Origin of the sequence: Kitasatospora sp. NPDC048239 (assembly GCF_043202015.1) — a bacterium.
Taxonomy (GTDB): Bacteria; Actinomycetota; Actinomycetes; order Streptomycetales; family Streptomycetaceae; genus Kitasatospora.
This window is the reverse complement of record NZ_JBICZP010000003.1, coordinates 169064-225382: the sequence shown is the minus strand read 5'-3', so window position 1 is coordinate 225382 and position 56319 is coordinate 169064. Positions and strand designations below refer to the sequence as shown.

The window sequence follows — 56319 nt, the reverse complement described above, 5'->3', positions numbered from 1 at the left end:
CCGCCCGGTACCCCGGGCAGACGGTGGACGCGCTGGCCGGCCTGGACCTCGACCTCGCCCCCGGGCGGCGGATCGCCGTGGTCGGTCCTTCCGGCTCGGGAAAGACCACCCTGGCGCAGGCGCTGCTCCGGTTCCTGGAGCCGACGGCGGGCGGGGTCACCCTCGCCGCCGGCCGTCCACAGGCTGTGGACAGCCGTTCGCTCGCCGGGGACGACGTCCGCCGGGTGATCGGGCTCTGCGCGCAGGACGCCCACGTCTTCGACAGCTCGCTGCGGGAGAACCTGCGGCTGGCCCGGCCCACGGCGGGCGAGGAGGAGCTGCGGGCCGCCCTGGCCGCGGCCCGGCTGCTGGACTGGACCGACACCCTGCCCGACGGCCTGGACACCATGGTCGGCGAGCACGGCGCCCGGCTCTCCGGCGGCCAGCGCCAGCGGCTCGCGCTGGCCCGGGCGCTGCTCGCCGACTTCCCCGTACTGGTGCTGGACGAGCCCGCCGAGCACCTCGACCTGCCCACCGCGGACGCGCTGACCGCCGACCTGCTGGCCGCGACGGAGGGCCGGACCACCGTCCTGATCACCCACCGGGTGGCCGGGCTGGACGACCGGACGGTGGACGAGGTGATCGTCCTGGACGGCGGCCGGGTGGCCGAGCGCGGAACGTGGTCCGAGCTGGTGGCGGACGAGGGCGGCCGGCTGCGGGCGATGCGGGACCGCGAGCGGGAGGCGGACGGGCTGCTGCTCACCGCCTGAGCGACCACCGCCTGAGCGACCACCACCCGAGCCCGGGTGGCCGTGCCACCCATCGGCGGAAAACCGTACAAACTACGCTCGGATCCATGGACCCCTCGCCCGACCGCCCGGCCGACGCCGCAACCGACCAGACCCCGCACCGGGTGCCCGAGATCTCCTCGCTCGGGCTGGACACCCTGGTGACCGAGGTGGCGGAGCGCCTGCAGTCCGCGGCGGCCGTCACCGACCGGATGCAGCGGCTGCTGGAGGCGGTGGTCTCGGTCGGCGCCGGGCTGGACCTGCACGCCACCCTGCAGCGGATCGCCACCGGCGCCGCCGAGCTGGTCGACGCCCGTTACGCCGCGCTCGGCGTGATCGCCCCGGGCGGCCACGGGCTCGCCGACTTCATCCACGTCGGGGTGGACGACGAGACGGCCGAGCGGATCGGCGAGCTGCCGGTCGGCCGGGGCATCCTCGGCGCGCTGATCGACCGCCCCGAGCCGCTGCGGCTCACCGACCTCTCCGCCGACCCGCGGTCCTACGGGTTCCCGCCGGAACACCCGGCGATGCGGACCTTCCTCGGCGAGCCGATCCGGGTCCGCGAGGAGGTGTTCGGAAACCTCTACCTGACCGAGAAGAAGGGCGGCGGCGCCTTCACCCCCGAGGACGAGCAGGTGGTGCACGCGCTCGCCGCGGCGGCCGGCGTCGCGATCGAGAACTCCCGGCTGTACGAGGAGGGCCGGCGCCGCGAGCGCTGGATCGCGGGCGCCGCGGCCGTCACGACGGCGCTGCTCTCCACCGACGAGGCGCAGGTCGCGCTGACCGTGGCGGCCGAGCAGGTGCGGGAGCTGGCGGGCGCGGCGCTCGGCATGATCCTGCTGCCGACGGTGGACGGCGACGGCGGCGGCCAGATGCGGGTGGCCCACGCCTCCGGGGAGGCGGCCGAGTTCGTCCGGGGCGAGCTGCTGCCGCCGGACAGCTTCGCCGCGCGGCTGCTGCGGGGCGAGAGCGTCTACCTGGACGACATGTCGAGCGACCCGACCGTGGTGATCCGCCTGGCGCGCAGCTTCGGCCCCTCGATGGCGGTGCCGATGGTCGCGGCGGGCCGGGTGCTGGGCGGACTGTGCGTCTGGCGCTCCCGCGGGGCGGTGCCGTTCACCGACGCCGAGAAGCAGCTCGCCGAGACCTTCGCCTCGCAGGCCGCGCTGGCCCTGCGGCTGGCCGAGGGGCAGCGCGACCAGCAGCGGCTGGCGGTCTTCCAGGACCGCGACCGGATCGCCCGCGACCTCCACGACCTGGTGATCCAGCGGCTGTTCGCCACCGGGATGATGCTGGAGGGCGCGGCGCGGCGGGCGATGGTGCCCGAGGTGAAGGTCGGCATCGGCAAGGCGGTGGACGAGCTGGACGCCACCATCCAGGAGGTCCGCACCACCATCTACGCCCTGCAGCACGACGACCACGGCGATGCGCCGGACACCCTGCGCACCCGGGTGCTGCGGGAGGGCAGTCAGGCCGCGGCGGCGCTCGGGTTCAAGCCCTCGGTGACCTTCACCGGCCCGGTGGAGAGCCTGGTGGGCGAGAAGACCGGCCGTCAACTGCTGGCCGCGCTAAGGGAGATGCTGTCCAACACCGCCCGGCACGCGCGGGCCTCCCGGGTGGGGGTGGAGGTCGACGCGACCGTCCACCTGGACGACGAGGGCCGCCCGGTCGGCGGCGACCCGGAGTCGCTGGACCGGGCCGGGCGCCCGGGGGTGCTGCTCACCGTGACGGACGACGGCATCGGCATCCCGCCCGGGGGCCGGCGCAGCGGTCTGCGCAACCTCACCCGGCGGGCGGAGGCGCTCGGCGGGGACGCCTGGCACGAGCCCGGGCCGTACGGGAAGGGGACGCTGGTCCGCTGGACGGCCCGGCTCTGAGTGGCCGTCCGGTGCTGAGCGACCGTCCGGCCCGGCGCGGCGCGAAGCGGCTCCGGGGGTCGGGGGTCTTCGAACGGCCTGTGCGCGTAAAGGGAGGGCGGCGTTCAGTTGGTGTGCGCTTGGTGAAAGTTTAACGAGAGAGAACTTCCCGGCCAACGGAGCAAGTTGTGCATTTCCCACCCTTCCTGCGTGCTTGTGTGCACACATAGCTTTACTCCCGTCTCGGAGAGGTACCGGACTGGGGGAGCAGTGGACGCGTCGGGTCGCGGTCACACCGCAGCAGGGGCAAGTCGAGGGGGATTCCGGGCCGAACGGGCGCCGGACGGGCGCTACCGATGGCAGCTGAAGGCGCCCAACGGCCGGGTGGTGGCGATCACCCCGGCCGCGTACGAGAGCGCCGGCGAGGCCGAACGCGGCTTCGACGGCTTACGGGTGGGTGCGGACGGCCTGGTCGCCCGGATCACCCATGTCCGCGACGGCATCGGGTGGATCTGGGTCGTCCCCGGCTCCCGCACCCTGCCCGAGGTGCGTTCCAGCCGCGCGTACGAGCGGTACGCGACCTGTCAGAACGCCTTCCGCCGGTTCGTGGTGCTGCTGGCCAAGCAGCCGGCCCTCGAACTGCCCGACCCCGGGAGACCGTTGAGACCCTCCGATGCCCGCTGAGGGGCGCGGTCCGAGACTGCTGACCCTCCCTGCGGCCGACCGGTGCCTCTGCTGGGCACTGCGCGCCGCCAACGGGCGGCAGCTGGGGGTCGGCGTGCGCGCCTACCGCAGCGAGGCCGAACTCGCGGAGGCGGTAAGAGAACTGATCATCGAACGGGCCGCCCTGCGGTGCACCGTCGGACAGTCCGAGGGCCGGCTCTGGGTCTGGACGGCGTACCTGCCGGTGCGCAGCACCCGTCCGGGTGCGGGCGAGGCGGTGCCGGTCGCCCGCAGCGCGCGCGGCTATCTGCGCCGCGACCAGTGCCAGGCCGGGGTCGAGGGGTTCCTGGCCGGACTCCAGTGGATCGGCCAGGAGTTGCGCCGCGGTGGCCGCGACGGCCACTGGCCCTGGTGACCGACTGCCGCTCCCGCCGACCCTTTCCGAACAACCGTCGGCCGTGATCGTTTGCCGTGATAGTCGGCCGCCTTCGGCGTTCCGCCGACCTCCTCGGCGATCCGTCCCTGAACCGGGTGAGCAGCCCCCGGTTCCCCCTCGATCCGGTGAAGCGCAGGTTTCCGGCAACCCCCCGAGCCGCCACCTGGAGAAGAACGTATCCGGCCCCCGACCTGCGCGTTTTCCCCCCGCGACGTCCGCGCTGACCAGTCGCTAAACCTGTCCGAACCGATGAGTCGACAATCTCCGTCCGTGCTGGACCGCCCTTCCGGCGGAACCGGACCGGCGGACAGGATCAGGTCTGCCGGAGCGGCCGCCGCGGACGCGGTCAGCCGGCCCCGGAACCCCAACCAGGGACCGGGTACAGCGATGTACGTCTCTCCCACCGGAGGAACAGGAACATGCGCAAGACCGCTGCCAAGCTGCTCGCCGTTGCCGCCATCGCCACCTCTGTCGCCACCCTCGCCGCCGGCACCGCCAGCGCCGACCCGGGTGTCACCCCGGCCGCCCAGGACATCGTGAGCGCCGGCTCCGACACCACGCAGGCCGTGTCGACCCAGTTCTCGACCGACTACAACGCCTACCTGACCAGCATCGGCGACACCACCTCGCCGCGCTACTACAGCTGGGACGCGACGGGCTCGGCCAACATCACCCTGAAGTCCGGCGCCTCCTCGATCGTCCGCCCGAACGGCTCCGGCGCCGGCATCACCGAGCTGAACACGGCCGGCTCCGCGCTCGACGTGGCCCGCTCCTCGCGTGCCCCGAAGGCGACCGACCCGGCCTCGGACATCTTCGTCGCCTTCGCCAAGGACGCGGTCACCTGGTCCGCCAAGTCCGGTGGCCACGCCCCGGCGAGCCTGACCGCCGCCCAGCTCAAGGGCATCTACGACTGCTCGATCACCAACTGGACCCAGATCAACGCCACCCTGCCGAACGCCACGATCAAGCCCTGGCTGCCGCAGGCCAGCTCCGGCACCCGCGCCTTCTTCCTGACCGCGATCGGCAACCCGGTCGTCGGCGGCTGCGTCCAGGACGGCCCGGAGGAGAACGAGGGCGTCGACAGCCGCCTCGCCGGTGACGACACCGTCTTCCCGTACTCGGTCGCCTCGTACCTGAGCCAGACCGTCGGCGGCCACAGCACGCCCACCTCGGCCCCGGGCAGCCTGACCCTGCGCAACGTCGGCACCCTGGTGCCGGTCAACACCACCACCAACACCATCAACGCCCCGTTCGCCGCCTCGGCGTTCGGCCGCGTGGTCTACAACGTCGTCCGCGACGCCGAGTGGACCGCCGCCAACGCCCACGGCACCGCGCTGCGCAACATCTTCGGCAACGCGGGCTGGATCTGCACCAACGGCACCAACGACATCAAGAGCTACGGCTTCCTGCCCCTCCCGGCGGCGGCCTGCGGCAGCACCACCCACAGCTGATCACCTGCCGATCACACCCGTACCACCCGGCGGCTACGGGCTTCGGCCCGTGGCCGCCGGCCACGCCCACCCACGCCACCCACACCCCACCGCCCACGGCGGACCCGCGGCACCTCCCCGGAGACGACTCATGCGCAGAACGCTCGCCAAGCCGCTGGCCGTGACCACCAACACCACGACCGACACGATCAAGGCGCCGTTCGCGGCGAGCCCGTTCGGCCGGCTCCTCCGGGACGTGGTGCGCCGGCCCGACTGGCAGAGCACCGGGGTGAAGGGCACGACGCTGCGCGGGATCCTCGGCATCAACGGCTGGATCTGCGCCAACGGCGGCCCTGTGATCAAGAGTTACGGCTTCCTGCAGCTGCCGCCCGGCACCTGCGGTTCGACGGCCTGACCTGGTCGCGCACCCATCGACTTCGGCGCCCCTCCCGCCGGGCAGTGCGGGAGCGGGGAGGCCGTCGGGGCGGTCGATCCGACCGCCCGCACCACCAGCAACAAAGCACAACATCTCACCTCTCCCTAGGAGTTCAGCATGACCCGTACCCGCGCCCGCCTTGCCGCCACCGGTGCCGCAGTCGTCCTCGCCGTGACCGGTATGAGCGGTGCGGCCGTCGCCGACGCCGCCCCGGCGGCCCCGACCGGCAGCGCGGTGGTGCACGAGAACACCGCCTTCCTGAAGGAATCGGCCCTGAACGGTCTGGTGGTCATCCCGCTGCCGACCGCCACCCCGTCCTACGACTCCACCTCGGGCTTCTCCACCTCCTTCCCGGTCACCGGCGGTGACGTCAACCTGCAGGGCTACTACGGCAACGTCCAGCTCGGTGGCAGCCTGCTGTTCGTCAACCTGTTCACCGGCAAGAGCGCGGTCTTCAAGCAGCTCGCGTTCAGCGCCGACAGCTGGGCGATCACCGGTGTCCCGGTGGGCGGCACCGCTCCGGTGGCGCTGCTCGACCCGGCCGGCACGACCGACATCACCCGCTCCGGTGCCACCCAGACGGTGACCGCCGCCGACCTCCGGGTGGACGCCGAGGGCGCGCAGTTCGTCGACGCCAAGCTGAACACCTCCTTCTTCAAGGGCGGCCAGTCGGTCGGCAACTTCTCGCTGACCTTCACCACCGGCAGCTGACCCCTGCCGACTGCCCGGCGTCTCGGCGGGTCCGTGCGTACGCGCGCGGGCCCGCTGTTTCTTGTGGAGTTCCCAACTCCGCTACAGAGTCGTCACGTTGGGGTCTCGTACATCGGTACGACCGGATCCGGCCATGTAGGGCTGGCCGAATGGATGCGAACCGGAACCGCCGGCCTGCTCGCCGCCTGATCCACTCTCGCGCCGCGTCACGGCGGTGCGCGTTCGCACGGAGGTGCCCGTCATGAGACTCCGACTACTGCCCGATTCGAGACGCGGGAGGTGGCGCCGGGGGTTGCCGGCGGTCGCGCTCGTCTGGTCGGTGGTGGTGGCGCTCGGCGTGGCCCCCATCGGCCTCGGCGCGCTGTCGCAGGCGCAGGCGGCCGACTCCTCCGCCGTGACGGTGCCCGGACCGAAGGTGTGGGACCCGAACACCTGGGAGGAGGGCCCCCTCGCGGGCAGTGTGACGGTGGGTCAGACCAAGGGCCTGTCCAACCAGGTGCTGCAGGTCTCCTGGAGCGGGTTCACGCCGACGGTCAACCCCGCGGGCGAGACGATGACCGTCGTCACCAAGGGCGACAAGACGGTGTTCTACGCGGTGCGGGTCTACCAGTGCCGCGGCCTCGACCCGAAGATCACGGACTGCTACGGCAGCAAGCTGTACAACGCGGACCGGAGCCTGGGGTTCAACCAGAAGGCCCCGGCGGAGGGCACCACGACGCCGGACTTCCCCTCCAACATGGCGATCGCGCCCACCGGGGCCGACGGGTCGGGGGCGACCAGCATCGAGGTGTGGACCGCCACCCAGAGCCCCTCGCTCGGCTGTGACGCCACCCACCCGTGCTCCCTGGTGATCGAGCCGAACTACGGCGGCGACACCCAGGACCCGAACATGGCGCGGGCCGGGGCGGTCGACTGCACCGACCACAGCGCCGACGTGGACGGCTTCTTCAACACCGCGAGCGACGGCGGGCTGGAGGCGTACGGCAGCTCGTGGTCCGGCAACCAGTTCGCCGGGCTCCAGATCGGCGAGCAGTGCGCCTGGGAGAAGCGCACCGTCGTCCCGCTGTCCTTCGCGCCCACCGCCGCCGACTGCGACAGCCGGGCCGCGCAGTTCAAGGCGGCCGGTCTGGAGATGGCCAACCGGGCCGTCCAGCTGTGGCGCACCGGCCTCTGCCTGGCCGACTCCCCGCTCGCCTTCCAGTACTCCTCCTCCGGCGGCGAGCCGCAGGCCAGGGCGGCCTTCCTGGGCGGCTCCGCCGGAGTGGACGTCGCGCTGACCGCGCGCCCCGACACCGCGACGCCGACCCGGCCGTACGTCTACGCGCCGCTGGCGGCCACCGGGATCTCGGTGGTGTTCCTCGTCGACGACCCGGACACCGGGCGCCAGCTCCGGGACATGAAGCTCACCCCCCGGCTGATGGCCAAGCTGCTCACCCAGTCCTACTCGCCGCTCGGAAGCGACGTCGCGTCGGTGCGGGGCAACCCCAGCTGCATCTTCCAGGACCCGGACTTCCTGCAGTGGAACCAGTTCCCGGCGAGCAGCGGCATGAAGTGGCCGAGGTCCTGCACGCCCGCGAGCTTCGAGCCGACCATCGTCGGCGGCACCACCGACCTGATCCACCAGCTGACCTCGTGGATCGCCGGCGACCCGGACGCCGTCCGGTTCCTGGACGGTGAGGCGGACGCCTGGGGGATGCGGGTCAACACCTTCTACCAGCGGGGCGCCTACTCCGGCTTCCCGGTGGACAGCATCCAGCCGCAGGACTTCACCGGCCCGACGAACGTCAGCGAGGCCGCCAAGCGGATGCGCCAGTTCGAGTGGAACCCCGTCCTCGGCGGTCTCACCCAGGTGCTGCGCACCATTCTGGAGAACCGGTCCACCTGCCAGCTCTGGCTGGCGGATCCCGCCACCGGCAACCACCTGAAGTGCGACCCGATGGCCCCGGGCGACCGGAAGCTGTTCGCGATCATGGACACCGCCCAGGCCAAGGCGTTCTCGCTGCCCGAGGCCCTCCTGCGCAACCCGGCGGGCGGCTTCGTCGCGCCGACCACCAACGGCTTCCAGTCCGCGGTGGGCGACATGCCGACCGACGCCGCCACGGGCACCCAGCAACTCCCGTACGGGGTGGCCGACACGGCCTTCTCCCGGGACGCCCAGGCCTACCCGCTGACCACCGTCCAGTACGCGATGGTGCCGACCGCCGGCGTCTCGACGGAGAAGGCGGCCGCGATCACGCGCTTCCTCACCACCGTCGTCAACGGCGGCCAGGTCTACGGCATCGAGCCGGGCAAGCTCGCCCCGGGCTTCCTCAGCCTCACCGTGGCCCAGCGCCAGCAGGCGCTCGACGCCGCCAAGCACGTGGAGACCCAGGACGCCAAGTGGCCGGGCAACCAGGCGCCCCCGCCGCCGCCGACCACGCCGACCGGCGGTGAGGGCGGGACGACCGGCGGCACCGGTGGCACCAGCGGCGGCACCGGCACCGGAGCCGAGTCCGGTACCACCGGAGGCACCTCCATCCCGGTGACCGACGACTCCGCCTCCCTCGGCGGTACCACCGGCGGCGGTGACGACGGCGCGACGTCCGCCGGCACCAGCGCCGGCACCGGTGCCACCGGCACCAGCGGCCTGGGCTCGGCCGGCACAGGCACCGGCGGCACCACCGGTACCGGCGGTACCGGCGGCGCCGCCGCGACCACCGGTGGCGCCGGCGCCCCGGCGGCCGGTACGCCGGCGGCCAAGCCCACCGCCGCGCCGAGCGCCTCCGCCGGCCCGCTCGCGGCCGCCCCGGTGGCGGCCGGCGTCCCGGTGGCCGACCGCGCCGGTACCGCCCGCCTGCTGCTGCCGATCGCGGTGTTCGCGGGCCTGGTGCTGCTGATCGGCGGCCCGGCGGCGCTCTTCCTCGGCGGCACGCCCGCCGGCGGACGCGTCATCGGCGCCTGCTCCCGGACCTGGGCACGGGTGCGCCGCCGGCCCTGACCCGCAGAGGCACCACCCGGCGGGGCCGCCGTCTCGGCCCCGCCGGGCTCCCGCCCCGGGCGCGACCGCCCGGGGCCTCCCTGTACCGAGTACTTCCGTACCGAGCGCGCCGGAGAGCAGACCATGACAGCCGCCGCCGAGCCCGCGGCACCGTACGCCGGGGCTCCACGTCCACCAGAACCCGATGTCCCCCGTGTCATCACCGCCCCAGCCACGCCCGGAGACCGGGTGTTCCGGGGGGCGCTGCGGGCGGCGGGCCTCTCGGTCTTCGCGATCATGGGGCTGATCGCGTTCTTCCTGCTGCTGCGCGGCGCGAACGCGCTGCGCGAGGTCGGCTGGTCCTTCCTCACCGAGCAGAAGTGGCAGACCCAGGCCCACAACTTCGGGATCGCCGCCGTCCTGCCGAACGGTCTGCTGATCGCGGTGATCGCGCTGGTCATCGCCGTTCCGGTGGCGCTCACCACGGCGATCTTCATCTCCGAGTACGCGCCGGTCAGGCTGCGGCCGACGCTGGTCTCGCTGGTCGACCTGATGGCGGCGATCCCCAGCATCGTCTACGGCCTCTGGGGGCTGTTCTTCCTCCAGCCGCGGATCATCGGCTTCGTCCGCTGGCTGACCAACCACCTCGGTGACGCGATCCCCTTCCTCAAGGTGCGCACCGGTGACATCGGGACCTCCTACACCTCCTCCACCTTCATCGCCGGGGTGGTCGTCTCGCTGATGATCATCCCGATCGTCGCCTCGCTCAGCCGGGAGGTGTTCTCGCAGGCCCCGCAGGGCGAGCGGGAGGGTGCGTACGCGCTGGGGTCGACCCGCTGGGGGATGGTCCGCACGGTGGTCCTGCCGTTCGGCCGCGGCGGTGTGATCGGCGCGGTGATGCTCGGGTTCGGGCGGGCGATGGGCGAGACGATCGCCGTCGCGCTGATCATCTCCCCGAACTTCAAGGCCATCACCCACATCCTGGAGAACGGCGCCAACTCGATCTCGGCGCTGATCGCGCTGCGCTTCGGCGAGTCGGACGAGCTCTCGCTCTCCGCGCTGATGGCGGCCGGCCTGGTGCTCTTCGCGCTCACCCTGCTGGTCAACCTGGGGGCCGGCTTCGTGATCAACCGGTCCCGCTCCGGCGCGTCGACGGCGGACTGACGCATGGCCCACCGCGCCAACCGCCGCCCGCTGCCGCTCCGCCGTGAAGGGACGTCCCGATGACCACACTCGACAAGCCGCCGGTCGCCGCGCCCGCGCCGGCCGACCCACCCGCGGACCCGGCGCCGCCCCGCCCCGAGAAGCGGGTGCGGCTCGGCGGCGTGACCCGCGAGGACGTGCTGACGCTGGTCGGCGCGCTGGTCGGCTCGCTGGCCCTGAACTGGATGCTCTACGAGCGGATCCTGCCGTTCAGCGGCGCGCCCGGCTTCCTGATCTGCTGGTACGGCCTCTTCCTGCTCGGCTACTTCCTCATCGGCCGGCTCCAGTGGGGCGCGATGATGGTCCGCGAACGCGTGGTCTCGGTGGTCGCCTGGAGCTCCGGACTGCTGGTGGTCGGCCTGATCGCCGACCAGATCGGCTACGTCCTGGTGCGCGGGATGGACGCCGCCCGGCACCTCAACTTCTTCACCCAGTCGATGGACCACACGGCCCCGCTCTCCCCGATCACCTCGGGCGGCGCGCTCAACGCGGTGGTCGGCTCGCTCGAACAGCTGGGCCTGGCAACGCTGTTCGCCGTTCCGCTGGGCATCGCGGCGGCGGTCTTCATGTCCGAGGTCGGCGGCCGGATGGCCAGGCCGCTGCGGACCCTGATCGAGGCGATGACCGCGCTGCCGTCGATCGTCGCGGGCCTCTTCATCCTCGGCATCGTGATCATCACCCTCGGCTTCGAGAAGAGCGGCTTCGCGGCCTCGCTGGCCCTCACCGTGATGATGATGCCGATCGTCACCAGGGCCGCCGAGGTGGTCATCCGGCTGGTGCCCGGCACGCTGCGGGAGGCCTCGTACGCACTCGGCGGCAGCCAGTGGCGGACGGTGTGGAACGTCGTGCTGCCCACCGCCCGGCCCGGCCTGGTGACGGCCGTGGTGCTCGGCATGGCGCGCGGGGTCGGTGAGACCTCCCCCGTGCTGCTGACCTCGGGCTTCACCTCGCAGTTCAACGGCAGCCCGTTCAGCGAGCACCAGGTCTCGCTGCCGCTGTACATCTGGAACTACGTCAAGCAGCCGTACCCCGAGATGATCGCGCGCGCCTTCGCCGCGGCCCTGACCCTGATGGTCATCGTGCTCGTCCTGTTCGTCACCGCGCGCGTCGTCGGCGGGCGCCGTCCGGGGCGGTTGACGATGCGTCAGAAGCGCCGGACCGCCCGTGCCGCCCGCGCCGCCGAGGGCGCCGCCCGCCCCCGCCCCCGTCCCGCGGTGGCCACCGCCCGGACCGCCGGCGCCAACGCCGCCGCCCGGACCGCCGCCGCCGGTACCGCCCGCACCGCCGCAGCCCGTACCGGCGTCGCCCCGGGCACTGCGGCCACCGCCTTGGGGGAGCACTGATGTCCCACTCAACCACCCTCAGTACCAGAGGAGTTCCCATGTCGTGGGAGGCCGCAAGCCGCCCCGTGGCACGCACGTTCGCCGTGCTGCTGTCCCTGATCCTCGCCGCGGGCTCCCTGCTCCTGGGGCAGAGCACCCCCGCCTTCGCGGCCACCGCGCTCAACGCCGACGGCTCCAGCTGGGCCGGTCCGGCCATCGACCAGTGGCGCCAGGACGTCGCCCCGCAGGGCATCCAGATCAACTTCAACCCGATCGGTTCGGCGGCCGGCCGCAACCAGTGGGCCATCGGCCAGGACGACTTCACCGCCTCCGACGTGCCGTTCCGCTCGAAGGCGGACACCGGGCTCGGCCAGGCCGGCCAGGCCGGCGGCTCGGGCAAGGCCGAGAACCCCCGGTACGGCTTCTCCTACGTGCCGATCACCGCCGGCGGTACGACGTTCATGTACAACCTGGTCGTCGGCGGCAAGCAGGTCCGTGACCTGCGGCTCTCCCCGCAGACCGTGGTCGACATCTTCACCAACAAGATCACCAACTGGAACGACCCGCGGATCGCCGCGGACTACGGCAAGGCCCTGCCGAGCCTGCAGATCACCCCGGTGGTCCGGTCCGACGGCTCGGGTGCGACCGCCCAGTTCACCCGGTGGATGAGCCACACCCACCAGGCGCAGTGGGACGAGTACTGCAAGAGCGTCAACGGCGTCAGCTGCGGCGAGTACACCGAGTTCTTCCCGCCGTCCGGCCGGATGACCGCGCAGAACGGCTCCGACGTCGTCGCCGGCTACATCAAGGCGCCGGCCGGCCTCGGCACCATCGGCTACGACGAGTACGCCTTCGCCAAGCGCAGCAACTGGCCGGTCGTGAAGGTGCTCAACCCGGCCGGCTACTACACGCTGCCGACCGCCTCCAACGTCGCCGTCGCGCTCACCGCCGCCAGGATCCGCGGGGTGGACGACACCACCGCGGCCGACGACCCGGACTACCTGCAACAGAACCTCGACGGCGTCTACTCGATGAACGACCCGAGGTCGTACCCGCTCTCCAGCTACAGCTACCTGATCGTGCCGCGGGCCGGAGCGGCACTGCCGCCGCCGCCGCGCTTCACCAACGACAAGGGCAGCGCCCTCAGCCGCTTCCTGGCCTACGTGCTCTGCGAGGGCCAGGGTGAGGCGGACGGCCTCGGCTACTCCCCGATCCCGCGCAACCTGGTCCGCGGCGGCCTGCTGCAGACCCAGCACATCCCCGGCAACGCCAGCCCGGTCGACGCCAACACCCTGGCGAACTGCAACAACCCGACCTTCAACGCGGCCGGCCGGCTGACCGTGCTGGACAACGCCCCGCAGCCCAGCCCGTGTGACGCGAAGGGCACCCCGCTGGACTGCGTCGTGCAGGAGGGCAAGGCGGTCAAGTCCGGTTCGGGCTCCGGCTCGGCCTCGGGTTCGGGCGCGGGTTCGGGCTCCGGTTCGGGCGGTGCGGCCGCAGGCGGTGGCGGCGCCGCCGGCGGTACCGGCGGTGCGGCCGGCGGTACCGCCGGCGGCAGGTCACCCTCGGGAACCGGCAACGGCGCTGCCACGGGCGGTAGCGGCTCCACCGGCGGCGGCGCAGCCGCTGCGGGCGGCGCGGCCGGCTCGGGTGGCGCTGCCGCGGGCGGCACCGGCGCCGCGGACGGCCAGCCCGCCGCGGGCGGCGACCCGGCCGCCGGAGCCGGCGCCGAGGGGGACCCGGCGGCCGAGGACGTCGTCGACCCGCAGACCGGCCAGGTGGTCGCACGCGGCCGCGGCCGCGGCGGCGGTGTCGGGGAGGTCCCGGCCAACGTGGTCGCCGTCGAGGGGCGCCCGGAGGACTGGATGCTGTCCACCCTCACCGCGCTCGAACTGCTCGCCGTCGTCCTCGTCCCGCCGCTGCTCGGCCGCCGCCTGCTGCGGCGCCGCAACTCCTCCGGCGGCCGGTCGTGACCGCCCCGGCGCTGGAGAAGCCGACGACCCGGACCGCGGAACTCCCGGCCGGCCGGGTGCCGGAGCCGCCAGCCCCGGAGCCGGCGGCGGCCGGGGCGGCCACCGGCGGCGCCACGCCGTCCCGGCGCCGGTTCCTCCAGGGGGCCTGGGCGGTCAGCCTGCTGGCGGCGCTCACGCTCGGCTTCGTCGGGTACCTCTTCACGCTCTCGCACATCCAGGAGCGGCACTACCAGTCCACCGCGTACAAGACCTTCCGGGACCAGCTGGCCCGGGCGGTCGCCCCGACCGGCGCGGCCGCGGACGGGGACCCGGTCGCGATCCTGGACATCCCGGCGATCGGCCTGCACCAGGCCGTCGTGGTCGAGGGCACCACCGGCCGGGACCTGATGCGCGGCCCCGGCCACCGCCGGGACACCGCGCTGCCGGGCCAGTCCGGCGTGGCCGTGGTGTTCGGGCGCGGCGCGACCTTCGGGGCGCCGTTCGCCGAACTGTCCAGGCTCCGGGTCGGCGACCGGATCGAGGCGACCACCGGGCAGGGCAGGTTCACCTACACCGTCAACGTGTACGGGGACGGCGACCACCCGATCAGCGACCCGGTCCGCAACCGGCTGGTGCTGGTCACCGGGGACTCCGACTGGATCGCCGGCTCGACGGTGCTGATCGGAGCGCGGCTGGAGGGCGACCCGGAGGTCAACCCCGGGGGCCGGCCCGCCACCGTCCCGTACGACAAGGCCCTGGCCGCCGACAAGGGCGCGCTGGCCACGTTGCAGCTGTGGACCCTCGGGCTGCTCGGCGCGGTGGTGGCCGCCGTCCTGCTGGCCCGGTTCTGGCACCGCTCGGCGGCCTACCTGAGCCTCGCACCGGTGATCGGCGCGACGCTCTGGGCGGTCTACGAGAACGCCGCCGCCCTGCTGCCCAACCTCTACTGAAGCGCGCCCGGAGGACCGTACCGATGACGGATGTACCGATGACCGACGCACCCCCGCTCAACACGTCCGGCCCGCACGACCAGGTCGGTTCCGCGGCCGAGACCACGCTGACGCTGCCGCCGGTGCCCCCGGTGGACCCGTCCGGCGCCCCGCTGGCCGGGCTGGAGACCCGGGACGTCTCCGCCTGGTTCGGCTCGCACAAGGTGCTGGAGCGGGTCTCGCTCGGCATGCCCGCCGGGGAGGTGACCGCGCTGATCGGCCCGTCCGGCTGCGGCAAGTCGACCTACCTGCGGATCCTCAACCGGATGCACGAGATGGTGCGCGGCGCGGCGCTCGCCGGCGAGGTGCTGCTGGACGGCGACGACGTGTACCGGCCCGGTCGGCGGCCCGCCGAGGTCCGGCGCCGGATCGGCATGGTGTTCCAGCGGCCGAACCCGTTCCCGGCGATGTCCATCCAGGACAACGTCTCCAGCGGGCTGAAGCTGGCCGGCATCAAGGTCTCCAAGGAGGAGCGCGAGCACCTGGTGGAGTCCAGCCTGCGCCGGGCCGGGCTCTGGGACGAGGTGGCCACCCGGCTGCACACCCCCGGTGGCGCGCTCTCCGGCGGCCAGCAGCAACGGCTCTGCATCGCACGGTCGTTGGCGGTCTCGCCGGACATCCTGCTGATGGACGAGCCGTGTTCGGCGCTCGACCCGACCTCCACCCGGCGGGTCGAGGAGACCATCGCCGAGCTGCGCGGACGGCTGACGATCGTCATCGTCACCCACAACATGCAGCAGGCGCAGCGGGTTTCGCAGTCCTGCGCGTTCTTCCTGGCCACCCACGACACTCCGGGCCGGATCATCGAGGCCGGGCCGACCGCGCAGGTGTTCGGCAGCCCGCGCGACCAGCGGACCTCGGACTACGTCAACGGCCACTTCGGCTAGCGGCACTCCGTCCGGGGCGGGCCCGGGGTCTGCCGGCCCTAGCGCCCCAGCAGGGTCTCCAGCACCGCCGCGACGCCGTCCTGCTCGTTGCTCACCGTGTGCAGCGGCACCGCCGCCAGCACCTGCGGGTGGGCGTTGGCGACGGCGTACGCGGTGCCGGCCCAGGCCAGCATCTCCAGGTCGTTCGGCATGTCGCCGAAGGCCACCACCTCGCTCCGGTCGATCCCGCGCCCGGCGCACCAGCGGGCCAGCGTGCTGGCCTTGGTGACGCCGGGCGCGCTGATCTCCAGCAGCGGGACGGGCGCGGACCGGGTGATCTCGACCAGGTGTCCGGCCGCCTCCCTGGCCTCGCCCAGCAGCTTGTCCGGGTCGAGGTCCGGGTGCTTCGCGAGCAGCTTGAACAGCCCCTGGACCGGGCCGCCGGAGCCCAGCAGCTCCTCGGCCGGGCCGATCGGATGGTCCTCGTCCGAGCCCCACATCCGCAGCTCGTAGCCGGGCTCGCGGGCGAACCCGGCGGGGTACTCGAAGGCGAACGAGGTGCCGGGCAGCTTGGCCCGCAGCACCTCGACCACGGTGAGCGCGGTCTCCGCCCCCAACGGGAAGGACTCCAGCAGCTCACCGCGCCGCACGTCGACCACCGCGCCGCCGTTGGAGCAGATCGCCACACCGTGGCCGCCGATGTGCGCGCTGACCTGCTGCATCCAGCGCGGCGGCCGTCCGGTGACGAACACCACCTGGACACCGGCCGCCTCGGCGGCGGCCAGGGCCGCCGCGGTGCGTTCGCTGACGGTGCCCCCCGCGCACAGCAGTGTGCCGTCCAGGTCGGTGGCGATCAGGCGGGTGGGGCGGGGCGGTGCGGGCTGGCTGGTCACCGGTCCATCTTCGCCTACCGCCGCCGGGAGGTCACCGCCGCCGGGAGGTCACCGCTGCGGCGGCCTCCCGGCGGCAGGGGCTCAGCCGACCCTGAGGGTCAGCCCGACGGTGTGCAGGGTGCCGCCGGTCTGGAACTGCAGGAACAGCCGCCAGTCCCCGCCCGTCGGCAGCTCGGCGTGGAACGGCAGGGTCGGGCCTCCGGTGCCGCCGGCCTCGGCCTTCGTCTCCGGGTGCAGGTGGGCGAAGGCCTGGTCGCCGGCGTGGAAGGCGGTCAGGTGGGCGTAGGTCTCCAGGTAGGGCTGGAGGTCGGTGACCGGCCTGCCGTCCCTGCTGACGGTGACCTTCAGCTCGCCGGCCCGACCGGCGGCCGGGGCGCCCTCGACGGTCACCGTGTAGCCGTCCACGGTCGCGCTGCCGGTGGCGGCGGGCAGCGCGGCCTCGGCTGCCGCCCCCTCGCCGGGGACGTCCACGGTCCGGCTGAGCACCAGGCCGGTGCCCCGGCCGGGGCCGCTGTCCGGGACGAAGGAGGCGTAGACGCGCCAGGTGCCGGCCGTGAGGGCGGCGAGCGGGGCCGTCCAGGTGCCGTCGGGGGCCATCTCGGGGTGCAGGTGCTGGAAGCCGGTCAGGTCGGAGCGGATCGCGTAGAAGTGCATCCGCTTGGTCTGGTCGGTGCCGAAGGCGGTGAGCGCCTTACCGTCCGGGCCGGTGATGGTGAACCGGTACTCGGCGGGTGCTCCGGGGGCGAGGGCCGCGGTGGCCGGGTCGAGGCGGTAGCCGTTCTGCTCGGCGGCCGGGGCCGGGGCGGGGGCCGGGGCGGGTGCGGATGCGGCGGGCCGGCCGGTGGCGCCGGATCCGGGCATCTGGTGGCCCTGGTGTCCGTCGGCGGCGGTGGCGGTGGTGGCCGACGGCGCGCCGCCGGAGCCGTGGTCCATGCCGCTCATCGCGGAGGAGCCACAGGCGGTCAGGGCGGCCGCGAGGACGGCGGCGCCGGCGGTGCGGGCGAGGGTGCGGGTGTCGAGGAGCATCACGAGGGGTGTCTTCCGGTGGGTACGGGCAGGACGCGGTGCGCCCGGGCCTCCCCGCGGGGAGGCCGGCGCGGGTCCGCTCACGTCCGTGCGACGCCCAGCTGGAGCAGCAGCCGCCGTCCGGCGGCGGGGGGTGCCCGGGGTCCGTCCGAGGTCCGCCGGTACGGCCCGGCGAGGGCGGTGGGCGCGGTCGGACCGACCGCGAGGGCCGGTACCGCGGGTGCGGGCGCTCCGGCGCCGTCGCGGTCCCGGGTCGCCACACAGGAGTCGGCCGAGGCGCCGGCCCGGAGTCCGCCGCCGTGCACCCGCGGGCCGTCCGACCCGTGTGGGCCGTCCGGCGCGGCGGAGGCGCTGTGCTGCGCGCCCGGGGCGCCGTGCTGCCGGTGCGGATCGGCGGCCGCCTGCGCGGCCTCGGCCGGCCGCGCCTCGTGGCAGCCGCCCGCCGAGGTGGGCGAGCCGTGCATCAGGAACAGTCCGGCCAGCAGCGCGCAGAGCAGCAGGAGTCGGGCCACCGCCCGCCCCCGCGTCCGTCCGCCACCTGTCGTCACCCGGCAGACAATACCCCCAACCCGTATCCACCCCCCGTCTGTTTCGGCCCTCGGTACGAGGTTTCCAGCCGATTCACCCCCACCCGGGGTGTTCTGCCCCCACCTCCGGGGCAGAACTGTTCTCGGCCACCCCGTCGGCAGGAAGAGCCATGCCAACTCGCCAGCTTCGAGACGAGCGCCCACCGACCGACCCGGACGACCTCCGTGATTCACGAGACCCGCGCGACCCGGTCCTGATCGGCGACATCATCGCCGGCACCCTCGCCGAGATCGCCCGCCGCGCCGCCCCCCGGGACCCGTTTCCGATTCCCGCCCAGCGCACCCGACCTCACCCATAACCAGGCAATCTGATCGTCATTAGAAAATTCCTTCGGATGTACACGCAGCGCCGCTAGGATCGCGGCGCTCGACCGTCGTTCCGACACATTCCGGTGCCGGAGGTAGCGCGGACCATCCCGAAGGCCACGATGACAGAGAAGCTCGCCCTCGCCGGGGAACGCACCCCGGCGACGCCGGAGGCGCCGTCCGCCGCGGTCCCGGCCCGGCACCGCCGTTCCGGGGCGGACTCCCACGGCGGCTCCCAGCCCCGGACCGGCGGGCCCGCGGCGCCCCGGGCGCCGCGCATCCTGGTGCTCGACGGACTGCGGCTGGTCGCGGCGCTGGCGGTGCTGCTCTTCCACTACCTGGCCGGATCGGGCGAGATCCCCTGGCAGCGGACGGCGGTGGACCTCTTCCCCACCCTGCACCGGATCGCCGAGTTCGGCTGGCTCGGGGTGGTCTTCTTCTTCATGATCAGCGGCTTCGTGATCTGCATGTCCAGCTGGGGCAAGTCCGTCCAGGACTTCTGGCGGGGCCGAATACTGCGGCTGTTCCCGGTCTACTGGTTCGCGGTCGTCCTCGGGACCGTCGTCGCCCGCTTCGGACCGCACACCCCGAACGAGCCGCGGATCACCGTCGGCCAGATGCTGACCAACCTGACGATGCTCCAGGAGCCGCTGAAGACGGCCCCGGTGGACAACGTCTACTGGACCCTCTGGGTCGAGCTGCGGTTCTACATCATCTTCACCGCGGTCGTGGCGCTCGGCACCGGCTACCGCAGGGTCGCCAACTTCTGCTGGATCTGGGCGCTCGCCTCCGTGCTGGCGCCGATCTCCGGGATCCCGCTGCTCGACGTGCTCTCCGCCCCGCTCTGGGCGCCCTTCTTCATCGCGGGCACCGCCTTCTACCTGGTCCGCCGCCAGGGCCGGTTCACCGGCGAGACGCTCGGCCTGCTCGCCCTCTCCTGGCTGCTCATCCAGCACAACCTGCCGGCGATCATGGCCCACGAGGGCCACGGCATCAACTGGAAGATCTGCCTGACCGCCGTCACCGCGATGTACGGCCTGATGGCCCTCGTCGCCCTCGGCAAACTGGACCGCGTCCAGTGGCGCTGGCTGCCCGTGGCGGGCGCGATCTCCTACCCGCTCTACCTCGTCCACCAGTCCGTCGGCGTCCGCTACATCTGGCGCTGGAACGAGACCCTCGGCGCCTGGACGACCCTGCTCTCGGTGACCGCCGCCATGCTCCTCGCCGCCTGGCTGGTCCACCGCCTGGTCGAACGCCCCGCCACCCGCCTCCTCCGCCACCTGACCCGCCCATCCCCCGCCAACCCCACCTGACCCCCCGGCCGCGGTCGGACCCGCAGGATGAAGTGGTCGACGACTACCGGTCAGGGCGGTTCGCGCCAGATCGTCTCGACCGCGATGCGGCGGTGACACAGCCGGCGCAGGTCCCGGGGTCGCTCGTCACGATCGTCACGTCGCCGTGCTCCGTGTGCCTCGGCGGAGGCCGCCGGAGCGCACCTGGGTGGGACGGTCCGCTCCGGCGGTGACTCTCAGCGGAGCTGTGCCAGGCCCTCGGTGGCGATCTTCTCGAAGACCGCGAGGTCGTTCGCGAAGATCGAGTCCGGCACCGGCCAGTGGATCACCAGCTCGGTGATGCCCAGCTCCTGGTAGCGGCCCGCCCAGTCCACGAACGCATCCAGCGACTCCAGCGGCTTCTCCGCCGTCGAGCCCTGGAGCAGCACCTTCTCCAGCTCGCCGACATCGCGGCCGGTCGCCTCGCAGGCGGCCGTGAGCTTCTCGATCTGCTGGGCGATCACCCCGGGTGCCTGCTCCACCGGTACGTCCGCCGGCCCGCGCGGGTCCCCGTACGTCACCCAGCCCTGCCCGTACTCCGCCGCCAGCCGCAGCCCGCGCGGACCGGTCGCCGCCACGTAGAACGGCACCCGCGGCGTCTGCACGCAGCCGGGGATGTTCCGCGCCTCGACCGCCGAGTAGTACGTGCCCTCGCGGGTCGTGGAGTCGGTCCTCAGCAGCTCGTCCAGCAGCGGCAGGAACTCCCCGAGCCGGTCCGCCCGCTCCCGCGGCGACCACGCCTCCTGCCCCATCGCCGTCGCGTCGAACCCGACCCCGCCGGCCCCGATGCCCAGCGTCAGGCGTCCGCCGGACACGTCGTCCAGCGTGATCAGCTCCTTCGCCAGCGTCACCGGGTGGCGGAAGTTCGGCGATGTCACGAGGGTTCCGAGCCTGATCCGCTCGGTGGCGGTGGCCGCCGCCGTGAGCGTCGGTACCGAGCCGAACCACGGCTCGTCCCGGAACGACCGCCAGGACAGGTGGTCATAGGTGTACGCGGCGTGGAACCCGAGGTCCTCGGCCCGCCGCCAGATCTTCTGCCCCTCGGCCCACCGGTGGATGGGGAGGATCACCGTACTCAGTCGCATGCCAGCGACCTTACGGTAGCCGTCAGCGACCGGCGCCCTCTGACTTGACGACCCCTTCGCCCCGGAATGAAGCCGGTGCCGGGCCCTGGCCGGCGGGATCCGCAACAGTCAGGGCGCCGGTGGGTGGACCGTCGTCATCGTCGACGCGGATTCAACGCTTCAGCCAGCTCAGCAGGGTCGTCGCCGTGAACACCGTGCCCGACGCCAGCCAGACCGCGCGCGGGGTCAGCCACCCGGGGCCTGCCGGGGGCGGCGGCTGCGGGACCGGGGCCAGCAGCGCGTCTGCGAAGGCCTGGGCGGTCGGGGGGCGGTCCGCCGGGTCGACGGACATCCCGGCCCGCAGCAGCACGGCGACGTTCGGTGGGAGCTCCACTCCGGCCGGGAGCGCGGGAAGCGTCGAGGAGGCCTGCGGGTCGGTCATCAGGGCTGTGGCGCGTCCGCCCGGGCCGAACGGCTTCTGCCCGGTCAGCAGCTCGTAGGCCACGACGGCCAACGCGTACACATCGGCCCTTCCGTCGAACCCGCCGGTCTGGAAGGCCTGTTCCGGTGCCATGTACGCGGGCGTGCCCGTGGTCACCGTAAGCCCGGACGCGTCGGCCAGTTGCTTGGCGCTGCCCAGGTCCGCCACCAGCACCGCGGCGGGCGCAGGGCCGGCGGCGAGCAGCAGGTTGGACGGCTTGACGTCGCGGTGCACCACGCCCGCCTCGTGCAGGACCTGGACCGCGTAGCCCGCCTCCGCGGCCAGCCGCAGCGCCTCCTGCGGGTCGCACTGCCCGACCCGGTCCGCCAGGGTGCCGCCGCGTACGTGGTCCATGACGAAGTAGGGCCGGTCCTCCTGCACCCCGACGTCGTGCACCCGGACCACCCGCGGACTGGCGATCCGGCGCAGCAGCCTCGCCTCCGCCAGGAACCGCTCGCGCACATCCGCGTTGGCGGCCCAGTTCTCGGCCAGCACCTTCACCGCGACCTCGGTGTCGAGCTCCGGGTCGTAGGCCTTCCAGACCGTCGCGAAGGAGCCGGCTCCGAGCCGCTCCAGAAGGAGGTAACGGCCGAGCTTGCGCATGTGGCAGCATTCTGCCGGAGTCGGGGGGAGTGCGGAACTCCCGTTCGGCGGGGGATGCCAGGCGGGACGAAACGGGGGTCCGGGTGTTCGAGGAAGGCGAGCTGGAGCTGCTCGTGGCGGCTGCTCAGGCGGGGGAGCCGGGGTCGACGGAGTACCTGCTGGCCAAGCTGCGGCCGGTGGTGCTGCGCCGCTGCTCGCGCCTCCTGCCCCACCACGCCGACGCGGAGGAGGCCGCGCAGGACGCGCTGCTGTCCATCAGCACGCATCTGGGCGCGTACGGCGGCCACGGCTCCTTCCTGGGCTGGGTGACGGTGATCGCCTCGAACGCCGCCCGGTCCACCTACCGCTCGATGCGTCGGCGCGCCGAGGACAGCCACGCCGACCTCCCCGAGTCCGTCGACCCGCGCACCACCAGCGTCATCGCCGGGACCAGGCTCGACCTGATGGAGGCGCTGGCCGCGCTGGAGCGGAAGCACCCCGCCCTGGTGGAGGCCTTCGTGCTGCGCGACCTCGGCGACCTGACCTACGCCCAGGTGGCAGCGGAGCTGGACGTTCCGTTGGGCACGGTCAAGGACCGTATCCACCAGGCCCGCCGCTTCCTGCGCGAGCACCTGGTCACCAGTCCGTGAACGACGCTCCCGTGGCGGGCGGCGGCCGCGCCGTCGTCCGGCCCCGGTCCGCCGTCGCCGCCCTGGTGGCCGCGGTCGTGCTCGGGCTGGCGACCGGCCGATTCGTCCTGCCACCGCCCCCCGGCGCCACCGCGCACCCGGCAGCGCGGTCGGGTGGGGCGGTCGGCGAGTCGTCCCAAGGCGCGTCCGCTCCCGCGACGCCCGGCGTGGCCGTCCCGACGCCCGAGTCCTCGGCCTCCGGCTCCGCCTCGCCGACCGGTGTGACCGGTGCGACCGGGCCGGTGACGGCCGCGAACCTGCTGGGACCCGCGGCGTTCGGACCGGACCTCGTCACCGGTCGGATCCGCGTCACCGACCGGTACGGCGACGGGGCTTACGCCAACGCGGCCTGCTCCGGCGAGAAGACCCTCACCCAGACCCTGGGCGGGCCCGGTGCCCACTTCCGCGGACTGATGACCGGCACCCGCACCTCCCCGGACGACCCCACGCTGGCCGCCACCCACGTCGACCAGGTCGCCCGCGAGGTCGTCGCCGAGACCCGGAGCCCCTCCCTGGCGCAGAACTTCGCCGACCGCCTGCTGCTGGAGGAGGTGCCCTGCCAGGAGGCGGTGCCGGGGCACTGGGTCTACGGAAGGACCACGACGGTGCGGCTCGCCCCGGACGTCACCGCGAGCTGGATGGGCGCCTACCAGGGAACCCTCAACACCACCGGTACGGCGCCCGAGGGCAAGGAGCCCTGCGGGGGCATCGCCGTGCTGCGCAGCGGCACCCACTACGGGGTGCTGGAGGTCGACGCCTGCCTGGGGACGGCCGCGATGGACCGCGTCGTCAGGACCGCTCTGTCACAGCTGTGAAACAGCCGTTCAGGGCTCCAACTTTCCCTTCTCCGGCGGCATCTCCCCGGTTGTACGAGGACGCAGCAGGCGTCCCGACCAGCAGGGGGACCAGATGACCGAGAACCAGGCCGTCCGGCAGAAGTCCGTTCGCCGCAACCGGGTCGCCACCGCGGCCTGTTTCGCCGCCGCACTGATCACGGTCGGCGTCGTCGGCACCCAGTCGGCCACCGCCGGCGGGGCCGCGCCCGACGCCGCGCACCGCACCGCGGCCGCCGCCCAGCCGGTCACCGCCGCTCAGCCGGTCACCGAGGCCCAGCCGGCTGCGGTCGCGGCCACCGCGCCCGGACTCGGGTCCGCCGGCCTCGTCCAGAGCGAGGACTACCTCCGGCAGGGCCTGAACCCGGTCGGCGCGACCGTGGCGCTGACCGGACGCCAGGGGCTGTCCGCCTGCTCCGGCGAGGAGACGATGTACGGCCTGACCAAGGGCAAGGCCACCGGGTACGCGTCCGTGACCTGGACCTTCGCGACCGAGGGCCTACTGAACGAGTCGGCTGCGAGCGCCCCCACCGGGGCCGCGGCCGACACCTGGGAGAAGCAGCTCGTCGCGCTCGTCCAGGACTGCCAGGACGAGCCCGCCGGCCACTGGCACTACGGCGCGGCCCACACCCTGACCGCCGCCGGCGGCACCGCACGCTGGTACCCGGCCTACAACGGCGACGGCACCGCCGGCGGCGGGGTCGCGGTCCTGCGCAGCGGCACCAGGGTCGCCATCGTCGAGCTCACCGCCCGGCCCGCCGACGTCCCGACCGCTGTCGAAGGCATCGCTACCGCAGCACTGAACCGCCTCCGCTCCTGAACGGCGGCCCCGCTCCGCCCGGACGGCCTGGCGGTGTTCGAGCGGACCGCCGTCGAGGGTTTGGCGCGGCCGGGGTGAGCGCGGGGCGGTGTCGGCGGAAGGCGCTACTCTGTCCGCCGCACGCCATCATCTGATCGTTTGTCACACGGGGGTTCCTTCGTCATGCCTGTTTACCGGAGACTGCTCGGCGCCGGCCTGGTCGCCACCGCCCTGTTCGGCCTCGCCGCCTGTGGGCCGGACGACTCGTCCGACCAGGCCGGTGGTTCCGCCAACACGCCGGCCGCGCCGGCTGCGACCACCCCGGCTGCGCCGGCTGCGACCACCCCGGCCGCGACCGCCCCGGCCGGCGGCAAGAGCACCGGTCCGGCGGCGAGCGGCAAGCCGTCGGCGGATCCGAGCGAGCCGGAGGGGTTCTGCGACGCCCCGCCGCTGCCCGCCGGCCAGAAGTGGATCTACCCGGCGAAGGGCACCACGGCGACCACCCTGGTCTACAAGGACACCAAGACGGCGTGCGGCGTCAACGACGTGGTCTTCGAGCCCGTCGGCGCCGACAAGACGGCCCCCTTCGCGCCCACCGTCAAGGGCCACCTGAACTCGGTGCTGGCGAAGCCGAAGGACGTCAACGGCGCCGACCTGGTGAAGCACATCAACGAGTGCCTCGCCGACCCCACCAGCACCAAGGGCTTCTACCCCTGCTCGGGCGGCGACTACAAGGTCGCGATCGACGCCTCCGGCAAGGTCGTCGAGCTGACCGAGCGCGCCCACTCCTGAACAGGGTGAACGCCCGGGGGTAACGGGTGCGTGAACGCGGGGCGGGCGGGCCGGAATGACGGCCCGTCCGCCCGTTGCGGTTCGGTCACGGTGTGTCCGATTGACTGATTGATCATTGGGTGGGAAGTGGCCGACAGCGGATCCCGCCCCGGGTCGTCGCCCGTGTGCGGCCCGCCCGGCTCGGGGCGGCCGGGCCCGTCCCCTAGGGGACGGCGGGGAGACGTCATACCGCAGCATCATGCGCGGTTCGTCAATCCAGCCCATCCCCATGGAGGGGTGCGGACACTAGGTTGAGACCCGTGTCCACTGTCATCAAGACGGACGGCCTCACCAAGAGGTTCCCCCGGGTCACCGCCCTCGATCAGCTCACCGTAGAGGTGCAGCCCGGGGTGGTCGGCCTGGTGGGGGCGAACGGGGCGGGCAAGTCCACACTCATCAAGATCCTGCTGGGGCTCGCCCCGGCGACCTCCGGCACCGGGCAGGTCCTCGGCCTGGACATCGCCACGCAGGGGTCGGAGATCCGCGAGCGGGTCGGGTACATGCCGGAGCACGACTGCCTGCCGCCGGACGTCTCGGCGACGGAGTTCGTGGTGCACATGGCCCGGATGGCCGGTCTGCCGGCCGCCGCCGCGCGCGAGCGGACGGCCGACACGCTGCGGCACGTCGGGCTGTACGAGGAGCGCTACCGGCCGATGGGCGGGTACTCCACCGGCATGAAGCAGCGGGTCAAGCTGGCCCAGGCGCTGGTGCACGACCCCAAGCTGGTGCTGCTGGACGAGCCGACCAACGGGCTCGACCCGGTCGGCCGGGACGACATGCTGGCGCTGATCCGCCGGGTCTACTCCGACTTCGGGATCTCGGTGCTGGTCACCACCCACCTGCTCGGCGAGCTGGAGCGCACCTGTGACCACCTGGTGGTCATCGACGGCGGCAAGCTGCTGCGCTCCTCCTCCACCGCCTCCTTCACCGAGGCGACCGCGGTGCTGGCCGTCGAGGTGACGGACTTCCCGTCGGCAGGCTCCGCCGACCCCGTGGACTCCGCAGGCCCCGCCGACCCCGCCGACTCCGCCGCCGCGGTGCGCGAGCGGATGGCCGCCGCCGGGCTGTCGGTCCAGATGGACGGCTCGCGGATCCTGCTGGTCCGGATCGACGGGGACGACACCTACGACACCATCCGCGACACCGTCGCGGGCCTCGGCCTCGGACTGGTTCGGCTGGAACAGCGCCGCCACCGGGTCGCCGAGCTCTTCACCGACCCCGCCACCGGCGCACCGCAGGGAGGTACCGCAGATGTCGCTGCCTCCTGAGACCAGGTCGACCGACACCGGCGTCATCCACGACATCGGCTACCGCGGCTACGCGGGCCCCCGCCTCGGCCGGGCCTACGCGACCCGCTCGCTGTTCACCCAGAGCCTGCGCGCCGCGTACGGGCTCGGGCGCTCCGGCAAGTCCAAGGTGCTGCCGATGCTGGTGCTCGGCGCGGTCACCGCGCCCGCCGTGATCATCGTCGCCTTCGCGCTCGCCACCGGGCGCAAGGAGCTCCCGATCGAGTTCCCGGGCTACCTCTCCACCGTCGGTCTGGTCATCTCGATCTTCCTGGCCGCCCAGGCGCCGGTGCTGCTCTCCCGGGACCTCCGCCACAACACCGTCCCGCTGTACTTCTCCCGCCCGATCACCCGCGGCGACTACGTCCGGGCCAAGTTCGCCGCGATGGCCTGCGCCCAGCTGCTGCTGATGACGGCCCCGCTGATGGTCCTGTACATCGGCGCGCTGCTCGGCGGGCTGGACTTCGGGCACAACACCGCGCAGCTCCTCTACGGCCTGGTCACCGCCGTGCTGTACGCCCTGGTGCCGACCTCCGTCGCGCTGGTGATCGCGGCGAGCACCCCGCGCCGGGGCTTCGGGGTGGCCGCGATCATGGGCTACCTGGTGATCAGCACCACCCTGGTCGCGATCATCGCCGGCACCAGCGCCGGAGTGTCCGACACCGTGCCGGACTCCGCCCAGTGGGCCGCGATGCTCTCGCCGAACCAACTGGTCGCGAGCCTGGCGAACCAGCTGTTCGACCTCGGGTCCGACCCCGGCCGGATGCACGCCCCCGGCGCGCTCGGCGCGGCCGTCTTCCTCACCGTCGCCGCCGCGATCACGGCCGGCTCGTACGGCCTGCTGCTGCGCCGCTACCGCAGCATCTGATCTCCCGAGTATCTGAGAGGGCGTCATGGCCACCATCACCATCGACAAGGTCTCCCGCTGGTTCGGCAACGTGGTCGCCGTCAACGACATCAGCATGGCGATCGGCCCCGGCGTCACCGGCCTGCTGGGCCCCAACGGCGCCGGAAAGTCCACGCTCATCCACATGATGAGCGGCTTCCTCGCCCCCTCCACCGGGGCGGTCACCCTGGACGGCGTGCCGATCTGGCGCAACCAGGGGGTGTACCGGCAGATCGGGCTGGTGCCCGAGCGCGAGTCGATGTACGACTACCTGACCGGCTGGGAGTTCGTGCTCGCCAACGCCGAACTGCACGGACTCGCCGACCCGGGCGCCGCCGCCAAGCGGGCGCTGGGCCTGGTCGAGATGGAGTACGCCCAGGACCGGAAGACCGGCACGTACTCCAAGGGCATGAAGCAGCGCGTCAAGATGGCCTCCGCGCTCGTCCACGAGCCCGCGGTGCTGCTGCTCGACGAGCCCTTCAACGGCATGGACCCGCGTCAGCGGCTCCAGCTGATGGACCTGCTGCGCCGCTTCGGCGCGGACGGCCGGACGGTGCTGTTCTCCTCGCACATCCTGGAGGAGGTCGAGCAGCTGGCCCGGCACATCGAGGTCGTGGTGGCCGGCCGGCACGCCGCCTCCGGGGACTTCCGGAAGATCCGCCGGCTGATGACCGACCGCCCGCACCGCTACCTGGTCCGCTCCAGCGACGACCGCCGGCTGGCGGCCGCGCTGATCGCGGACCCGTCGACGGCCGGCATCGAGCTGGACCTGCAGGACAAGGCGCTGCGCATCCAGGCGGTGAACTTCCAGGGCTTCACCACCCTGCTGCCGAAGGTCGCCCAGCAGGCCGGCATCCGGCTGTACACCGTCGCACCGGCGGACGAGTCCCTGGAGAGCGTCTTCTCCTACCTCGTCTCCGCCTGAACGCCTCAACCGGACCCAGGAAGGCCGACCACACCATGAACCCGACCGTCGCCAGGCTGACGCTGCGCGGCCTGCTGGGCCGCCGCCGCGGCATCCTGCTGCTGGTGGTCCCCGCCCTGCTGCTGTTCGTCTCGGCGATCGCCAGCGGATCCAGCGGGGACAAGCACGACCTGACCGTCAAGATCCTCGGCCAGCTGGGCCTCGGCACCCTGCTGCCGATCCTCGGCCTGGTCGTCGGCACCGGCGCCATCGCCACCGAGATCGACGACGGCTCGATCGTCTACCTGCTCGCCAAGCCGCTGCCCCGCTGGAAGATCATCACCACCAAGCTGGTGGTGGCCGTCGGCACCACCTGGGTGTTCGCGGCCGTCCCCACCCTGCTCTCCGGGCTGCTGCTGTACGGCACCAAGGACAACCTGGCGCTCGGCTACACCGCCGCCACCCTGGTGGCCGGTGCGGTGTACAGCGCGCTGTTCCTGCTGCTCGGCGTGGCCACCCGGCACGCGGTGGTGGCGGGCCTGGGCTACGCGCTGATCTGGGAGTCCCTGATCGGCAACTTCGTGAAGGGCGCCAGGACGCTGAGCGTGCAGCAGTGGGGCCTGTCGGTCGGCCAGGCGGTGGCCGGGGACGGCGCCATCACCGCGGGGGTCTCGCTCGGGGTGGCCGTGCCGCTGCTGCTGGTGCTCACCGTGGCGGCGACGGTGCTGGCCTCGGTGAAGCTGGCCGGACTGACCCTGGCCGCCGACGAGTAGACCCGGCGGTCCGGGGCACGGGCCCGCAGCTCAGGCCCGGCCCCGCAGCCGGGTCAGAGCGTCCGGTCGCGGCCCGCGCCCCAGCCGGCCGCGGCGACCACGGCGGTCAGCACCAGCATCAGCACCAGCACGGTGTCCCAGCCGCCGGTCAGCTGCCGCAGCGCCCCGGCGCCGACCGGTCCGGCCGCCGCCACCAGGTAGCCGACCGCCTGCGACATCCCGCCCAGCCGGGCGGCACCGGCGGCGGTGTCGGTGCGCAGCACGATGAAGGCGAGGCCGAGGCCCAGCGACCCGCCCTGGGCGATGCCCAGGATGGTGGCCGCGACCCAGGCGCCGGGCACCGGTGAGATCAGCAGGATGGCGATGCCCAGCCCGCTCAGCGCGGCCATCACGACGGCCAGCGCCCGCTGGTTGGTCATCCGGCCGGCCATCAGCGGGACGATGAAGGCCCCGGCGACCTGCACCAGGTTGGAGAAGGCGAAGACCAGGCCGGCCTCGCCGCGGTCCATGCCGTGGTCGGCCAGGATGGTCGGCATCCAGGCGACCAGGATGTAGACCAGCAGCGACGAGACGCCCATGAAGAGGCTGATCTGCCAGGCCAGCGGCGAGCGCCAGATCCCCTGGGCCGGGGCGTCGGCGGTCCGGGGCGCCGACACCGAAGCCGTCGCCGCAGCCGTTGCCGCGCCCGGCACCGCGGCCCGCTGCCGGCGGGCCCGCAGCACCTGCGGCAGCCAGGCCACCGCGGCGACCAGCGCCAGCAGCGACCAGGCGCCGAGCGAGGCCTGCCAGCCGCCGCCGAGGGCGTGTTCCAGCGGCACCGAGGTGCCGGCCGCGAGGGTGGCGCCGACCAGCATGGTGGTCGAGTAGACGCCGGTCATGGCCGCGGCCCTGGCCGGGAACTCCCGCTTGACCAGGCCCGGCATCGAGACGTTCAGGACGGCGATGGCCACGCCGATCACCACGCAGCCCGCGTACAGCGCCGCCACCGAGGGCAGCACCCGCAGCAGGACGCCTGCGCCGAGTACCAGCACCGCGCCGAGCACCACCCGCTCGGTGCCGAACCGCCTGGTCAGCCGGGGGGTGAGCGGGGCGCCGACGCCCTGGAAGAGCACCGGCACGGTGGTGATCAGACCGCTCGCGGTGGCGGACAGGCCGAAGGTCCGCTGGATCTCGCCGACCATCGGCGAGATCGCCGCGAGGCAGGCGCGCATGTTCAGGGCGACCAGCAGGATGCCGGTCAGCAGCAGGGCGGGGTGGGCCAGCCGGGCGCGGACGGGGAGCGTGGGAGTGGTGACAACCGGCTGCGGGGCACGGGTGACTGCCATGGGTCGTGCTGCTCTTTCGTGAGGACGGGGAGACGGGCGCGGAAGGGGCGGGTGCCGCTTACTTCCGGGCCGCGATGGCCGCGAGGAGCTGCTCGACGGCCGCGGTCGGCTCGGCGAGCAGCGCGCGACACGCCGCCTCGGCGCGGTCCGGGTCGCCGCGCTCGATCGCGTCCACCAGTGCCTCGTGGGTGGCCACGACCACCTCGGGCATCTCGTGGTCGCCGAAGGCCGTCCGCATCGACTCGCGCACCGAGGCGCCGAAGTATCGGTACACCTCGGCCAGGGCTGGGTTGTGCGCGGCCTCGACCACGGCGGTGTGGAACTCCAGGTCGTGCTCGACGGTCGCCTCGCGGCCGGCCCGCTCGGGGTGTGCCGCGATCACCTCGGCCTCGCGGGCCAGTGCGGCCCGCATCCGGCGGATGTCCTCGGGCGTGTGCCGCAGCGCCGCCAGCCGGGCCCCTTCGGCCTCCAGCGCGGCGCGGACCTCCAGGACGTCCCGGATGCCGGATCGCTGGACCCCGCGCAGGACGGAGGCCGGGTCGCTGGTGCTGCGGACGAAGGTGCCCTCGCCCTGCCGGGAGACCAGCATGCCGGCGTGCACCAGCACCCGGATCGCCTCCCGCACGGTGTTGCGTCCGACCTGGAGGCGCTCGGCCAGCTCGTGCTCGGTGGGGATCCGCGAGCCGACCGGCCAGGCGCCGGCGGCGAGCTGCTCGCGCAGCTGGTCGATGGCGGTGTCCACCAGGGAGCGCCGGCCGGCGGCCTGCAGGTTGTCGTTGGTGCTGGTCACAGCGGCTCCTCCCGAGTGCTCTGGGCCGGTCATCGGTCATCCTACAACCGCTTGCCCGGTCATCCTACAACTGGCGGATGAACACCATGGGAACCGTCCGGGCCGGCCTCGCGTTGCTCCGGACGACTTCGGTCCACCCCTATTTGCAAGGAGAGCGCCCGCATGGTGTTCAAGAAGCTGCTCGGTGCCCTGGGCGTCGGCGGTCCCGGCGTCGACACCGTCCTGTCCACGCCGGTGGTGCAGCCCGGCGGCACGCTGCACGGGACGGTCGAGGTGACCGGCGGCACCGTCGAGGCCGACATCCGGGGGATCACGCTGACGCTGGTCGCCCGGGTGGAGATCGAGCACGAGGAGGGGGAGAGCACCGGTCTCTACCCGTTCGCGCGCTTCTCCGTCACCGCGCCGCTGGTGCTGGCGCCGGGGGAGAACCGCTCGATCCCGTTCGCCGTCGACGTGCCGTGGGAGACGCCGGTCACCGTCGTCGCCGGGCAGCGCCTGAACGGGATGCAGCTCGGTGTGCGCACCGAGGTGGACATCGCCGGCGCGCTCGACAAGGGCGACTCCGACCCGCTGGAGGTCGAGCCGCTGCCGGTGCAGCGCCGGATCCTGGACACCCTGCTGCAGCTGGGCTTCCGGTTCCGCTCCGCCGACCTGGAGGCCGGGCGCATCCGCGGCACCGGTCAGACGCTGCCGTTCTACCAGGAGATCGAGTTCTCCTCGGCGCCGCAGTACGCGCACTCCTGCAACTCGCTGGAGGTCAGCTTCGTGACCACCTCGCACCGGGTCGAGGTGGTGCTGGAGGCGGACAAGCGCGGCGGCCTGTTCGGCCACGGCGGCGGCGACGTGATCCGCACCCACGTGGTCGAGCACGGCCAGGCCGACCAGGACCTCACGGCCCTGGTCGACGGCTGGATCCGCGCGGCGCTCTGACCCCCGTCCGCCACCCGGCGCACGGGCGGCCGGCGGCGGCTATCCGTAGGAGACGTTGCTGCAGATGTCGTCGTCGGCCGAGCGGGCCTCGTTGACCACCTCGGTGGGCAGCGGGGCCGGGGCGGCGGGCGTGCCGGGCGCGGCGGCCGTGGTGGCGTTGGCGGCGGCGTAGTCCTTGCCGAGCACCAGGCTGATCCCGGCCGCCGAGGTCGGCGTCAGGACGGCGCCGGGGAACAGCGCCGCGATCTTCTCCGCGTTGGCCTTCTGGCCGGAGCCGTACTCCACCGTGGTGGTCGCCTTGGCGGTGTTCTTGGCGGTGGTGGTGCCGGTGACGGTGATCTTGTTGGTCTTGAGCGTCTCGGCGGCCTTGGCGGCCAGCCCGGTGACGGTGGTGCCGTTGTAGACGGCGACCTTCACCGGCGGGCCCTCCACCGCGGTCGGCGAGGGCGGCGCGGGCGGGGTGGTCTCGGCGGGCGCCGGGGTCTGCGGGGCGTCCTCCTGCTTGCCCGTGGCGTCCTCGCCCTCGATGGTGCGGTCGGCCAGCAGGGTCTTCCAGAGGTTGTCGACGGCCGGGTGGACCAGGTCGATCCGGGGGCCGTTGTAGCGCCACGGCGTGGTCAGGAACTTGACGTCGTGCAGGTCGATGTTCTTCATCGACAGCGCGAAGTCCATCAGCTTCTTGGCGGAGTCCAGGCCGGGGTCGACGGTCATCGACTTGGTGGCCGCATCGGCGAGCGGCAGCAGCGTGGTCGGGCTCAGGCCCTCACCCTTCACCTTGGCCATCAGCGAGGCCAGGAAGGCCTGCTGGCGCTTCATCCGGCCGACGTCGGACTCGTCGCCGATGCCGTGCCGCAGCCGGACGTAGTCCAGCGCCTTCTGGCCGGCGAGCTTCTGCTTCCCCTTGGGCAGGACGACCTTGCCCTTCTTGCCCAGGTTGGGGTTGAGGTGCCCCTCGTAGATGTCGTTCGGCAGGCAGACGTCGACGCCGCCGACGGCCTCCGTCATCGCCGCGAACCCCTCGAAGTTCACTTCTATGGTGTGGTCGACCCGGATGCCGGTGAGCTTCTCCACCGTGTTCTGCGTGCAGGCCGGGTTGCCGGTCTCGGTGTTGCCCACCGAGAACGCCGAGTTGAACATCTGCCCGGGGGACTCCTTGGTCCACTTCCCGTTCGGCAGCTTGCACGCGGGGATGGTCACCAGCGCGTCGCGGGGGATCGAGATGCCCACGGCGTGCTTGTGGTCCGCGTAGACGTGCAACAGGATCGTGGTGTCGGAGCGGGCCCCGCCCTCGTTGCCGCCGCCGAGGTCGCTGTTGTTGCCGGCCCGCGAGTCGGAGCCGATCAGCAGGACGTTGACCGGCTTGTTGCCGTTGGCGTCGGCGACCGCCTCCGGCGGCCGGTCGGTGGCGATCGCGTCCGCGTCGAAGGACTTGATGTTGCCGTTCAGCTTGTAGTAGATCGCGCCGCCGGTGCCCGCCAGCACCACCAGGACGCCGGCCACCGACCAGGCCGCGATCTTCTTGACGTTCCGTTTGGGCTTGCGGCTGTTGCGCGCGGCCGCGCGGCCGCCCGTCGCCGTCGCGCCCTCCTTGCCGGCCGCACCCCGGCCCGCGGTCGAGCCCTTGGCCGCGGCGCCCTTGCCCTGGGCCGCCCGCCGGGCCTCGGCCCGGCCGCCCGGCCGGGGCGCGGGGACGCGGCCGTCGGCGCCGTCGGCCGCGGGCTCGGTCCGCACCCCGCCGCGCGAGCCGCCGGTGCCCGGTGACCCTCCGTGCGAACCGCCGCTGCGAGGGCCGCCGCCGCTGGCGCGCCGCCGTCCGTCCGCTCCCGACGGTGTCTCGTCCCACTGGCCTGACATGCGCGTACCTCTCAGCGGCGAAGCGGCAATCCTGTGCGCGTCCGGCGGGCAACGCCCGGGCCGGCTGGTCGCACCGCACAGGAGCACCGCACCGGGAGACGCGGAGCTTCAGCGGAGCATACAAACTCTTCCTGAGACGGTCAGCATCCGGGTGCCGCCGATGCGACTCCGGGTGTCCGTCCGGCCGTTCAGCGGACCGGGTAGAGCCGCTCCAGCACGACGGCGACGCCGTCCTCGTCATTGCCGACGGTGACCTCGTCGGCGACCGCGAGCAGCTCCTCGTGGGCGTTCGCCATCGCGACGCCGTGCGCGGCCCAGCCGAACATCGGGATGTCGTTGGGCATGTCGCCGAAGGCGATGGTGTCGGCGGCGCGCACGCCCAGCCGACGGGCCGCGACGGCCAGCCCGGTGGCCTTGGAGAGGCCGAGCGGCAGCAGCTCGACGATGCCGGGGCCCGCCATCACGACGCCGACCAGATCCCCCGCGACCTGGCGGGCGACCCCGGCGAGGCCGTCGTCGGTCAGGCCGCGGTGCTGGATGTAGAGCTTGCTGAGCGGGGCGGTGAAGAGCTCGTCCTTGTCCGCCCGGACCACCGGGAGGTCGGAGCCGATCAGCAGCTCGTACCCCGGACCGGCCAGCACCTGGCCGTCGAGGCCGTCCTGGTTGGCGGCGACGGCCAGCGGGCCGATCTCCGCCTCGATCTTGGCGACGGCCAGTGCGGCCTGCCGGCGGTCCAGGGTGAGCGAGGTGAGCAGCTTGTGCGCGCCCGCGTCGTAGACCTGCGCGCCCTGGCCGCACACCGCTATGCCGGTGTAGCCGATCTCGTCGAAGACCGGCCGGGCCCAGGCGGCCGAGCGGCCGGTGACGATGATGTGCAGCGCCCCGGCGGCGGTGGCGGTGGCCAGCGCGGCACGGGTGCGCTCGGAGACGGTCTCCCCGCTGTTCAGCAGGGTGCCGTCGAGGTCGGTGGCGACCAGCCGGAAGGGCAGGTCGCCACCGGGGGAGACGGGGCTGGGGCTGGGGTTGCTCATGGGCCGTACGTCTCCCGGGAGTTGCTGTCGGGCGGTGGTGCGGAACGCGTTACTTCTTGACCGGGGGGAGGACCTCGCGCCCGCCCAGGAAGGGCCGCAGCGCCTCCGGGACGACGACCGAGCCGTCGGCCTGCTGGTGGTTCTCCAGGATCGCCACGATGGTGCGCGGGACGGCGACCAGGGTGCCGTTCAGCGTGGCCAGCGGGCGGACCTTGCCCTCCTCGCGCATCCGGATGGCGAGCCGGCGGGACTGGTACTCGGTGGTGTTGGAGGTCGAGGTGACCTCGCGGTACTTGCCCTGGGTCGGGATCCACGCCTCGATGTCGAACTTGCGCGCGGCCGAGGAGCCGAGGTCGCCGGAGGCGACGTCGATCACCCGGTACGGCAGCTCCAGGGCGTTGAGGAAGTCCTTCTCCCACTGCAGCAGGCGGCGGTGCTCGGCCTCGGCGTCCTCCGGGGAGGTGAAGACGAACATCTCCACCTTCTCGAACTGGTGGACGCGGATGATGCCGCGGGTGTCCTTGCCGTAGGTGCCCGCCTCGCGGCGGAAGCAGGACGAGTAGCCGGCGTAGCGCAGCGGCAGCTTGTCCGCGTCGATGATCTCGTCCATGTGGTACGCCGCGAGCGGGACCTCGCTGGTGCCGACGAGGTAGCGCTCCTCCTCTTCGAGGAAGTAGACGTTCTCGGCGGCCTGGCCGAGGAAGCCGGTGCCGTCCATGGCGGCCGGGCGGACCAGGGCCGGGGTGATCATCGGGGTGAAGCCGGCCGCGGTGGCCTGGGTGATCGCCATGTTGACCAGGGCGAGCTCCAGCAGCGCGCCGACACCGGTCAGGTAGTAGGACCGTGCGCCGGCGACCTTGGCGCCGCGCTCGGTGTCGATCGCGCCGAGGATCTGCCCCAGCTCGACGTGGTCGCGGGGCTCGAAGCCCTCGGCGGCGAAGTCGCGCGGGGTGCCGACCTCCTCCAGGGTGACGAAGTCCTCCTCGCCGCCGACCGGGGCGGCCGGGTCGATGAGGTTCGCCAGCGAGCGGAGCAGGCGCTCGGCCTCCTCCTTGGCCGCACCCTGCTCGGCGTCGGCGGCCTTCACCTCCTCGGCGAGCGCCTTGGTGCGCTGCAGCAGGGCGGTCTTCTCCTCGCCCTGGGCCTTGGCGACCTGCTTGCCGAGCGTCTTCTGCTCGTTGCGCAGTTCGTCGAAGCGACTGCCCGAGGACCGGCGGCGCTCATCGGCGGAGAGGAGGGCGTCGACCAGGTCGACGTCCTCGCCACGGACGCGCTGCGAGGCGCGTACTCGGTCAGGGTCCTCACGAAGCAGGCGAAGGTCAATCACGGGCCCAAGCCTACCGGGCGGGTGCCCTTCCACCGGTACGGATTTCCGGCTGGGGATAACTCGCCCCTACCTGTGGATAACCCTTGTGGGCAATCGCGCGGCGAAAGGTTATCCACAGGCGGAACCGATGGGCTGTGGATGATGGGGCCCGCTGGGCGGGCCGTGTGCGCAACCAGGGAATTGAGGTTTCAAACCTCATTTGACCTTCCCGAGTGAGGGAATTGAAGCACTCGCACGGGTGATTTGCTGGCACACGGGTGACTCTGGTCCGATTAGTCATCTCTGCGCCGCTTACCAATGATCCGACCGATACCGGCAGTGGCTATACCGGTTTGTCGACTCGTCCCCAGGCCTGTGGATAACTTTCGGCTGTGGACAGCCCGGGGCCCTGTGGACAGCCGGTTCCGCCGGTGCGGGGCCTGTGGACGACGGGTGCGGTGACCCGCCCCGCCATCCGGGCGCAGTCGAAAACAGTCAAAAAAGGGTGGGAAAACGAAAGCCGACGGTCAGATGTCGCCGCGGCCGTCGAGGCAGCGGGAGAGCCAGTCCGCGGCCTCGGTGAAATCGGTGTCCGAGGTGCCCGGCCGCTGGTGCTGGGAGACCTGCTGGTCGGCGCGCGGATAGGAGCCGAGGAAGCGCACCTGCGGGCAGATCCGCTTGAGGCCCATCAGCGCCTCGCTCACCCGGCGGTCGGTGAGGTGGCCCTCGCAGTCGATCAGGAAGCAGTAGCTGCCGAGCCCCTCGCCGGTCGGCCGGGACTCGATCCGCATCAGGTTGACCCCGCGCACCGCGAACTCCTGGAGCAGCTCCAGCAGCGCGCCCGGGTGGTCGTCCGGCAGCCAGAACACCATCGAGGTCTTGTCCGCGCCGGTCGGCGAGGAGACCCGCCCGGGCCGGCCGACCAGGATGAACCGGGTGGTCGCGTTCTGCGCGTCGGCGATGTCCTTGACCAGCGGGTCCAGCCCGTAGATCGGGGCCGCGAACTCGCCCGCGAAGGCGCCGTCGAACCGCTCCTCGGCGACCAGCCGGGCGCCGTCCGCGTTGGAGGCGGAGGACTCCCAGCGGGCGTCCGGCAGGTTGGCGGCCAGCCAGCGGCGCACCTGCGGCTGGGCCACCGGGTGGCTGGTGACGGTCTTGATGTCGGCCAGCTCGGTGCCCGGCCGCACCAGCAGCGCGAAGGAGATCGGCAGCAGCACCTCGCGGTAGATCATCAGCGGGGTGCCGGAGGCCAGCTCGTCGTTGGTGGCGGTGACGGCGCCCTCGACCGAGTTCTCGATCGGCACGAACGCCCCGGAGGCCTCGCCGCCGCGCACCGCGTCCAGCACCAGCGGCACCGAGGCCAGCGGGACCAGCTCCCGGGTCGCCGCCTCGGGCAGGGTGCGCAGCGCCGCCTCGGTGAAGGTGCCCGCCGGGCCGAGGTAGGTGTACCGGGTCGCCGACATGCCGCCTCCGAGCGAATGGGTGGTCAGATCAGCCACCTTAGCCACTTCGCCGATCGGTCACGTCCGGATTCCGGTCCGTGGTCACCGGGCCCGTTCCAACAGCGACTGGCCCACGTAGCCGCCCTCCGGGGCGCCCGGCGGGACGGCGTACAGCCCGCTGGCCTCGTGCCGCAGGAAGCGGGAGAGGCCGTCGCCGCGGGCCAGCTTGCGCTGCACCGGGGTGAAGCCCTGGCGCGGGTCGGACTGGAAGGCCAGGAAGAGCAGTCCGGCGTCCGGGGAGCCGTCGGCCAGCAGGCCGTCGTGGTACGAGAAGCCGCGCCGCAGCATCGCCGCGCCGCCGTTGGCGGTCGGGGCGGCGACCCGGACGTGGGCGTCGGAGGGGATGGCCAGCGCGCCGTCCGGGCCCTGCGCGGCGAGGTCCACCGGGGTGTTCTCGCCGCCGGAGGCGGGGGCGGAGAGCGGGGCGCCGTCCGCCTTGCGCCGCCCGATCACCCGCTCCTGGCGGTCGACCGGCAGGGCCTCCCAGTTGTCCAGCAGCATCCGGATCCGCCGGAACACCAGGTACGAGCCGCCGGCCAGCCAGGCCGGCCGGTCCTCCCCCGGCGTGCAGAACACCTTGGCGGCGAAGCCGTCCTGGCCGGGCTTGGGGTTGTTGGTGCCGTCGATCTGACCCATCAGGTTGCGGCCGGTCATCGGCTGCGCGGTGGCGCCCGGGGTCCGGGCGAAGCCGGACATCTGCCAGCGCAGCGCCGCCGTGCCGGCCGCCTGGCGCTGGAGCACGCGCAGCGCGTGCACCGCGACCAGCGCGTCGTCGGCGCCGATCTGGACGAGGAGGTCGCCGTCGCCGCGGGCCGGGTCGAGGGCGTCGCCGGGGAAGGCGGGCAGCGGTTCGAGCGCCGCCGGCCGGTGTGCGGTCAGCCCGGTCTTGTCGAACAGGGCCGCGCCGAAGCCGAAGGTGACGGTGAGCGAGCACGGTCCGGCGTCCAGGGCGATCTGGTTCTCGTACTCGGTGGCCGGCTCGCCGGCGGCCAGCCGCGCGGCGCTCTGCGACCAGCGCCGCATCAGCTCCCGCAACCCGTCCGGGCCGACGCCGTCGGCCAGGTCGAAGGCGGCCAGCTGGACCCGGGCCTGCTGCGGCTCGACGATGCCGGCTTGATGTTCCCCGTGGAACGCCAGCCGGGCGGCGCCGAGCCGGCCGCCCGGCGCGGCGCCGGGCGCTCCGGCGCCGCCGGCGGGGGCACGGTCCAGGGCGACGGCCCCGGCCGCGCCGGCGCCCGCCCCGACCACCAGCCCGGCCCCGGCGGTGCCGAGCAGGGCCCGCCGGGTGAAGCCGGTGCGTCCGGGCCCGTCGGCCTTACCGCCCGGAGCCGCGCCGCCGTCGGTGGTGGTGTCCTGCAACGCGCTCACCCGATCTTCAGCTGCTTGATCTCGGTGGTCTGGTCGATCTCCGAGGAACGGACCTGCACCGACACCACCCAGTTCCCGGCCAGCGGCAGCTGCGCGGTGCCGCTCCAGCGCCCGGTGCCGTCGGCGGTCAGTGCCACCGGCAGCGGGCCGAGGTCGCGGTCCGGCAGGGTGAAGGCGAGCTCCACCTCGGGGACCTCGACCGGCTGGCCGTCCGCGCCGTCCAGCGCGAGGTGCACCTCGTTGGGCCCGGTCCGGACCGGATTGAGGGTGACGGTCGCGGTGCCCTTGGCGTTCGGGGTGCGGCCTTTGGTGTCGTACGGGAGCTTGAGCTCCAGGGTCTGGCCCGGCACGGTCTGCGGAGCCGGTGCGCCGGGCGCGGGGGCGGTGGCGCCGGCCGGGGCGGACCCCGCCGAGACCTCCTGGGCCACCCGGCCGGGCGGCGAGTTGGTGAGCATCGTGGTGACCACCAGCACGGCCACCGCGACCAGCGACTCGACCAGCACCGAGCGGCGCAGTCCGGCCCTGGTCGGGGTGAGCGCGCGGTCGCGCCCGGCGCTCTCCCGGGCGGCCTGCTGACGGTCCAGCTGGGCCTGCCGGACGGGGTCCGCGGAGAGCGCCGCGACGGCGACCGGCTCACGGGCCTCGACGGCGCCGACCGGCTCCGCCTCGACCGGGGCGGAGCGCAGCCGGGCCGCCCACGAGCGGGAGACCCAGGCGACGCCGAGCATCGCGACCACGCAGCCGGTCTTCACCAGCAGCAGTCGCCCGTACTCCGTCCCGGTCAGCGCGCCCCAGCTGCCGAGGCCGCGCCAGGACTGGTAGACGCCGGTGGCGGTGAGCACCGCCACCGAGCCGAAGGCGACCTTGGAGAAGCGGTCGACGGCGCCGGAGCCGAGGCCGTGCCGCAGCCCGACCAGCATCGTGGCGAGGCCGCCCAGCCAGAAGGCCATCGCGATCAGGTGCAGCATGCCGAGCGGCAGGGCCAGCCAGACCTGGATGCCCACCGCGGCGTGGTCGGCCCCGACCCAGGTCGCGGAGAGCGCCACCGCCAGCACCAGCCCGGCCACCCCGAGGCCCAGCCGGGCCTCGCGCTGCGGGCGCTCGGCGGCGCGCTGCTCCAGCTCCCGCAGCTCGGCCTCCTCGGCGTCGGCCGGCTTCAGGGCGTCAGTGCGGGGGGCGTCCGCCTCCGCGGCCGGCGGTGCCTCCGCGGCCGGGCGGGGCGGCTGGCCGAGCTGGCCGACCAGCAGCGACAGGAACACCCCGCTCGCCGCGAGCAGCAGCAGCCGGGCGGCCAGCGCCGTGCCGATCCGCTCGTCCAGGGTGGCGCGCACCAGCGACAGGTCGAGGGCCTGCCCGACCCCCGAGCCGCGCTCGTACGGGCCGCGCAGCATCAGCACCGCGACGGTGGAGACCAGCAGGGACACCCAGCCGGTCATCAGCAGCCGCTGCACCTGGCGCAGCACGGCCCCGGCCGGCCAGCAGACCAGGACGAACGCGGCGGCGCCGGCGAGCAGGGCGAAGGCCAGGTAGGCGACGGTCCGCCCGGTCCCGTAGAGGGCGGCGACCACCGGGTCCGCCTCGGCGGTGTTCAGCGCGGTGGCGGAGACGGAGGTGTCCGAGGGCGCGCCGATGGAGAAGGTGAACGCGCCGCCGATCGGGTGCGAGTCCTCCGAGACGGCCCGCCAGGCGACGGTGTAGGTGCCGTTGGCCAGGCCGCTGTTCAGCCCGACCCGGGCGGTGTTGTCCCGGCCGTCCGCGTGCACCGGCCCTCCGGTGTCGACGGCCTTGCCGGCCGGGTCGAGGACCCGGACCGAGTCGCCGGACAGCGAGACGGCCTCGCTGAAGGTCAGCGTGACGGACTGCGGGGCGGTGGGCACGACCGAGTTCTGCGTCGGGTCGGTGGACTGCAGCGCGGCGTGTGCGGCGGCTGGGCCGGCGCCCGCGAGCAGCAGCGCGAGCACCGCGCCGAGCATTCCGAGCAGTGCGGCGATCCGGCGGTGGCTGGCCTTCGGCATCTGGCGGGTCCCTTACTGCTGGCCGGGCTGGCCGGGCTGGTCGGGCCGGGCGGACTGACCGTGCTGACCGGACGCGCCGGACGCGCCGGACTGGCCCGGACGGTAGGTGAGCTCCTTGACCGGCACCTTGACCGAGATGGTGCCGGTCCTGGCGAAGGTCAGGTCGAGCTCCAACTCGTCACCGAGGACGGGGGCCTTCTGCCACCCCATGATCATGAGGTGCGTGCCGCCCCTGGCGAGCTTCAGCGCGCCGTGCGCGGGGACGTCCAGGCGCTCGACCTGCTCCATGGTGGAGGCGGTCGAGCGGTGCATGGTGACCGACTCGGCACCCGGGCTGGAGACCTTGAGCAGCTGGTCCTCGCCGCCGTCGTTGCGCACGGTCAGGTACCCGGCCGCCATCCCGCCCGCCGGGGGCAGCGGGATGTAGGAGTCGGCCACGCTCAGCCGGGCCGTCCCGTCGCCGGCGCCGTTCCCGCCGCCCGACCCGCAGGCGACCAGCAGGGCGCCGCCGCCCAGTGCCGTCGCCAGCGCCGCGCCCGCGAGTGCCGTGCGTCGGAAGCCGAGGGGGCCACCGAATGCCTTCATGCGGCGACCCCCTTGGCGAGCAGCGGGAGGTCGTGCTCGTAGACCTGCTCCTCGGTGCCGCTCAGGTAGAGGACGTGCGCCTTGTCGTCCGAGGGGAGGAAGGCCAGCACCTGCGCGCCGTGGGTGGAGGTGACGGTGCCGTCCGCGTTGGTCACCGGGTCCTCGATCAGGATGCCGAGCGACTTGGCGGCGGTCTTCACCTTGGCCAGGTCCCCGGTGAGGCCTATGAAGTCGCTGCCCATCGAGTCCAGCCAGGTGCGCAGCACCTGCGGGGTGTCGCGCTGCGGGTCGGTGGAGACGAAGACGACGTTGACCTTCTGCCGCTCCTCGGCGGAGAGCTTCTTCATCGCCACGCCCACGTCGCCCATGGTGGTGGGGCAGACGTCCGGGCAGCTGGTGTAGCCGAAGAACAGCAGGGTGGCCTTGCCCGCGGTCTGCTGGCGCAGGTCGTAGGGCTTGCCGGAGGTGTCGGTCAGCTGCAGGTCGGGCTTCTCGAAGTTCTTGCTGAGCACGGTGCCCTGGTACGGCGAGTCGGCCTTCTGCCGGGTGACCTTGGCGGGGCTGGTGCCGCCGTCCGAGCCGCAGGCGGTCAGGGTGAGCGCGGCGGCGAGGGCGACGGCGGCGGCACCGGCGAGGCGGGCGGTGCGGGGGGTGCGGGGCATGGCGGTGTTCCGATCGGGTGCGCGGTGGTCACCGGCGGGGGCCGGACCCGTTCGGGTCGGGTCCGGCCCCCGCCGGTGCGAGGGTCAGGAGGCGGCGCTGCCGTTCTTGCGGCGCAGGCCGAGGACGCCGAAGGCGGCACCGATCACACCGACGACGATGCCGACCACGCCGAGGACGCGGGCGGTGGAGTCGCTGCTCTTCGCGTCGCCGTCGCCGGCGGCCTGCGCCTTGGCGTCGCCGTGGCCGTGGCTGTCGGCGGAGGTGGCGGCCGGGGAGGCGGTGACGCCGTGGGCGTCGCCCGAGGAGGCCTTGGAGAGGGTCAGGACGGGGGCGGGCTTGGCCGGCTCGGGCTGGCCGTCCTTGGCCTCGTCGATCCAGCGGACGACGTCGCCGTTGTCGTAGCTCTGCAGCGCCTTGAAGGTGAGCTTGTCGGTGTCGGTCGGCAGCGGGCCGAGCGAGACGCGGAACTCCTGGAACTGGCCGGGGGCGATCTTGATGCCCGCATCGGCGGTCCAGGTGATCTTGGAGACGGCCTCGTTGACGTCGTTGCCGTGCACCTTGATCGGCTTGTCGAGCTTGGCCTTCTCGATGGTGGCGGTCCAGCCCGGCAGGGGCAGCGTCCGCACGGAGGCCAGCGGGTGGTCGAGCGGGAGGTTGACCTCCAGCTTCACGGTGGAGGCGGAGTCGCTCTCGTTCGGGACCCGGAAGTCGACGGCGGTGTAGCCGCCCTGCGGGGCGCTGCCCGGGTTGACGGTCACGTGTGCGGAGGCCGGGCCGGCCAGCACCACGACGGAGGTGGCGGCGGCGAGGGCGACGGCGGCGATACGGCGGGTGGCCAGGGAACGCATGATGGGTGGTCTCCGTTCGGAGGCTCGGCGGCAGGCCGGCTCCCGGGCACGGGGGTCCGTGCTCCGGCGGGCGCCGCGCGGCGTGGGGGGACGTCTGTGGGGCCGCAGGACCGCGCGGAAGTGCGGGTACGGCTGGCTGCTGCGCACACCCGGAGCCCGGTACGGCAGGGGTACCGCAGGCGGGTCAGTACGCGAGGGCGCCGAACGGAGGGCCGCGCCGCACCACGCTGTGCCGCAGCGCGGCACCGGTCGGCAGCGGGTCGCCCCCGCTGCGGGTGCCGGGGCGGCGGACGGGGCCGCCCCCGGTGCCGAGCAGACCGCGCAGCAGTGCGGCGGCCAGCGCGAACGCCGTCCGCAGCGGTGCGGCCCAGTGCTCCCGGGCGGCCGCGGCGGTGATCCGGACCAGCCGCCAGAGCGCCGCCTCGCCGCGCCGCAGCCACCAGCCGGCCACCAGGGCCGCGGCCAGGTGGCCCGCGAGCATCGACGGCGTCATGCCGAGCACGCCGCCCTGCCACCAGGGCGCGACGGCGTACGTCTGCGGGTCCAGGCCGGCGCTGGAGACGAGCTGCTCGGCGGACGGGCTGCCGGGCAGCCCGATCAGCGTTCCGGGCCGGGCCTCGTTGCAGATCAGCCGACCCGCCACCTGCGGCAGCGAGAGCGGACCGGAGGCGGAGCCGTGGTGCATCCCCGACAGGCCGGCCATCGCGGTTGCGTGGCCGCCGAAGCCGTGGAAGAGGCAGTGCAGGCCGAGCTGGCCCGCGCCGAGCGCACCGGCGATGGCGGCGAGCGAACGCTCCCGCCCGCCGAAGGCCGCGGCGAGCACCAGGACGGCCGCGAAACCGGTCGCGAGTGCGGGCAGGGCCGCGTTCCCGCCGCCGGCCAGGGCGTGCCCGGCGGCCGCGATCAGCGTGCAGACCATGGCGAACGGCACCGCCCGCGCAAGCCGCAGATCCCAGGCGGCGGCCCCGACCGGCGCGTCCGGTGCGAGGGCGCCCGGGTGCGGGGCGGCGGCGGGGGCAGTCATGGCCGGGCCATCATCTCATCGCGTACCCCGCCGACGCGGGCAGGGGGGGAAATCCCTACGAATGCCCCGTTCGGCCGCGGCGCGCGCGCCCCCGAATGCGCCGCTCGGCACAGAGCACGGCGTCAGTCCATCCGCCGAACGGGCGGTACCGGACCTTCGACACGGTTCGCCGCCGGATCCCCCGGAGATACCTAGTTGTATGTGGAGCCGCAGCCAGGAGGGACCTCCCGTGGACATCTGGTGGACTCTGCACCTCAAGCGCGACCCGGCCAGCGTGCCGCTGGCCCGGCGCATACTGCTGGGTGCCATGGCGACGGCGGGCGTCGACCCGCAGGTCGCCCAGGACCTGGGCGTCGCCCTCAGCGAGGCGTGCGCCAACGCCGTCGAACACGGCGCTGGCGGCCGCCCGGACGAGGGCTTCCAGGTCACCGCCTCGATCAGCGGCGACCGCCTGCGGATCGAGGTCACCGACTCCGGGCCAGGCGTCGCCGCCCCCGCCGCCGCGGCCTTCCCGCCGCCGCCGCTGCGCCGCCCGACCGCCCCGCCGGCCCGCCCGGCCCCGCGCCGCCGCACCCGCCGCGGCCGCGCGACCCTGCCCGGGGCGCTGCTCACCACGCACCGCCCCCGCCGCGACGGCCGCCCCTACGACACCCACGTGCTGCCGCCCTGCCTCCCGCCCGCCCCGGCCCCCACCCTGCGCCCGGTCGACCTCGACACCCTCCCCGACCTCACCGCGGAGAGCGGCCGCGGGCTCTTCCTGATCCACGCCCTGACCGACCACGTCCAGCTCCGCAACCACCCCCTGGGCGGCGCGATCGTCAGCTTCGACAAGATCCTCAAGTGGCAGGACGGCGCACTGCTCCAGGCCTCGTAGGCCGGGCGGGCCCGGAGCCGGTCGGGGTGGCCGGAGGGGGATCTACGCTGGCGCGATGGGTGCGACGGGTGAGTGGGACCTGCGGCGGTTGCGGGTGCTGCAGGCACTGGACGAGTGCGGGACGGTGACGGCGGCGGCCGGGCGGCTCTGCCTGTCGCCGTCGGCGGTGTCGCAGCAACTGTCGGCGCTGGCCCGGCAGGTGGGGGCGCCGATGCTGGAGCCGTACGGGCGGCGGGTGCGGCTGACGAGCGCGGCGCGGCTGGTGCTGCGCCATGCGGAGCTGGTGTTCGGACAGCTGGAGCGGGCCGAGGCGGAGCTGGCGGGGTACCTGCACGGCGAGGCGGGCGAGGTGCGGGTGGGCGCGTTCGCCACCGCGATCAGCGGGCTCGTCGTCCCGGCGCTCGTCCGACTCCGCGGCAACGCACCGCGGTTGGCGGTCCGGGTGGTGGAGGCGGAGGCGGCCGCGGCGTACCGGCTGCTGGCGGCGGGGGAGGTGGACCTGGCGCTGTCGCTCGCCGTGCAGCCGGCCGGCGGCGATCCCCGGTTCGTCCAGTCGGTGCTGCTCAGCGACCCGTTGGACGTGGCGCTGCCGCCCGGCCATCCGCTGGCCGCCGTGCCGGGTCTGCGGCTGGCGGACCTCGCCGACGAGCCGTGGATCTACGGCGCCGCCGGGCCCTGGCGGGAGATCACCCTGGCGGTCTGCGCGGACGCCGGCTTCGTCCCCGAGCGGGCGCACACCGCGGCGGACTGGCCGGCGATCCTGGCGATGGTCGCCGCCGGGCTGGGAGTGGCGCTGGTGCCCCGGCTGGCCTCGGCGGGCCGCGGGGGAGGCGCGGTGGTCCGGTCGCTGCCCTCCGACCTGCCGACCCGCCGGGTGGTCGCCGCCGTCCGGGCGGGGACGGAGGGCGCACCGCCGCTGCGCCGGGTCCTGGAGGCGCTGGCCGAGGCTGCCCGGAACGTTCAGTGCGACTGAACGTTCCGGTCAGATCTCTGTGATGGACCTGACGGGTTGCCCGGGGCGAGGGTGGAGGCATGACCTCCGAAGCCACCGGCACCCCCGAACCCGTCCGAACCCCCGAACCCACCCACCCGACCGACACCGCCGGCGCCCTGCCCTACGCGGGCGGCAACCCGTACGCCGACTACCGCGACGGCACGTTCGACTTCACCGTGCTGACCGACCTGGCGGACCGCCGGCTCGGCGGCGCGGTGATCGCCGCCAACGACGAGCTGTTCGCCGAGCGGGAGAACCTGCTGCTGCCCCAGCCCGCCGAGTTCCGCCCGCACGTCTTCGGCAACAAGGGCCAGATCATGGACGGTTGGGAGACCCGGCGGCGCCGCGGCGCCGGCCCCGACCGCCCGCACCCGACCGCTGACGACCACGACTGGGCGCTGATCCGCCTGGGCGCGCCCGGAGCCGTGCACGGCGTGATCGTCGACACCGCGCACTTCCGCGGCAACAACCCGCAGCAGATCGCCGTCGAGGGCGCCGAACTCCCCGGCACCCCGGGCCCCGAGGAGCTGCTCGCCGACTCCACCGTCTGGCACCCGCTGGTGCCCCGCTCGCCGGTGCGCGGCCACGCCGCCAACGGCTTCGCCGTCACGGACCGCCGCCGGGTCACCCACCTGCGGCTGAGCCAGTACCCCGACGGCGGCATCGCCCGGCTGCGGGTGCACGGCGAGGCCCGCCCCGACCCGGCCTGGCTGGCCGCGCTCGGCACCTTCGACCTGGCCGCCATCGAGCACGGCGGCGCGGTCGAGGACGCCTCGGACCGCTTCTTCTCGTCCCCGGCCAACCTCGCCCTGCCCGGCCGGTCCGGGGCGATGGGCGACGGCTGGGAGAACCGGCGGCGCCGCGACGACGGCCACGACTGGGTCCGCCTGCGGTTGGCCGGACGCGGCGCGATCCGCGCGGTCGAGATCGACACCGGCTGCTACGTCGGCAACGCGGCCGGCTGGGCGGCGCTGTACGGGCGCGACGAGCAGGCCGCCGACCCGCAGGAGTGGTTCGAACTGGTGCCCCGCACCCGGCTGCAGCCGGACGCCGTCCACCGCCTGGTGCTCGACGCCCCCCGCCCGGCCACCCACGTCCGGCTGGACGTCTTCCCCGATGGCGGCATCGCCCGGCTGCGGCTGCACGGCGGCCTGGTCTGACGGCCGGGGCCCCGGTTGCCGGTGCCGCGCGGCCGCCGGAGGATGGGGGAATGATGCACCAGATGCGCGCCGAGTACGGCGATGGCGGCGCGGCCGCCGGGGTGAGGCTCTGGCACATGGTCCGCGGTTCGGAGGCCGTGGCGATGTGCGGCAGGGAGCTGGACGCGGATGCGGCCCTGCGGGAGCCGTCGGACTGGGGCAAGACGCCCGAACTCTGCTGCCACACCTGCGGGGCGTACTACCTGCGCGAGACGCCGTACCTGGCCACCGAACATCCGTAGGCACGCCACCGTGGTCGGGATGGAGGACCCGCTGGTCCGGCCCCGGTCGCTGGTCCGCGAGGCCGCCGGGCTGCGGACCGGCGAGCCCGGCCTGCCCGCCCACGTCGACCGGCTCTGCGACCGGATCGAGCACGTCGACCCGCTGATCCGCGCCTTCGTGTCCGAGCCCGGACGGCACGCCCGGCTGCGCGCCGAGGCCCGCGCGCTGGCCCACCGGTACCCCGACCCCGCCGCCGCGCCCCCGCTCTACGGGGTGCCGGTCGGGGTCAAGGACGTCGTCCACGTCGACGGGCTGCCCACCCGCGCCGGCTCCGCGCTGCCGCCCGGCGTCCTGGCCGGGCCGCAGGCCACCGTGGTGGACCGGCTGCGCGCCGCCGGGGCCCTGGTCGCGGGCAAGACGGTGACCGCCGAGTTCGCGTCCAGCGCCCCCGGTCCGACCCGCAACCCGCACAACCCCGCGCACACCCCGGGCGGCTCCAGCAGCGGTTCGGCGGCGGCCGTCGCGGCCGGGCTGGTACCGCTGGCCATCGGCACCCAGACCGTCGCCTCGGTGGTCCGCCCCGCCGCCTACTGCGGGGTGGTGGGCTTCCGGTCCACCTACGGGCGGATCCCGATCGACGGGGTGATCCCGAACGCGCCCAGCTTCGACACCCTCGGCGTGTTCACCGCCGACCTGGCCGGTGCCGCACTGGCCGCGGCCCTGCTCTGCGACGGCTGGCAGGAGCCCGGGGGCGGCCCGCCGCCCGTCCTCGGGGTGCCCGTCGGGCCGTACCTGGAACGGGCCGAGCCGGCCGCGCTGAAGGCGTTCCGGGAACAGCTGGACCGGCTCACCGCAGCAGGATTGACGGTTCGTCAGATCGATCTACTGCCGGACTTCGAGCAGCTCGCCCGGCATCTGCGGACCATCGGCCGCTTCGAGCTGGCCCGCACCCACGCCGACTGGTTCACCCGCTTCGGCGCCCTGTACCGGCCCGAGACGGCGGCCGCCATCCGGCACGGCCAGGGCGTCGACGCGGAGGACCGGGAGGCCGCGCTGCGCGCCCGCGCGCACTTCGGCGAGCGGCTCGCCGAGGAGACCGGGCGGGCCGGGGTGGACCTCTGGCTGGCGCCCGCCGCGACCGGCCCGGCCCCGCTGGGCCTGGACGGCACCGGCGACGGCATGATGTGCCTGCCCTGGAGCTACGCCGGACTGCCCGCGCTCAGCCTGCCCGCCGGCCTGGCGGGCGACGGTCTGCCGCTGGGCCTCCAGGTGGTCGGCGCGGCCGGCGGAGACGAACGGCTGCTGGCCGGGGCCGCCCTGCTGGAGCGGGCCCTGGTGCCAGGTCCCCGGCCTACGGGGGGCTAACCCCCGCCGGGGTCGACCGGGCCGCCGCACTGTGTCCGCACCCTCCCTCGCGGGAGGGTGGGGACATGCCGAAGCCGCCCAGCCACCCCAGCCCACAGCGCAGTTGCCGCCGCGCGATCGTCCGCCCGAGCCGCCCGGGAGGGTGGGCCTGATGCTGCTCTCCTACGCACTCCAGAGCCTGCGTGCCCGCCGGTCGAGCTTCGCGGGGGCGTTCTGCGCACTGTTCTTCGCCGCCCTGACCGTCACCGCCTGCGGGACCTTGCTGGAGACCGGCCTGCGCGGCGAGATCCGCACCGAGCGGTACACCGGAGCCCCGTTCGTGGTGGCCGCCGACCAGCAGGTGCACCAGACGACCGTCAAGAACAAGGGCAACGGGAAGACCAAGACCAAGGAGAAGGCCAAGCCGCTCGCCGAGCGGGCCTGGCTGCCCGCCGCACTGGCCGACCGGATCGCGGCGGTACCGGGTGTGCGCGCCGCCGTCCCCGAACTCACCTTCCCCGCCCAGCCGGTGACCGCCGACCGGCTCCCCGGGTACGGGCACGCCTGGGCCTCCGCCGGGCTGACCCCGTTCGCCCTGGCCGAGGGCCGGGAGCCGGGCGCCGCCGACGAGTTGGTGGTCGACGCGGGCCTGGCCGCCCGGGCCCGGCTGCGCGTCGGCGACCGCCTGACCGTCCGCTCCACTCAGACGCCCGTCGCCTACCGGATCTCCGGCATCGCCGCCGCCCGGGGCGTCGAACTCACCGAGCAGAGCGCACTGTTCTTCCAGCAGGCCGAGGCCGAGCGGCTGGCCGGCCGGCCCGGACAGGTCACCGCGATCGCCGTCCTTCCGGCGCCCGGCACCGACCAGGCGAAGCTCGCCCGGGACCTCGCCCCGGTGCTGGCCGGCGCCGGTGCGGTCGTCCACCGGGGCGCCGACCGCGGACAGGCGGAGTTCCCGGAGGCCGCCGGCGCCCGGGTGAAGCTGGTCAGCATGGGCGCCGCGATCGGCGGCACCGCGCTGCTGGTGGCCGTCCTGGTGGTCAGCGGGACCTTCGCCCTGATGATCCAGCAGCGGGCCCGGGAGATCGCCCTGCTGCGTGCGGTGGCGGCGTCGCCCAAGCAGGTGCGGAAGATGATCGGCGGTGAGGCGCTGCTGCTGGGCCTGGTGGCCGGAGCGCTGGGTTCGCTCGCCGGGCTGCCGGCCGGCGGATGGCTGTACGAGGGCTTCGTCGACCTCGGTGCCGTGCCGGACACCCTGCACCACACGCTGAGCGTCTTCCCGGTGTTCGCCGCGGTGCTCGCCACCCTGCTGGCCGGCTGGGCCGCGGCCCGGATCTCGGCCCGCCGCGCCTCCCGGATCCGCCCGGGCCAGGCCCTGTCCGAGGCCGCCGTGGAGATCCCGGGGGCCGGCTGGGTGCGGACCCTGGCCGGTGGCCTGACCCTGGCCGGCGGCATCGTGCTGGTCGCCGTCCTCGCCGCCCTGGACACCGAGAAGGCCGCCACCCCGGTCACCTTCGCCGCCGTGGTGGTGCTGGCGATCGCGGTCTCGCTGCTCGGCCCGGTGCTGGCCCGGGTGTCCTCCGCCGCCTTCGGCGGGCTGCTGCGGGTCTTCCCGGTCAGCGGCCACCTGGCCGCCGCCAACCTGCGGGCCGAGTCCCGCCGGCTCGGCGCCGCCGCCGCGCCGCTGGCCCTGCTGACCGCGATGGTCTGCACGGTGCTCTTCACCCAGTCCACCCTCGGCGGGGCGGCCGCCCGGCAGGCCGAGGACGGCGTCCGGGCGCCGTGGACCCTGGCCGCGAGCGCACCGGGCGTCCCGGGCCAGGCGGCGCAGGCCGTCCGGGCGCTGCCCGGGGTCGCCGCGGTGACCGAGGTGCTGCGCAGCTCCGTCCGGATCGACCTGGAGAAGTACACGGTGCAGGGCGTCACCACCGAGGGCCTGACGGCGGGCTGGGACCCGAAGGTGACGGCGGGCACGCTGGCCGGCTTCGGCGACGGCGACCTCGCGGTCAGCGAGACGGCGGCCGGCGCCCTCGGGGTGCGCCCCGGCTCCAGCGTCCGGCTGGTGCTCGGCGACGGCACCCCGGCCACCCTGACCGTCCGGGCCGTGTACGCCCGCGGCCTCGGTTTCGGGGATCTGACGCTCTCGCACGCGCTGCTCGTCCGGCACGTCGACAACCCGCTCGCCGCGGCCGTCCTGGTGGCCGCCGACGGCCAGGTCACCCGGGAGCGGCTGACCGCGGCGGTGGCGGGCTTCCCCGGGGTGCGGGTGCTCGACCGGGCGCAGGCCGGCGGGATCGCGGCCGAGGCGCGGCAGAACGGCGCCGAGGCCAACTACCTGGGGATGGGCCTGGTGCTCGGCTTCACCGCGATCTCGGTGGTGAACACCCTGGCGATGGCCACCGCCGACCGGCGGCGGGAGTTCGCCCTGCTCCGGCTGACCGGTGCCACCCGGCGCCAGATCCTCGGGATGCTGCGACTGGAGTCGGTCGCGGTGGTGGCCACCGGGGTCGCCCTCGGCTCGGCGATCGCGTTCGCGGTGCTCACCGCCTTCAGCCTGGGCATGACCGGCTCGGCCGAGGTGGCCTGGGGCTGGACCGGTTACGCCGGGGTGCTGGCGCTGGCCGCGGTGCTGGCCCTGGCCGCGACGGCGCTGCCGGCCCGGCTGGCCCTGCGGGCGCCGGCCCTGGGAGTGCCGGCCAAGTAGGCGGGCGGTACGACGGCTATACCCTGGCGGGATGCAGGCGCGACGGGCGGCTCACGACAGTGGGCCGCCCTGCGCCGCTCCCGCTACGACGGGTTTCCCGTCCCGACGGACAGCTGAGGTGGACTGTGACCGGTTCTGGCACGGACGGTCGCGCGGGCGCACGCGCCGACGGCCGGGCCGACGGCCGGGTACTGCGCGGTGAGGAGACCCGCCGGGCGGTGCTGCGCCGCGCGGTCGAGATCGCCTCGGTCGAGGGGCTGGACGCACTGTCGATCGGCCGGCTGGCCACCGACCTCGGGCTGAGCAAGAGCGGGGTCTTCGCCGGGTTCGGCTCCAAGGAGGAGCTGCAGCTGGCCACCGTCCGGGCGGCCCGCCGGATCTTCTCGGACGCGGTGGTCACCCCGCTGGAGGACACCGCCCCGGGCCTGGGCCGGGCCCGGCGGCTCTGCGAGGGCTGGCTGGCGTACTCGCGGGCCCGGGTCTTCCCCGGCGGCTGCTTCTTCTTCGAGGTGAGCGCCGAGTTCGACGCCCGCCCGGGCCCGCTGCGCGACGCGCTGGCCGCCTGCGCGCGGGAGTGGCACACCGTGGTGCTCGACACCCTGGCGCAGGCCCGGGCGACGGGCGGGCTGCGGGCCGACGCGGATCTGGAGGACCTCGCGTTCACCCTGATCGCGGTGCTGGAGGCGGCCAACGGGCAGGCCCTGCTGTTCGACGAGCAGAGCCCGTACGACCGGGCGGGCCGGATCGCGCTGCGCCTGCTGCGGGCCGAGGCGGCCGATCCGCAGGCGCCCGAGCTGGCCTGAGCCGCCCGGCTGCCGATCCCCGGCGCGCGAACGCGGGCGGGTTTTCGCGCCCATAAAACTGCACGAACGATCGTGCTAATATCTCCGCGAGTTCGGCACCGCACCCAGGCACGCCCGTCAGCACCGACAGGGAGACCCCGATGGACCCGGCCGTCGCACTGATCCGCACCACCCTCAACACCCTCTCCCGGCCGGCTCCCGGCCTGGCCGGCCGGGCCGCGTTCCAGCTGTACCGGCACCCCGTCCGGCGCGGCCGGGTGCGCGGTCGCGAACGCGAGGTCCACGACCAGGCCGCCACCGAGCAGCTCACCGTCCACGGCAAGCGGGTGGCCGTCTACCGCTGGGGCGACGGCACCCGTCCCGTCCTGATGCTGCACGGCTGGCAGTCCCGCGCCTCGCGGTTCGCCGGCTACGTCCCCCGGCTGCGGGCGCTCGGCCTGAGCCCGGTCGCCTTCGACGCCCCCGGGCACGGCGACTCCGGCGGCCGCGCCACCACCGTGCTGGAGTACCGCACGATCGCCACCCGGCTCCAGGAGCGGTACGGCGCGTTCGAGGCCGTCATCGCGCACTCGCTCGGCGTCAACGCCGCCTTCCTCGCGCTGCGCGGCGGACTGCGGGCCGGGCGGCTGGTCGCCGTGGCGGGGGTCAGCGAGTTCTCCTACCTGCCCGCCGCGTTCTGCGCCGAACTGGGGCTGAACACCGTGATCGAGCGGGAGCTGCGGCACCGGGCCGAGCATGAGATGTTCCCCGGCGTCGGGGACGTCACCGCGTACTTCGATGCCGCCCGCAGCCCCGAGGAGATCGCCCTGCCGATCCTGGTGGCGCACGACGAGGGCGACCGCAAGGTCGGCATCGACCACGCCCGCCGGCTCAAGGCCGCCTACGGGGACCGGCTGGAGCTGCTCGTCACCCAGGGCCTCGGCCACCGCCGGATCCTCACCGAGCCCGCCGTCGTCGACAACGCCATCGGGTTCCTGGCGGCCGGTCAGGAGGTCGCGGCCCCGTGAGCCTGCTCGAAGTGCTCGACCTGCACGCCCGCTCGCTGGAGCTGGCCGCCGGGGTGGCCGACACCGTCCGTCCGGAGCTGCTGGAGCTCGCGACGCCCTGTGCGGGCTGGACGCTGCGCCGGCTGTTGGAGCACGTGGTCGGCCAGCACCACGGCTTCGCCGCCGCCGCGCGCGGCGCCGGGCCCGACCTCGCGCTCTGGCACGACGCCCCGCTCGACGGGGATCCGGCCGGGACGTTCCGGCGCTCGGCGGAGGAGCTGACCGCGGCCTTCGCCGAGGCCTCGGCGGCCGGGCGGGAGCTGTGGCTGCCGGAGATCCGGGCCGACGGCGCCTTCCCGCTGCGCCAGGCGGTCGGCTTCCATCTGCTCGACACCCTGGTGCACGGCTGGGACGTCGCCGCCGCCCTCGGGGCGCCGTCCGGTGTCGCCGCGGCGGTGGACGGCGACCAGCGGCTGGCGGCCGTCCTGCTGTCGGTCGCCGAACTGGTCCCGGCCGGGCCGCAGGACCGGGCGCCGGGGCGGGCCTTCCGGGAGCGCCGCGAACCGGGCGGGGGCGCCGGGCCGTTCGATCGCGCGCTCGCCCTGCTCGGCCGCGACCCGGCCTGGGTTCCGCCTGAGCCGCCCGGGCCGCCCACCGGTCGCGCCGGTCGGCCTCAGCCCTGAGGCCGGTCGCGCTGCTCGTCGGGAAAGCGCGGTCCGCCGATCAGGTACAGCAGTGCGGCGATCGGGAAGCCGATCGAGGCGACCAGTAGCACGATGAACTCCCAGAACATCTCCCACTCCTCGTCAGTCCCGGGCCACCCGGCCCCCCGAAGGAGCCGCCAAACCTGATGGGCCCTGATTGGCCGAATTGTCCACTCGGTATCCGACGGTATGGCCGGATTACTCCCACTGCCACCGGACAGCCTCGGCCCGGGCGGGGCGCGCCGGGTGCACGGGTCTGGGCGCCGGCCGCGGGTGGGGCCACACTGTCGGGATGCAGGTACAGCTCGCAGGGGAAGCACGGCGGCCGGACCGCGAGAGCGAGGACTTCGCGGCGGCCTCACCGGAGGCGCTCGTACTGCTCGACGGTTCGAGCTCACCGAGCGGCATGGAGTCCGGGTGCCGCCACGGCACCTCCTGGTACGTCCGCAGACTGGGGGTGCACCTGCTGTCCCGGCTCACCGACCGGGCCGACCGCTCAATCGCCGAGTGCCTGGCCGACGCGATCGCGGAGACCGCCGCGCTGCACGGCGGGCGCTGCGACCTGGCCCACCCCAACACGCCCGCCGCCATGGTCGTCGCGGCCCGGCGGCACGGCTCCTCGCTGGAGTACCTGGTGCTCGGCGACTCGCTGCTCGTCCTGCAGTACAAGGACGGCCCGCCGAAGGTGATCGGGGACAACCAGCGCTTCCCCGACGGGGAGGAGCTGCGCCGGCAGGTCTGGTCGACCGTCCCCGGCTCGACCGAGCGGGCCGCGCTGCACCTGCGGTACGCGCTGGCCGTGCGGGCCGCCCGCAACACCGGGCACGGCCCGTGGATCGCCGCCGCCAGCCCGAAGGCCGCCGGCCACGCCGAGACGGGCTTCGTCCCGCTGGACCGGCTGCACGCGGTGGCCGCGCTGTCCGACGGCGCCTCGCGCTACACCGAGCGCTTCGGCCTGGGCAGCTGGGCGGACGCCCTGCAACTGCTCGGCGAGTGCGGCCCGGGCGAGCTGATCGCCCAGGTCCGCGCCGTGGAGCGGTCGGACGCCTCCTGCGAACGCTGGCCGCGCGGAAAGGCCCACGACGACGCCTTCGCCCTCTACGCCCGCCTGTAGCGCCCGCGCCGGTGCGCGCCGGCCAGGCCGGTTTCGTAGGCGGTGCACTCCACGGCACAGGGCCGCCCCGGAGCGGTTGGCTGCTCCGGGACGGCCCTGTGCTGTGCCGCGTTGACTGTGCCGCGCCGCCTCAGCGGGCGTCGGCGGGGATGGTGCCGAGGCGGCCGGCCTGGAAGTCCTCCATGGCCTGCTGGAGCTCGCGGTGGCTGTTCATCACGAACGGGCCGTAGTGGGCGACCGGCTCGCGGATCGGGAGGCCGCCGAGGAGGACGACCTCGAAGTTGGCGCTGCGGGAGTCCTGGGCCTCGTCGGCGCGGATGGTGAGGGAGTCGCCGTCGCCGAAGACGACGGACTGGCCCATGTGGAACGGGCGTCGGTCGGGCCCGGCGGAGCCGCTGCCGGCCAGGCCGTAGGCGAGGCCGTTGAAGTCGGTCCGCCAGGGCAGGGTGACCTCGGCGCCGGGGTTCACCGAGACGTGGATCATGGTGATGGGCGTGTGCGTGGAGCCGGGGCCCTGGTGGCCGGCTATGTCGCCGGCGATGAGCCGGACGAGCGCGCCGCCGTCCGAGGATGCGAGCAGCTTCACGGTCGTGCCGCGGATGTCCTGGTACTTCGGCGCGATCATCTTGTCCGCGGCGGGCAGGTTCACCCACAACTGGAGGCCGTGGAAGAGGCCGCCGGACATGACCAGCGACTCCGGCGGGGTCTCGATGTGCAGCAGGCCGGAGCCGGCCGTCATCCACTGGGTGTCGCCGTCGGTGATGGTTCCGCCGCCACCGTGCGAGTCCTGGTGGACGAAGGTCCCGTCGATGATGTAGGTGACGGTCTCGAAGCCGCGGTGCGGGTGCCAGGGGGTGCCCTTCGGCTCCCCGGCCGCGTAGTCCACCTCGCCCATCTGGTCCATCATGATGAACGGGTCCAGGTACTTCTGGTTGATCTTGGCGAAGGCGCGGCGGACGGGGAATCCCTCGCCCTCGAAGCCGCTGGGGGCGGTCGACACGGCCAGCACCGGACGCGGCTGGGAGCCTTCGGCGGGCGCCGCGATACGCGGCAGAACGAGTGGGTTGTCGACGGTCACGGCGGGCATGTCGGCCTCCTTCGGGGGTGTGTGGCCTACACCCAAGAGATTAGTTCAATACTCAACAAGAGGCAAGTTGAATTTTGAACCATATGGGGACGGCTGAGCCGCCGGCCCCTCCTCCAGGGTGGACCCGCGGCCGCTAGCCGTACATCCGGCGCATGGTGAAGTCGACCATCTGCTCGACCGCCTTGGCGT

At 73.9% G+C, this 56319-nt stretch carries 52 protein-coding genes (2 of these 52 only partly in view); 33 read left to right on the top strand and 19 right to left on the bottom strand.

Annotated features, from left to right (window positions below):
- The 13 genes from cydD to ACGFZP_RS08755 all read left to right on the top strand — a co-directional run.
- Window positions 1-749, top strand: partial view of a thiol reductant ABC exporter subunit CydD gene (cydD, locus tag ACGFZP_RS08815; RefSeq protein WP_392930074.1) — the 3' portion only. 2749 nt of this gene lie to the left of the window's left edge; 749 of the gene's 3498 nt are visible here — the last part of the coding sequence; its start codon lies off the left edge, out of view; the stop codon is at window positions 747-749.
- A gap of 86 nt (window positions 750-835) precedes the next feature.
- Window positions 836-2644 carry a GAF domain-containing protein gene (locus ACGFZP_RS08810; RefSeq protein ID WP_392930072.1) on the top strand — a complete coding sequence of 603 codons (1809 nt, stop codon included), beginning with the start codon at window positions 836-838 and terminating at the stop codon, window positions 2642-2644.
- Between the two features lie 366 nt (window positions 2645-3010).
- Window positions 3011-3307 (top strand): hypothetical protein, encoded by a 297-nt coding sequence (locus ACGFZP_RS08805; protein WP_392930071.1) that lies wholly within the window; start codon window positions 3011-3013, stop codon window positions 3305-3307.
- Window positions 3297-3701, top strand: a complete 405-nt coding sequence (locus ACGFZP_RS08800; protein ID WP_392930069.1) for a hypothetical protein — start codon at window positions 3297-3299, stop codon at window positions 3699-3701. The genes ACGFZP_RS08805 and ACGFZP_RS08800 overlap by 11 nt, the downstream gene beginning before the upstream one ends.
- A gap of 440 nt (window positions 3702-4141) precedes the next feature.
- Window positions 4142-5173: a PstS family phosphate ABC transporter substrate-binding protein gene (locus ACGFZP_RS08795; RefSeq protein WP_392930067.1), complete on the top strand. Its 1032-nt coding sequence runs from the start codon at window positions 4142-4144 to the stop codon at window positions 5171-5173.
- A 130-nt stretch (window positions 5174-5303) separates the two neighbouring features.
- The gene (locus ACGFZP_RS08790; protein WP_392930065.1) at window positions 5304-5567 is read left to right on the top strand and encodes a hypothetical protein; all 264 of its coding nucleotides are present in this window, start codon (window positions 5304-5306) and stop codon (window positions 5565-5567) included.
- Window positions 5568-5705: 138 nt separating this feature from the next.
- Complete coding sequence (locus ACGFZP_RS08785; protein WP_392930063.1) at window positions 5706-6299, top strand: hypothetical protein; 594 nt, start codon at window positions 5706-5708, stop codon at window positions 6297-6299.
- Window positions 6300-6591: 292 nt separating this feature from the next.
- Window positions 6592-9276 carry a hypothetical protein gene (locus ACGFZP_RS08780; RefSeq protein ID WP_392930061.1) on the top strand — a complete coding sequence of 895 codons (2685 nt, stop codon included), beginning with the start codon at window positions 6592-6594 and terminating at the stop codon, window positions 9274-9276.
- Window positions 9277-9504: 228 nt separating this feature from the next.
- Window positions 9505-10419, top strand: coding sequence for a phosphate ABC transporter permease subunit PstC (gene pstC, locus ACGFZP_RS08775; RefSeq protein ID WP_392930058.1), 915 nt, complete (start codon window positions 9505-9507; stop codon window positions 10417-10419).
- 59 nt (window positions 10420-10478) lie between these two features.
- A complete protein-coding gene (gene pstA / locus ACGFZP_RS08770) occupies window positions 10479-11801 on the top strand; it encodes a phosphate ABC transporter permease PstA (RefSeq protein WP_392930056.1) in 1323 nt (440 codons plus the stop codon).
- Between the two features lie 65 nt (window positions 11802-11866).
- Window positions 11867-13753: a substrate-binding domain-containing protein gene (locus ACGFZP_RS08765; protein WP_392930055.1), complete on the top strand. Its 1887-nt coding sequence runs from the start codon at window positions 11867-11869 to the stop codon at window positions 13751-13753.
- A complete protein-coding gene (locus ACGFZP_RS08760; protein ID WP_392930053.1) occupies window positions 13750-14682 on the top strand; it encodes a class E sortase in 933 nt (310 codons plus the stop codon). Before ACGFZP_RS08765 ends, ACGFZP_RS08760 begins: the two co-directional genes overlap by 4 nt.
- A gap of 38 nt (window positions 14683-14720) precedes the next feature.
- A complete protein-coding gene (locus ACGFZP_RS08755; RefSeq protein ID WP_392930052.1) occupies window positions 14721-15608 on the top strand; it encodes a phosphate ABC transporter ATP-binding protein in 888 nt (295 codons plus the stop codon).
- A 38-nt stretch (window positions 15609-15646) separates the two neighbouring features.
- Here ACGFZP_RS08755 and ACGFZP_RS08750 read toward each other — a convergent pair whose 3' ends face one another.
- The 3 genes from ACGFZP_RS08750 to ACGFZP_RS08740 form a co-directional block, all read right to left on the bottom strand.
- On the bottom strand, window positions 15647-16480 hold the full coding sequence (locus ACGFZP_RS08750) for an HAD family hydrolase (RefSeq protein ID WP_392930050.1): 834 nt from the start codon (window positions 16478-16480) through the stop codon (window positions 15647-15649).
- Window positions 16481-16561: 81 nt separating this feature from the next.
- Complete coding sequence (locus ACGFZP_RS08745; RefSeq protein ID WP_392930048.1) at window positions 16562-17506, bottom strand: hypothetical protein; 945 nt, start codon at window positions 17504-17506, stop codon at window positions 16562-16564.
- A gap of 80 nt (window positions 17507-17586) precedes the next feature.
- Entirely contained in the window at window positions 17587-18018 is a 432-nt protein-coding gene (locus ACGFZP_RS08740; RefSeq protein ID WP_392930046.1) for a hypothetical protein, read from the bottom strand.
- Window positions 18019-18521: 503 nt separating this feature from the next.
- Here ACGFZP_RS08740 and ACGFZP_RS08735 point away from each other — a divergent pair.
- On the top strand, window positions 18522-19712 hold the full coding sequence (locus ACGFZP_RS08735; RefSeq protein WP_392930044.1) for an acyltransferase family protein: 1191 nt from the start codon (window positions 18522-18524) through the stop codon (window positions 19710-19712).
- 215 nt (window positions 19713-19927) lie between these two features.
- Here ACGFZP_RS08735 and ACGFZP_RS08730 read toward each other — a convergent pair whose 3' ends face one another.
- Window positions 19928-20815 (bottom strand): LLM class flavin-dependent oxidoreductase, encoded by an 888-nt coding sequence (locus tag ACGFZP_RS08730; protein ID WP_392930042.1) that lies wholly within the window; start codon window positions 20813-20815, stop codon window positions 19928-19930.
- Between the two features lie 151 nt (window positions 20816-20966).
- Window positions 20967-21878: a serine/threonine-protein kinase gene (locus ACGFZP_RS08725; RefSeq protein ID WP_392930040.1), complete on the bottom strand. Its 912-nt coding sequence runs from the start codon at window positions 21876-21878 to the stop codon at window positions 20967-20969.
- Window positions 21879-21961: 83 nt separating this feature from the next.
- Here ACGFZP_RS08725 and ACGFZP_RS08720 point away from each other — a divergent pair, with 83 nt between their 5' ends.
- From ACGFZP_RS08720 to ACGFZP_RS08685, 8 genes are all read left to right on the top strand, one after another.
- A complete protein-coding gene (locus tag ACGFZP_RS08720; protein ID WP_392930038.1) occupies window positions 21962-22507 on the top strand; it encodes an RNA polymerase sigma factor in 546 nt (181 codons plus the stop codon).
- On the top strand, window positions 22504-23361 hold the full coding sequence (locus tag ACGFZP_RS08715; RefSeq protein WP_392930036.1) for a hypothetical protein: 858 nt from the start codon (window positions 22504-22506) through the stop codon (window positions 23359-23361). Before ACGFZP_RS08720 ends, ACGFZP_RS08715 begins: the two co-directional genes overlap by 4 nt.
- A 94-nt stretch (window positions 23362-23455) precedes the next feature.
- Window positions 23456-24199, top strand: a complete 744-nt coding sequence (locus tag ACGFZP_RS08710) for a hypothetical protein (RefSeq protein WP_392930035.1) — start codon at window positions 23456-23458, stop codon at window positions 24197-24199.
- Window positions 24200-24361: 162 nt separating this feature from the next.
- The gene (locus ACGFZP_RS08705; RefSeq protein WP_392930033.1) at window positions 24362-24970 is read left to right on the top strand and encodes a hypothetical protein; all 609 of its coding nucleotides are present in this window, start codon (window positions 24362-24364) and stop codon (window positions 24968-24970) included.
- Between the two features lie 299 nt (window positions 24971-25269).
- Entirely contained in the window at window positions 25270-26277 is a 1008-nt protein-coding gene (locus tag ACGFZP_RS08700) for an ABC transporter ATP-binding protein (protein WP_392930031.1), read from the top strand.
- Window positions 26261-27163: an ABC-2 transporter permease gene (locus ACGFZP_RS08695; RefSeq protein ID WP_392930029.1), complete on the top strand. Its 903-nt coding sequence runs from the start codon at window positions 26261-26263 to the stop codon at window positions 27161-27163. The genes ACGFZP_RS08700 and ACGFZP_RS08695 overlap by 17 nt, the downstream gene beginning before the upstream one ends.
- A gap of 25 nt (window positions 27164-27188) precedes the next feature.
- On the top strand, window positions 27189-28106 hold the full coding sequence (locus ACGFZP_RS08690; protein ID WP_392930027.1) for an ABC transporter ATP-binding protein: 918 nt from the start codon (window positions 27189-27191) through the stop codon (window positions 28104-28106).
- A 35-nt stretch (window positions 28107-28141) separates the two neighbouring features.
- Window positions 28142-28858, top strand: coding sequence for an ABC transporter permease (locus tag ACGFZP_RS08685; RefSeq protein WP_392930024.1), 717 nt, complete (start codon window positions 28142-28144; stop codon window positions 28856-28858).
- Window positions 28859-28911: 53 nt separating this feature from the next.
- Here ACGFZP_RS08685 and ACGFZP_RS08680 read toward each other — a convergent pair whose 3' ends face one another.
- Both ACGFZP_RS08680 and ACGFZP_RS08675 read right to left on the bottom strand, forming a co-directional pair.
- Window positions 28912-30183, bottom strand: coding sequence for a CynX/NimT family MFS transporter (locus tag ACGFZP_RS08680; RefSeq protein ID WP_392930022.1), 1272 nt, complete (start codon window positions 30181-30183; stop codon window positions 28912-28914).
- A gap of 58 nt (window positions 30184-30241) precedes the next feature.
- Window positions 30242-30973 (bottom strand): FadR/GntR family transcriptional regulator, encoded by a 732-nt coding sequence (locus tag ACGFZP_RS08675; protein WP_392930019.1) that lies wholly within the window; start codon window positions 30971-30973, stop codon window positions 30242-30244.
- A gap of 162 nt (window positions 30974-31135) precedes the next feature.
- Here ACGFZP_RS08675 and ACGFZP_RS08670 point away from each other — a divergent pair, with 162 nt between their 5' ends.
- A complete protein-coding gene (locus ACGFZP_RS08670; protein ID WP_392930017.1) occupies window positions 31136-31903 on the top strand; it encodes a sporulation protein in 768 nt (255 codons plus the stop codon).
- A 39-nt stretch (window positions 31904-31942) separates the two neighbouring features.
- Here ACGFZP_RS08670 and ACGFZP_RS08665 read toward each other — a convergent pair whose 3' ends face one another.
- From ACGFZP_RS08665 to ACGFZP_RS08620, 10 genes are all read right to left on the bottom strand, one after another.
- Window positions 31943-33757: an LCP family protein gene (locus ACGFZP_RS08665; protein WP_392930015.1), complete on the bottom strand. Its 1815-nt coding sequence runs from the start codon at window positions 33755-33757 to the stop codon at window positions 31943-31945.
- Between the two features lie 188 nt (window positions 33758-33945).
- Window positions 33946-34788, bottom strand: coding sequence for an HAD family hydrolase (locus ACGFZP_RS08660; protein WP_392930013.1), 843 nt, complete (start codon window positions 34786-34788; stop codon window positions 33946-33948).
- Between the two features lie 49 nt (window positions 34789-34837).
- Window positions 34838-36115 carry a serine--tRNA ligase gene (serS, locus tag ACGFZP_RS08655; RefSeq protein WP_392930012.1) on the bottom strand — a complete coding sequence of 426 codons (1278 nt, stop codon included), beginning with the start codon at window positions 36113-36115 and terminating at the stop codon, window positions 34838-34840.
- A gap of 506 nt (window positions 36116-36621) precedes the next feature.
- Window positions 36622-37557: a prephenate dehydratase gene (pheA, locus tag ACGFZP_RS08650; RefSeq protein ID WP_392930010.1), complete on the bottom strand. Its 936-nt coding sequence runs from the start codon at window positions 37555-37557 to the stop codon at window positions 36622-36624.
- 81 nt (window positions 37558-37638) lie between these two features.
- Window positions 37639-38955: an iron uptake transporter deferrochelatase/peroxidase subunit gene (gene efeB / locus ACGFZP_RS08645; protein WP_392931004.1), complete on the bottom strand. Its 1317-nt coding sequence runs from the start codon at window positions 38953-38955 to the stop codon at window positions 37639-37641.
- A 5-nt stretch (window positions 38956-38960) separates the two neighbouring features.
- Window positions 38961-40979: a FixH family protein gene (locus ACGFZP_RS08640; RefSeq protein WP_392930008.1), complete on the bottom strand. Its 2019-nt coding sequence runs from the start codon at window positions 40977-40979 to the stop codon at window positions 38961-38963.
- Between the two features lie 12 nt (window positions 40980-40991).
- Window positions 40992-41564, bottom strand: coding sequence for a copper chaperone PCu(A)C (locus tag ACGFZP_RS08635; protein WP_392930006.1), 573 nt, complete (start codon window positions 41562-41564; stop codon window positions 40992-40994).
- Window positions 41561-42226 carry an SCO family protein gene (locus ACGFZP_RS08630; RefSeq protein WP_392930005.1) on the bottom strand — a complete coding sequence of 222 codons (666 nt, stop codon included), beginning with the start codon at window positions 42224-42226 and terminating at the stop codon, window positions 41561-41563. The genes ACGFZP_RS08635 and ACGFZP_RS08630 overlap by 4 nt, the downstream gene beginning before the upstream one ends.
- 84 nt (window positions 42227-42310) lie before the next feature.
- A complete protein-coding gene (locus ACGFZP_RS08625; RefSeq protein WP_392930002.1) occupies window positions 42311-43075 on the bottom strand; it encodes a YcnI family protein in 765 nt (254 codons plus the stop codon).
- 184 nt (window positions 43076-43259) lie between these two features.
- On the bottom strand, window positions 43260-44099 hold the full coding sequence (locus ACGFZP_RS08620; RefSeq protein ID WP_392930000.1) for a hypothetical protein: 840 nt from the start codon (window positions 44097-44099) through the stop codon (window positions 43260-43262).
- Window positions 44100-44328: 229 nt separating this feature from the next.
- Between ACGFZP_RS08620 and ACGFZP_RS08615 the strand changes: the two genes are divergently transcribed.
- The 10 genes from ACGFZP_RS08615 to ACGFZP_RS08570 all read left to right on the top strand — a co-directional run bounded on the left by ACGFZP_RS08615 (window position 44329) and on the right by ACGFZP_RS08570 (window position 55043).
- Window positions 44329-44973 carry an ATP-binding protein gene (locus ACGFZP_RS08615; RefSeq protein WP_392929998.1) on the top strand — a complete coding sequence of 215 codons (645 nt, stop codon included), beginning with the start codon at window positions 44329-44331 and terminating at the stop codon, window positions 44971-44973.
- 55 nt (window positions 44974-45028) lie between these two features.
- Complete coding sequence (locus tag ACGFZP_RS08610) at window positions 45029-45946, top strand: LysR family transcriptional regulator (protein WP_392929995.1); 918 nt, start codon at window positions 45029-45031, stop codon at window positions 45944-45946.
- A gap of 59 nt (window positions 45947-46005) precedes the next feature.
- Window positions 46006-47127 carry an allantoicase gene (alc, locus tag ACGFZP_RS08605; RefSeq protein WP_392929993.1) on the top strand — a complete coding sequence of 374 codons (1122 nt, stop codon included), beginning with the start codon at window positions 46006-46008 and terminating at the stop codon, window positions 47125-47127.
- A 50-nt stretch (window positions 47128-47177) separates the two neighbouring features.
- Entirely contained in the window at window positions 47178-47408 is a 231-nt protein-coding gene (locus ACGFZP_RS08600; protein WP_392929990.1) for a hypothetical protein, read from the top strand.
- A gap of 19 nt (window positions 47409-47427) precedes the next feature.
- Window positions 47428-48753 (top strand): amidase, encoded by a 1326-nt coding sequence (locus ACGFZP_RS08595; protein WP_392929989.1) that lies wholly within the window; start codon window positions 47428-47430, stop codon window positions 48751-48753.
- A gap of 151 nt (window positions 48754-48904) precedes the next feature.
- Window positions 48905-51436 (top strand): ABC transporter permease, encoded by a 2532-nt coding sequence (locus ACGFZP_RS08590; RefSeq protein WP_392929987.1) that lies wholly within the window; start codon window positions 48905-48907, stop codon window positions 51434-51436.
- A 125-nt stretch (window positions 51437-51561) separates the two neighbouring features.
- Window positions 51562-52239, top strand: coding sequence for a TetR/AcrR family transcriptional regulator (locus ACGFZP_RS08585; RefSeq protein ID WP_392929986.1), 678 nt, complete (start codon window positions 51562-51564; stop codon window positions 52237-52239).
- A gap of 140 nt (window positions 52240-52379) precedes the next feature.
- Window positions 52380-53246, top strand: coding sequence for an alpha/beta hydrolase (locus ACGFZP_RS08580; RefSeq protein WP_392929984.1), 867 nt, complete (start codon window positions 52380-52382; stop codon window positions 53244-53246).
- Window positions 53243-53908, top strand: coding sequence for a TIGR03086 family metal-binding protein (locus ACGFZP_RS08575; protein WP_392929982.1), 666 nt, complete (start codon window positions 53243-53245; stop codon window positions 53906-53908). Before ACGFZP_RS08580 ends, ACGFZP_RS08575 begins: the two co-directional genes overlap by 4 nt.
- Before the next feature lie 313 nt (window positions 53909-54221).
- Window positions 54222-55043: an integrase gene (locus ACGFZP_RS08570; protein ID WP_392929980.1), complete on the top strand. Its 822-nt coding sequence runs from the start codon at window positions 54222-54224 to the stop codon at window positions 55041-55043.
- A gap of 130 nt (window positions 55044-55173) precedes the next feature.
- Here ACGFZP_RS08570 and ACGFZP_RS08565 read toward each other — a convergent pair whose 3' ends face one another.
- Together ACGFZP_RS08565 and ACGFZP_RS08560 are read right to left on the bottom strand one after the other, a co-directional pair.
- On the bottom strand, window positions 55174-56130 hold the full coding sequence (locus ACGFZP_RS08565; protein ID WP_392929978.1) for a pirin family protein: 957 nt from the start codon (window positions 56128-56130) through the stop codon (window positions 55174-55176).
- Window positions 56131-56263: 133 nt separating this feature from the next.
- Window positions 56264-56319, bottom strand: partial view of an SseB family protein gene (locus tag ACGFZP_RS08560; RefSeq protein WP_392929976.1) — the final stretch only. The gene runs 451 nt beyond the window's last position; only the last 56 of its 507 coding nucleotides appear in the window; its start codon lies beyond the right edge, outside the window; the stop codon is at window positions 56264-56266.

Excerpts from the sequence above, each read along its gene's own strand:
- ACGFZP_RS08735 (WP_392930044.1), top strand. The coding sequence starts at position 18,522 with ATGACAGAGAAGCTCGCCCTCGCCGGGGAACGCACCCCGGCGACGCCG.
- ACGFZP_RS08695 (WP_392930029.1), top strand. The coding sequence starts at position 26,261 with ATGTCGCTGCCTCCTGAGACCAGGTCGACCGACACCGGCGTCATCCAC.
- ACGFZP_RS08745 (WP_392930048.1), bottom strand. The coding sequence starts at position 17,506 with ATGCTCCTCGACACCCGCACCCTCGCCCGCACCGCCGGCGCCGCCGTC.
- ACGFZP_RS08610 (WP_392929995.1), top strand. The coding sequence starts at position 45,029 with ATGGGTGCGACGGGTGAGTGGGACCTGCGGCGGTTGCGGGTGCTGCAG.
- ACGFZP_RS08725 (WP_392930040.1), bottom strand. The coding sequence starts at position 21,878 with ATGCGCAAGCTCGGCCGTTACCTCCTTCTGGAGCGGCTCGGAGCCGGC.
- ACGFZP_RS08640 (WP_392930008.1), bottom strand. The coding sequence starts at position 40,979 with ATGCCGAAGGCCAGCCACCGCCGGATCGCCGCACTGCTCGGAATGCTC.
- ACGFZP_RS08590 (WP_392929987.1), top strand. The coding sequence starts at position 48,905 with ATGCTGCTCTCCTACGCACTCCAGAGCCTGCGTGCCCGCCGGTCGAGC.
- ACGFZP_RS08785 (WP_392930063.1), top strand. The coding sequence starts at position 5,706 with ATGACCCGTACCCGCGCCCGCCTTGCCGCCACCGGTGCCGCAGTCGTC.
- ACGFZP_RS08595 (WP_392929989.1), top strand. The coding sequence starts at position 47,428 with ATGGAGGACCCGCTGGTCCGGCCCCGGTCGCTGGTCCGCGAGGCCGCC.
- ACGFZP_RS08635 (WP_392930006.1), bottom strand. The coding sequence starts at position 41,564 with ATGAAGGCATTCGGTGGCCCCCTCGGCTTCCGACGCACGGCACTCGCG.
- ACGFZP_RS08705 (WP_392930033.1), top strand. The coding sequence starts at position 24,362 with ATGCCTGTTTACCGGAGACTGCTCGGCGCCGGCCTGGTCGCCACCGCC.
- ACGFZP_RS08710 (WP_392930035.1), top strand. The coding sequence starts at position 23,456 with ATGACCGAGAACCAGGCCGTCCGGCAGAAGTCCGTTCGCCGCAACCGG.
- ACGFZP_RS08795 (WP_392930067.1), top strand. The coding sequence starts at position 4,142 with ATGCGCAAGACCGCTGCCAAGCTGCTCGCCGTTGCCGCCATCGCCACC.
- ACGFZP_RS08620 (WP_392930000.1), bottom strand. The coding sequence starts at position 44,099 with ATGACTGCCCCCGCCGCCGCCCCGCACCCGGGCGCCCTCGCACCGGAC.
- ACGFZP_RS08790 (WP_392930065.1), top strand. The coding sequence starts at position 5,304 with ATGCGCAGAACGCTCGCCAAGCCGCTGGCCGTGACCACCAACACCACG.
- ACGFZP_RS08680 (WP_392930022.1), bottom strand. The coding sequence starts at position 30,183 with ATGGCAGTCACCCGTGCCCCGCAGCCGGTTGTCACCACTCCCACGCTC.
- ACGFZP_RS08690 (WP_392930027.1), top strand. The coding sequence starts at position 27,189 with ATGGCCACCATCACCATCGACAAGGTCTCCCGCTGGTTCGGCAACGTG.
- ACGFZP_RS08630 (WP_392930005.1), bottom strand. The coding sequence starts at position 42,226 with ATGCCCCGCACCCCCCGCACCGCCCGCCTCGCCGGTGCCGCCGCCGTC.
- ACGFZP_RS08810 (WP_392930072.1), top strand. The coding sequence starts at position 836 with ATGGACCCCTCGCCCGACCGCCCGGCCGACGCCGCAACCGACCAGACC.
- ACGFZP_RS08685 (WP_392930024.1), top strand. The coding sequence starts at position 28,142 with ATGAACCCGACCGTCGCCAGGCTGACGCTGCGCGGCCTGCTGGGCCGC.
- ACGFZP_RS08570 (WP_392929980.1), top strand. The coding sequence starts at position 54,222 with ATGCAGGTACAGCTCGCAGGGGAAGCACGGCGGCCGGACCGCGAGAGC.
- ACGFZP_RS08565 (WP_392929978.1), bottom strand. The coding sequence starts at position 56,130 with ATGCCCGCCGTGACCGTCGACAACCCACTCGTTCTGCCGCGTATCGCG.
- ACGFZP_RS08660 (WP_392930013.1), bottom strand. The coding sequence starts at position 34,788 with ATGAGCAACCCCAGCCCCAGCCCCGTCTCCCCCGGTGGCGACCTGCCC.
- ACGFZP_RS08580 (WP_392929984.1), top strand. The coding sequence starts at position 52,380 with ATGGACCCGGCCGTCGCACTGATCCGCACCACCCTCAACACCCTCTCC.
- pstA (WP_392930056.1), top strand. The coding sequence starts at position 10,479 with ATGACCACACTCGACAAGCCGCCGGTCGCCGCGCCCGCGCCGGCCGAC.
- ACGFZP_RS08625 (WP_392930002.1), bottom strand. The coding sequence starts at position 43,075 with ATGCGTTCCCTGGCCACCCGCCGTATCGCCGCCGTCGCCCTCGCCGCC.
- ACGFZP_RS08730 (WP_392930042.1), bottom strand. The coding sequence starts at position 20,815 with ATGCGACTGAGTACGGTGATCCTCCCCATCCACCGGTGGGCCGAGGGG.
- ACGFZP_RS08755 (WP_392930052.1), top strand. The coding sequence starts at position 14,721 with ATGACCGACGCACCCCCGCTCAACACGTCCGGCCCGCACGACCAGGTC.
- alc (WP_392929993.1), top strand. The coding sequence starts at position 46,006 with ATGACCTCCGAAGCCACCGGCACCCCCGAACCCGTCCGAACCCCCGAA.
- ACGFZP_RS08670 (WP_392930017.1), top strand. The coding sequence starts at position 31,136 with ATGGTGTTCAAGAAGCTGCTCGGTGCCCTGGGCGTCGGCGGTCCCGGC.
- ACGFZP_RS08665 (WP_392930015.1), bottom strand. The coding sequence starts at position 33,757 with ATGTCAGGCCAGTGGGACGAGACACCGTCGGGAGCGGACGGACGGCGG.
- ACGFZP_RS08800 (WP_392930069.1), top strand. The coding sequence starts at position 3,297 with ATGCCCGCTGAGGGGCGCGGTCCGAGACTGCTGACCCTCCCTGCGGCC.
- pheA (WP_392930010.1), bottom strand. The coding sequence starts at position 37,557 with ATGTCGGCGACCCGGTACACCTACCTCGGCCCGGCGGGCACCTTCACC.
- ACGFZP_RS08600 (WP_392929990.1), top strand. The coding sequence starts at position 47,178 with ATGATGCACCAGATGCGCGCCGAGTACGGCGATGGCGGCGCGGCCGCC.